Source organism: Microlunatus aurantiacus, from assembly GCF_039536605.1.
Taxonomy (GTDB): domain Bacteria; phylum Actinomycetota; class Actinomycetes; order Propionibacteriales; family Propionibacteriaceae; genus Microlunatus; species Microlunatus aurantiacus.
The window spans coordinates 74576-132246 of record NZ_BAAAYX010000009.1 but is presented as its reverse complement, the minus strand read 5'-3'; the positions used below and the strand labels follow the sequence as shown (position 1 = coordinate 132246).

50 protein-coding genes and 3 tRNA genes (2 of these 53 running past the window's edge) are annotated in these 57671 nt (G+C 70.9%); 23 read left to right on the top strand and 30 right to left on the bottom strand.

From position 1 onward, the window contains the following. Both ABD714_RS12190 and ABD714_RS12185 read left to right on the top strand, forming a co-directional pair. Nucleotides 1-383, top strand: the 3' portion of a protein-coding gene (locus ABD714_RS12190; RefSeq protein WP_344812626.1) for a DUF480 domain-containing protein. It extends 832 nt beyond the left edge of the window; only the last 383 of its 1215 coding nucleotides appear in the window; its start codon lies beyond the left edge, outside the window; its stop codon occupies nt 381-383. A 103-nt stretch (nt 384-486) separates the two neighbouring features. Beyond that, nucleotides 487-858: a nuclear transport factor 2 family protein gene (locus ABD714_RS12185; protein ID WP_344812625.1), complete on the top strand. Its 372-nt coding sequence runs from the start codon at nt 487-489 to the stop codon at nt 856-858. An 18-nt stretch (nt 859-876) separates the two neighbouring features. On the opposite strand, the gene ABD714_RS12180 is transcribed toward ABD714_RS12185, so the two are convergent. From ABD714_RS12180 to ABD714_RS12160, 5 genes are all read right to left on the bottom strand, one after another. Beyond that, the gene (locus tag ABD714_RS12180) at nt 877-1464 is read right to left on the bottom strand and encodes a hypothetical protein (protein WP_344812624.1); all 588 of its coding nucleotides are present in this window, start codon (nt 1462-1464) and stop codon (nt 877-879) included. A 194-nt stretch (nt 1465-1658) separates the two neighbouring features. Then, the gene (locus ABD714_RS12175) at nt 1659-2411 is read right to left on the bottom strand and encodes an ANTAR domain-containing protein (RefSeq protein ID WP_344812623.1); all 753 of its coding nucleotides are present in this window, start codon (nt 2409-2411) and stop codon (nt 1659-1661) included. Between the two features lie 106 nt (nt 2412-2517). Next, nucleotides 2518-3192: a DUF6766 family protein gene (locus ABD714_RS12170; protein ID WP_344812622.1), complete on the bottom strand. Its 675-nt coding sequence runs from the start codon at nt 3190-3192 to the stop codon at nt 2518-2520. Nucleotides 3193-3275: 83 nt separating this feature from the next. Continuing rightward, nucleotides 3276-3668, bottom strand: a complete 393-nt coding sequence (locus ABD714_RS12165) for a hypothetical protein (RefSeq protein ID WP_344812621.1) — start codon at nt 3666-3668, stop codon at nt 3276-3278. A gap of 140 nt (nt 3669-3808) precedes the next feature. Continuing rightward, nucleotides 3809-4510 (bottom strand): TetR/AcrR family transcriptional regulator, encoded by a 702-nt coding sequence (locus ABD714_RS12160; RefSeq protein ID WP_425562390.1) that lies wholly within the window; start codon nt 4508-4510, stop codon nt 3809-3811. 167 nt (nt 4511-4677) lie between these two features. Here ABD714_RS12160 and ABD714_RS12155 point away from each other — a divergent pair, with 167 nt between their 5' ends. Continuing rightward, complete coding sequence (locus ABD714_RS12155; protein ID WP_344812620.1) at nt 4678-5139, top strand: VOC family protein; 462 nt, start codon at nt 4678-4680, stop codon at nt 5137-5139. Nucleotides 5140-5661: 522 nt separating this feature from the next. After that, nucleotides 5662-6237, top strand: a complete 576-nt coding sequence (locus ABD714_RS12150; RefSeq protein ID WP_344812619.1) for a dienelactone hydrolase family protein — start codon at nt 5662-5664, stop codon at nt 6235-6237. A gap of 2 nt (nt 6238-6239) precedes the next feature. Here the strand turns inward: ABD714_RS12150 and ABD714_RS12145 are convergent, their stop codons facing one another. Further along, complete coding sequence (locus tag ABD714_RS12145) at nt 6240-7967, bottom strand: bifunctional phosphatase PAP2/diacylglycerol kinase family protein (protein ID WP_344812618.1); 1728 nt, start codon at nt 7965-7967, stop codon at nt 6240-6242. A 217-nt stretch (nt 7968-8184) separates the two neighbouring features. On the opposite strand from ABD714_RS12145, the gene serS reads away from it, so the two are divergent. After that, complete coding sequence (gene serS, locus ABD714_RS12140) at nt 8185-9456, top strand: serine--tRNA ligase (RefSeq protein WP_344812617.1); 1272 nt, start codon at nt 8185-8187, stop codon at nt 9454-9456. Further along, a complete protein-coding gene (locus ABD714_RS12135) occupies nt 9453-10265 on the top strand; it encodes an HAD family hydrolase (RefSeq protein WP_344812616.1) in 813 nt (270 codons plus the stop codon). Before serS ends, ABD714_RS12135 begins: the two co-directional genes overlap by 4 nt. Here the strand turns inward: ABD714_RS12135 and ABD714_RS12130 are convergent. After that, on the bottom strand, nt 10240-11139 hold the full coding sequence (locus ABD714_RS12130; protein ID WP_344812615.1) for a DMT family transporter: 900 nt from the start codon (nt 11137-11139) through the stop codon (nt 10240-10242). The two genes, ABD714_RS12135 and ABD714_RS12130, sit on opposite strands and share 26 nt — an antisense overlap. A gap of 164 nt (nt 11140-11303) precedes the next feature. Then, entirely contained in the window at nt 11304-11855 is a 552-nt protein-coding gene (locus tag ABD714_RS12125; RefSeq protein ID WP_344812614.1) for a TetR/AcrR family transcriptional regulator, read from the bottom strand. A gap of 91 nt (nt 11856-11946) precedes the next feature. Between ABD714_RS12125 and ABD714_RS12120 the strand changes: the two genes are divergently transcribed. Next, on the top strand, nt 11947-12627 hold the full coding sequence (locus ABD714_RS12120; protein WP_344812613.1) for a molybdopterin-dependent oxidoreductase: 681 nt from the start codon (nt 11947-11949) through the stop codon (nt 12625-12627). Nucleotides 12628-12712: 85 nt separating this feature from the next. Here the strand turns inward: ABD714_RS12120 and ABD714_RS12115 are convergent, their stop codons facing one another. The 3 genes from ABD714_RS12115 to ABD714_RS12105 all read right to left on the bottom strand — a co-directional run bounded on the left by ABD714_RS12115 (nt 12713) and on the right by ABD714_RS12105 (nt 14774). Further along, nucleotides 12713-13063, bottom strand: a complete 351-nt coding sequence (locus ABD714_RS12115) for a hypothetical protein (RefSeq protein WP_344812612.1) — start codon at nt 13061-13063, stop codon at nt 12713-12715. Between the two features lie 212 nt (nt 13064-13275). Next, on the bottom strand, nt 13276-13983 hold the full coding sequence (locus ABD714_RS12110) for a WhiB family transcriptional regulator (protein ID WP_344812611.1): 708 nt from the start codon (nt 13981-13983) through the stop codon (nt 13276-13278). 206 nt (nt 13984-14189) lie between these two features. Beyond that, nucleotides 14190-14774, bottom strand: coding sequence for a bacterial proteasome activator family protein (locus ABD714_RS12105; RefSeq protein ID WP_344812610.1), 585 nt, complete (start codon nt 14772-14774; stop codon nt 14190-14192). A 243-nt stretch (nt 14775-15017) separates the two neighbouring features. On the opposite strand from ABD714_RS12105, the gene ABD714_RS12100 reads away from it, so the two are divergent. The 5 genes from ABD714_RS12100 (at nt 15018) to ABD714_RS12080 (ending at nt 22178) form a co-directional block, all read left to right on the top strand. Then, nucleotides 15018-16337 (top strand): ABC transporter substrate-binding protein, encoded by a 1320-nt coding sequence (locus ABD714_RS12100; RefSeq protein ID WP_344812609.1) that lies wholly within the window; start codon nt 15018-15020, stop codon nt 16335-16337. Between the two features lie 11 nt (nt 16338-16348). Then, complete coding sequence (locus ABD714_RS12095) at nt 16349-17296, top strand: carbohydrate ABC transporter permease (RefSeq protein ID WP_344812608.1); 948 nt, start codon at nt 16349-16351, stop codon at nt 17294-17296. Next, entirely contained in the window at nt 17293-18201 is a 909-nt protein-coding gene (locus ABD714_RS12090; protein ID WP_344812607.1) for a carbohydrate ABC transporter permease, read from the top strand. The genes ABD714_RS12095 and ABD714_RS12090 overlap by 4 nt, the downstream gene beginning before the upstream one ends. A gap of 105 nt (nt 18202-18306) precedes the next feature. Then, the gene (locus ABD714_RS12085) at nt 18307-20253 is read left to right on the top strand and encodes an ABC transporter ATP-binding protein (RefSeq protein WP_344812606.1); all 1947 of its coding nucleotides are present in this window, start codon (nt 18307-18309) and stop codon (nt 20251-20253) included. After that, the gene (locus ABD714_RS12080; RefSeq protein ID WP_344812605.1) at nt 20250-22178 is read left to right on the top strand and encodes an ABC transporter ATP-binding protein; all 1929 of its coding nucleotides are present in this window, start codon (nt 20250-20252) and stop codon (nt 22176-22178) included. Before ABD714_RS12085 ends, ABD714_RS12080 begins: the two co-directional genes overlap by 4 nt. A gap of 28 nt (nt 22179-22206) precedes the next feature. Here the strand turns inward: ABD714_RS12080 and ABD714_RS12075 are convergent, their stop codons facing one another. Further along, nucleotides 22207-23376 carry a Gfo/Idh/MocA family protein gene (locus tag ABD714_RS12075; RefSeq protein WP_344812604.1) on the bottom strand — a complete coding sequence of 390 codons (1170 nt, stop codon included), beginning with the start codon at nt 23374-23376 and terminating at the stop codon, nt 22207-22209. Next, entirely contained in the window at nt 23373-24359 is a 987-nt protein-coding gene (locus tag ABD714_RS12070; RefSeq protein ID WP_344812603.1) for an NAD(P)H-quinone oxidoreductase, read from the bottom strand. Before ABD714_RS12070 ends, ABD714_RS12075 begins: the two co-directional genes overlap by 4 nt. A gap of 180 nt (nt 24360-24539) precedes the next feature. Between ABD714_RS12070 and ABD714_RS12065 the strand changes: the two genes are divergently transcribed. Further along, nucleotides 24540-24629, top strand: a tRNA-Ser gene (locus tag ABD714_RS12065). A gap of 73 nt (nt 24630-24702) precedes the next feature. Further along, complete coding sequence (locus ABD714_RS12060) at nt 24703-25176, top strand: hypothetical protein (protein ID WP_344812602.1); 474 nt, start codon at nt 24703-24705, stop codon at nt 25174-25176. Nucleotides 25177-25190: 14 nt separating this feature from the next. Here ABD714_RS12060 and ABD714_RS12055 read toward each other — a convergent pair whose 3' ends face one another. Beyond that, the gene (locus tag ABD714_RS12055; RefSeq protein WP_344812601.1) at nt 25191-26750 is read right to left on the bottom strand and encodes an LCP family protein; all 1560 of its coding nucleotides are present in this window, start codon (nt 26748-26750) and stop codon (nt 25191-25193) included. A gap of 264 nt (nt 26751-27014) precedes the next feature. Here ABD714_RS12055 and ABD714_RS12050 point away from each other — a divergent pair. Continuing rightward, nucleotides 27015-27108: transfer RNA gene (locus tag ABD714_RS12050), tRNA-Ser, on the top strand. A gap of 163 nt (nt 27109-27271) precedes the next feature. Here the strand turns inward: ABD714_RS12050 and ABD714_RS12045 are convergent. Beyond that, nucleotides 27272-27502: a hypothetical protein gene (locus tag ABD714_RS12045; protein WP_344812600.1), complete on the bottom strand. Its 231-nt coding sequence runs from the start codon at nt 27500-27502 to the stop codon at nt 27272-27274. Further along, a complete protein-coding gene (locus ABD714_RS12040) occupies nt 27502-28707 on the bottom strand; it encodes an inorganic phosphate transporter (RefSeq protein WP_344812599.1) in 1206 nt (401 codons plus the stop codon). The genes ABD714_RS12045 and ABD714_RS12040 overlap by 1 nt, the downstream gene beginning before the upstream one ends. 283 nt (nt 28708-28990) lie before the next feature. On the opposite strand from ABD714_RS12040, the gene ABD714_RS12035 reads away from it, so the two are divergent. After that, nucleotides 28991-29066, top strand: a tRNA-Arg gene (locus tag ABD714_RS12035). A 626-nt stretch (nt 29067-29692) separates the two neighbouring features. Beyond that, nucleotides 29693-30100 carry a pyridoxamine 5'-phosphate oxidase family protein gene (locus ABD714_RS12030; RefSeq protein ID WP_344812598.1) on the top strand — a complete coding sequence of 136 codons (408 nt, stop codon included), beginning with the start codon at nt 29693-29695 and terminating at the stop codon, nt 30098-30100. 468 nt (nt 30101-30568) lie between these two features. Here the strand turns inward: ABD714_RS12030 and ABD714_RS12025 are convergent, their stop codons facing one another. Both ABD714_RS12025 and ABD714_RS12020 read right to left on the bottom strand, forming a co-directional pair. Then, nucleotides 30569-31693, bottom strand: a complete 1125-nt coding sequence (locus ABD714_RS12025) for a Gfo/Idh/MocA family protein (protein ID WP_344812597.1) — start codon at nt 31691-31693, stop codon at nt 30569-30571. A gap of 122 nt (nt 31694-31815) precedes the next feature. After that, a complete protein-coding gene (locus ABD714_RS12020; RefSeq protein ID WP_344812596.1) occupies nt 31816-32439 on the bottom strand; it encodes a TetR/AcrR family transcriptional regulator in 624 nt (207 codons plus the stop codon). 257 nt (nt 32440-32696) lie between these two features. On the opposite strand from ABD714_RS12020, the gene ABD714_RS12015 reads away from it, so the two are divergent. The 3 genes from ABD714_RS12015 to ABD714_RS12005 all read left to right on the top strand — a co-directional run bounded on the left by ABD714_RS12015 (nt 32697) and on the right by ABD714_RS12005 (nt 34993). After that, nucleotides 32697-33719 (top strand): aldo/keto reductase, encoded by a 1023-nt coding sequence (locus tag ABD714_RS12015; RefSeq protein ID WP_344812595.1) that lies wholly within the window; start codon nt 32697-32699, stop codon nt 33717-33719. A 75-nt stretch (nt 33720-33794) separates the two neighbouring features. After that, a complete protein-coding gene (locus ABD714_RS12010; protein WP_344812593.1) occupies nt 33795-34181 on the top strand; it encodes a nuclear transport factor 2 family protein in 387 nt (128 codons plus the stop codon). A gap of 29 nt (nt 34182-34210) precedes the next feature. After that, on the top strand, nt 34211-34993 hold the full coding sequence (locus ABD714_RS12005; RefSeq protein ID WP_344812592.1) for an SDR family NAD(P)-dependent oxidoreductase: 783 nt from the start codon (nt 34211-34213) through the stop codon (nt 34991-34993). Between the two features lie 83 nt (nt 34994-35076). Here ABD714_RS12005 and ABD714_RS12000 read toward each other — a convergent pair whose 3' ends face one another. Beyond that, nucleotides 35077-37329, bottom strand: coding sequence for an esterase-like activity of phytase family protein (locus ABD714_RS12000; protein WP_344812591.1), 2253 nt, complete (start codon nt 37327-37329; stop codon nt 35077-35079). 331 nt (nt 37330-37660) lie between these two features. Here ABD714_RS12000 and ABD714_RS11995 point away from each other — a divergent pair, with 331 nt between their 5' ends. Next, the gene (locus tag ABD714_RS11995; RefSeq protein ID WP_344812590.1) at nt 37661-38353 is read left to right on the top strand and encodes a Crp/Fnr family transcriptional regulator; all 693 of its coding nucleotides are present in this window, start codon (nt 37661-37663) and stop codon (nt 38351-38353) included. Nucleotides 38354-38383: 30 nt separating this feature from the next. On the opposite strand, the gene ABD714_RS11990 is transcribed toward ABD714_RS11995, so the two are convergent. From ABD714_RS11990 to ABD714_RS11940, 11 genes are all read right to left on the bottom strand, one after another. Further along, nucleotides 38384-39397, bottom strand: coding sequence for a polyprenyl synthetase family protein (locus ABD714_RS11990; protein ID WP_344812589.1), 1014 nt, complete (start codon nt 39395-39397; stop codon nt 38384-38386). Next, nucleotides 39394-40026, bottom strand: coding sequence for a hypothetical protein (locus ABD714_RS11985; protein ID WP_344812588.1), 633 nt, complete (start codon nt 40024-40026; stop codon nt 39394-39396). The genes ABD714_RS11990 and ABD714_RS11985 overlap by 4 nt, the downstream gene beginning before the upstream one ends. Beyond that, complete coding sequence (locus ABD714_RS11980; RefSeq protein ID WP_344812587.1) at nt 40023-42119, bottom strand: FAD-dependent oxidoreductase; 2097 nt, start codon at nt 42117-42119, stop codon at nt 40023-40025. The genes ABD714_RS11985 and ABD714_RS11980 overlap by 4 nt, the downstream gene beginning before the upstream one ends. Before the next feature lie 31 nt (nt 42120-42150). After that, nucleotides 42151-45381 carry an ATP-binding protein gene (locus tag ABD714_RS11975; protein WP_344812586.1) on the bottom strand — a complete coding sequence of 1077 codons (3231 nt, stop codon included), beginning with the start codon at nt 45379-45381 and terminating at the stop codon, nt 42151-42153. Nucleotides 45382-45394: 13 nt separating this feature from the next. After that, nucleotides 45395-46060: a hypothetical protein gene (locus tag ABD714_RS11970; protein WP_344812585.1), complete on the bottom strand. Its 666-nt coding sequence runs from the start codon at nt 46058-46060 to the stop codon at nt 45395-45397. After that, nucleotides 46057-47460: a hypothetical protein gene (locus ABD714_RS11965; RefSeq protein ID WP_344812584.1), complete on the bottom strand. Its 1404-nt coding sequence runs from the start codon at nt 47458-47460 to the stop codon at nt 46057-46059. Before ABD714_RS11965 ends, ABD714_RS11970 begins: the two co-directional genes overlap by 4 nt. A gap of 100 nt (nt 47461-47560) precedes the next feature. Then, nucleotides 47561-48193 (bottom strand): RNA polymerase sigma factor, encoded by a 633-nt coding sequence (locus tag ABD714_RS11960; protein ID WP_344812583.1) that lies wholly within the window; start codon nt 48191-48193, stop codon nt 47561-47563. A gap of 489 nt (nt 48194-48682) precedes the next feature. Beyond that, nucleotides 48683-50140, bottom strand: a complete 1458-nt coding sequence (gene cls, locus ABD714_RS11955; RefSeq protein WP_344812582.1) for a cardiolipin synthase — start codon at nt 50138-50140, stop codon at nt 48683-48685. A gap of 47 nt (nt 50141-50187) precedes the next feature. Beyond that, a complete protein-coding gene (locus ABD714_RS11950) occupies nt 50188-51174 on the bottom strand; it encodes an NAD-dependent epimerase/dehydratase family protein (protein WP_344812581.1) in 987 nt (328 codons plus the stop codon). After that, the gene (locus ABD714_RS11945) at nt 51171-54266 is read right to left on the bottom strand and encodes an alpha/beta fold hydrolase (protein WP_344812580.1); all 3096 of its coding nucleotides are present in this window, start codon (nt 54264-54266) and stop codon (nt 51171-51173) included. Before ABD714_RS11945 ends, ABD714_RS11950 begins: the two co-directional genes overlap by 4 nt. Further along, nucleotides 54263-55288 (bottom strand): 3-oxoacyl-ACP synthase III, encoded by a 1026-nt coding sequence (locus tag ABD714_RS11940; protein WP_344812579.1) that lies wholly within the window; start codon nt 55286-55288, stop codon nt 54263-54265. Before ABD714_RS11940 ends, ABD714_RS11945 begins: the two co-directional genes overlap by 4 nt. A 120-nt stretch (nt 55289-55408) precedes the next feature. On the opposite strand from ABD714_RS11940, the gene ABD714_RS11935 reads away from it, so the two are divergent. Further along, nucleotides 55409-57355, top strand: a complete 1947-nt coding sequence (locus tag ABD714_RS11935) for a glycoside hydrolase family 15 protein (RefSeq protein WP_344812578.1) — start codon at nt 55409-55411, stop codon at nt 57353-57355. Between the two features lie 43 nt (nt 57356-57398). Next, nucleotides 57399-57671, top strand: partial view of a Gfo/Idh/MocA family protein gene (locus ABD714_RS11930; protein WP_344812577.1) — the 5' portion only. 978 nt of this gene lie beyond the right edge of the window; only the first 273 of its 1251 coding nucleotides appear in the window; its start codon is at nt 57399-57401; its stop codon lies off the right edge, out of view.

Below are 57671 nucleotides of genomic sequence, written 5' to 3'. Positions count from 1 at the left end.
CCTTCGTCCAGGGCACCTTCGCCGTGCCGCCGATGCCGCGGGGCAGCGACCCGCGCGAGCCCGGCTGGGGTCTCGTCACGGCCTGGTACGCCCTGGTCCACCTCGCCCAGTCCGAGATCGCCCCGGCGGTCGCGGCCCTGGCCAAGGTCCTGTGCCGGGGCGGCCACCTGGCCATCGCCACCCACGTCGGGGACGAGGTGCAGCACCCGGGTGAGCTCTTCGGCGAGCCGACCGAGCTGGACTTCGTGCTGCACGACCCCGAGGTGGTCATCGCCGCCGCCGAGGCCGCCGGACTGGTCGACATCGAGTGGTACGTCCGCAGTCCGCTCCCCGACGAGGCCCCGACCCGGAGGCTCTACCTGCAGGGCCGCAAACCGGGCTGAGGGTGGTGACCACCTGCGGCTCGACGATGTCGACGACACATCGACGTAAGCGGACCGCCCAGAGCGCCTATCGGGGCCACGGGGTGTTCGCAAGACTCATGACATGAGCGCCGAAGACGAGGTCATGGCTGCCGCAACCAGAAGAGCCGAGGCACTCGAGCGCGGTGACCGGGATGCACTGGAATCACTGCTTCACCCGCAGTTCAGGTGGACATCCCACCGGGGCGAAACGTTCGAGCGCGAGAGCTATGTGGACGCGAACACCAGCGGCCGCACCGCGTGGCACAGTCAGCGACTCGGCGATGCCGACATCCAGGTCGTCGGCGATGTCGCCATCTTGTGCTGCACAGTGACCGATGACGTCACCACCGGTGCTGGTCGAGCAACCTTCAGAATGCCCATGACCACCCTGTGGATCCGAGATGCGGGCGGCTGGCGATGTCTTGCTGGCCATGCAGGACCACGACTCAGCTGAGGACCGACAGGTGGTCACTCACGGGATTCGCGTCAGCGCCACGATTCCGGCCAACGTCGCCGCCACGACGCCGTCGACGGCGAGGGGCACCATGCCGATCCAGTACGCGGGGATCGGATTCAGCCGGTAGAAGAGGAGGTAACAGGCCAGCCCGACCAACGTCGCGATCGCTGTGGCGGCGATCCAGGCGGACGCCGCCGGTGCCCTCAGCGCCCCCGCCGTCCACAAGGTGATGCCGGCAGCGAGTTGCATGGTGGACCAGACGATGATCAGCGGGAGTTCGGTGGTCACGGGCCGGTGGGCGATGCTGGAGGTGACGTGAAGCAGCAGGGCACCGACCAGCATTCCGCCGACGATCGTTGCCCCCAGCGCCAGCAATGACGCCTTCGGCAGAAGGGCCGCGATGCCGACCGCCAGCAGAACCAGACCGCCGAGGCCGCCGAGCACCGCCCCCGCCAGGAAGAGTCCACCGCCGGGTGGAGCCCGTACCGACGGTCTGTACGTGATCGTCCACCAGACGAGGTAGCTCAGACTGCAGACGACGAGCAGGACCTCACCGATCACGACCAGCAGCGGGCCACCCTCCAGCGCCTGCCACCTGTCCACCGTTTCACCCTAGTCTCACTCAGCCCACGCAAGCGGTCGGCTTCGGTGAGCGTCCTCGCAGCTCGGTGAACCGCGACAGGAAGCGGGCGGCGCACTCCGTCGCTGTACTTGCCCTGGTGGTCATCGACCAGTCGTACCGCTCTGGCTTCAGCTCCTCATCGATCTCCATCGGCGTGCTGGTTGTCCTCCTGTACTCAAACAGGAGCGGGATCAACCCTTGGGCGTGTCGGCTGGCTGGGCTCATGCTCGTACGGCTGCTGGAGGAGGGCGTCGACTTGGGCCCTGGCTGTTTCGAGGTGGAGCGTGGTCACGTGGCCGACCAGGTGGTCGGCGAGATCGTGAACCTTCGTGTTGGTGTTCTGGCTGTGGCGGCGCAGCAGCTCGAACGCGCAGTCGGCGTCGACTCGGTGGGTCACCATGATAATGCCCTTGGCCTGCTCGATGGCCGCCCGATGCTCCGCGGACTGGTTGACGGCATGGTTTGCCGCTGCCCGGCTTGCGCTCAGTCGAAGGCTGGTGAGATCAAGGACTTGACCGACCAGCCACGGGCCGGTGGTAGCGGCGACATGGTTCTTGCGCAGCAGGGCACACATCGGCTGCCCGTCCGGCTGGTCGTCGCTGACCTCCGCGGTGATCAGCACAGAGCGCACGCCGCCGCCGGCGGCGTGGAGACGACACGACACCATGACCTGGTCGCCGTGTTCGACGGCGGCCTGGAACGCGTCGGCAGCCAACTCGCGATCGTCGTCGGCGACCTGCTGCAGCAAGGATCGCAGCGACACCGAAGGCTTGAGTCCGGGGTGGCCCAGGATCGCATCCAGGTGCTCGTCCCACACCCACTGGTCGGCGTGGGGCCGGCCGACGAACTGGCCGACGCTGTAGTCGAGTCGACCGCTGAACCTGGCTACCAGCTCCTCATCCGCTGGGAGAGCCCCCCCGCTGCCCATGGCCAAATTGTGCCCGAAGGGCTGGCGTAGGCCGCTGGCGGTTGGGCGCCGGCCGCGGTGAAAGGCGCCGCGGCTGTCGCCCGCGGGCCGCCTGGTTGAGGGTTTGTCAGCCTTCCTGACCGGTGCTGGTGTGGGGGCTGCCGACCGGTTTGGACTCCGGCGATCCCCGCTGCCGTAGGTAGACGGCGAAGACCGCCATCGCGGCGACGGCCAAGAACTCCGACTGCCAGTTCTGCAGGGTTCGGCTCCAGAAGTCCGCCGATGTCACGTAGTTGCCCCAGCTGAGCGGATCTTGGTACCGGGTGAGCTGCTGGCCGTTGTAGGCGGCACGGCCCGCGATCGACTGGGCCAGCCACGACACCGCGAAGATCGTGGCCATCACCAGCGTCAACGACCGGGAGTACAGCCCGAGCCGCCAACCGCTGCTCCTGGCCCATCGCGGCGAGTCGGCTTGTGCGTACCGGCCGACCTTCTGGTCCTCATCGGACTGCAGCCCCACCTCCTCCGGCTTCTTCGACTCACTCGACCCCACCTGCACCAGGTAGACGGTGGCCAAGATGTACAAGGTGAACTGCAGGAACTCCGACTGCCAGTTCTCTGCCACATCGACCGCGAAGTCCGAGCTCAGCAGATAGTGCCCGTACGACACCGGCTCCTGGCCTGCGGCGAGCTGCTGGTCGTTGAACTCAGCCATCCCGACCAGCGACTGACCTGCCAGGGCCAGCAGCAGGATGGTCGAAAAGAACACGGTGAGCCCGTTCTCCCGGACGAACCGCCTCATCGTTGCAGCACCCCGATCGTGATCATGTACACCAGCCCGACCACGATGAACACCACGAGGCCCACGAACATGATCCGCACCGCTCAGCCCTTCACGGCACAGGCATACGGCAGCTTCTCGCTGCGGAAGGTGCAGCCGGCAGCGGTCACTTTCCAGCCGCTGCCGAACTCGGCCAGGAACAGCACTCCGGATCCGAGTCGGCCCTGCGCGTTGCCGCCCCACACCGCCACTTCAGCGACGCTGCCGGTGGGCAGCTCCAGCCGAGTCAGCGCCTCGGCGCACCGGGTCACACTGGCCGACTCCAGGTTCTCCCGCGCCGCCTCCGACAACAGCTCACAGGCAGCTGTGGAATCCCCGCGGTCCACCGCACCCTGGAAGGCCGCCGCTGCGGCCCTGGCCTGCGGCTCCGCCGCCGGCGTACACCCAGCGACCCACACCATCGTGGCCACTGCCACACCCACGACGACTCGTTGCATCACCCAGTTGTATCGACGTGACACGGCCCTGCGCCAGGGTTCACCATCGATCCCCAGACCACCGCTGGCCGGGGCCGGGATTCGGTGCCGGGTTGTGGTCACGTCGAGGATCCGGCGCTCAGGAGATCGGGTATCCGGAGTCAGGTGCTCACTCGTTCGGTGGGTGTGGCTGCAGCGAACGCCTGCCGGAGCTGACTGGAGAGCCAGGTGCGGTAGGCCATCTCGTCTTGTTCGAGCTCGACCCGGACGAGGTGCCAGGTTTCGGGGCCGAGCAGCACATACAACGTGGTGGTGGCCCAGCCCACATCCAAACCCGGCGGCAACAGACCCGCTTCGTGAAAACTCTGGGCCATTCGTGTCATGTCGGCCAAGTGCCCCCGCTTCCCGGCGGCCCACAGGCTTGCGACGTCGGGATCGACGGCGGCGGCGCCCCGGGCGACAGCGAAGACGGGACCGCTGCGTCGGTGCAGGTCGCAGGTGAGGACGACCAGCTGGTTGAGCTTCCGGTCGAGGTCGGTTTCGGCGACGGCCGCCAGAAACCATGATCGGGCTGCCGCGGGAACGGTGCTGTCGTCGCCGACGATCGCGGTTTCCACCACTTCCTTCAGCACCGCTGACTTGGTGGCGAACTGCAGGTACACGGTCTTCTCGGCCACCCCTGCAGCCCTGGCTATCGCCCGGATCGAGGTGGCCGCATAACCATCTGCCAAGAACAGCGTCCCGGCTGCCGCGCAGATCCGGGCTCTGGTCTCCCGCGCGGCTGCCAGCCTTCGAGGCGACCGGTACTCACGCTTGGGATCCGGCCCGTCGGTGTCCGGCTCGACGGTCCCGCACTCGTTCACCGCTCGTCCGTTCGATGTGGCCCTGACGTTGCTGTCCCGCCTGCGGTCACTGCTGTCTCGCCTGCGGCGTTCGACACCAACTACCTCCTCGACTCTATTGACGCCAGCATCACTGTAGTGATTTCATATGACTACAGTGATACTGTAGTCGAGTTGAGGAGCGAGTCATGAACGAACTGCCGGAACTGCAGGTCATGTCGGTGAAGATCCCGGTGTCGGATCTGGCGGCGAGCCGACGCTGGTACGCCGAGGTGTTCGGCCTCACCGAGGTGATGGAGTGGCCCGACGCCGACGGTGTGGTCCGTGGCGTCGCGCTGTCCGGCTTGGGGACTGTGCTGCTGGCGTTGCGTGAGCACGGCGTTGCGGCGGCGGCAACCCACGGCTTCGGCTTCCTCAACGTCCGGGTCCCCGCAGAGGAGGACCTCGCCGGCTGCGGGACGCACCTGGATCGGTTGCAGATCCGACACACCGAGGTGATCAGTGGGGCCAGCGGTCGCCTGGTTGGCTTCCACGACCTCGACGGGCACGAGCTTTCGTTCTACGCCCAAACCACCACCGACGGTGTTCGTGACGACGCCGTCCGCCACGTCCAGATGGCCGGGCAGCACCAGAGCACGCCAACGCCATGACCACCAGCGCTCTGCCATGGCTTCACGGCCACCGCCGGCAGCTCGCGCTTGGGCCGAAGGAGGTCCGCGTCGTTCCGCCGGGCCCCCTGCGGCTACGAGTTCGCCTCCCCCACCTCGCGCTGGCTTTCGTCCTCGTTGTCGTTCTCGTCGCTCTGCTCCTGACGGTCGCCATGGTCGCCACGGCATCCCGGGCACCCTCGACCGACGACTCCCACCCGACCGCGTCAGCCCAGGCCGCGCCGAGGCCACCCTCGTTCGACTGAGTCACCCCGACCAGGCTCCGGGCCGTCCCCCTGCTCCGTCCCACCCTCCAGCCGGCGCGGGGCCCGTAACGGGAACGGTGTTTCCGGCGGTCTTCATCAGCAGGTTCCTGCTGCCGGCCAGTGGTCGGCGAACGGGTTCCGCGCTGGTGTCCACCTTGTGGTCCATCGGGTGTGCTCTTCCCGGTCGGGTACAGCGACCGGGTCCCCAGTCAGGCACGTCAGCGCTGCGTTGTCAGTCGGGCGACGTACCGTGCCGGTCATGGCTGAGATCGTCGTCTTCCACCACATCCTCGGACTGACTCCCGGGGTCGAAGCCCTTGCCGACGACCTGCGGGCCGCCGGGCACACGGTGCACACCCCGGACTTGTACGGGGGGCGCCGGTTCGACTCCATCCAGGACGGCGCTGCTTTCTCCAGCGGCCCGGACAAGCCCGATCTGGACGCCCTGGCCGACGCGGCGGTGGCCGAGCTGCCCGCCGGCGTGGTCTACCTGGGCATCTCGTCGGGGGTGATGCAGGCCCAGCGACTGGCTCAGACGCGAGCCGGTGCGGCCGGCGCGATCCTGCTGGAGGCGTGTGTGCCCATCACCGGGGACTGGGCGTTCGGCCCCTGGCCCGAGGGTGTCCCGGTGCAGATCCACGGCAAGGACGCCGACGAGTTCTTCGCGGGCGAGGGTGACGTGGACGCCGCCCGGGGCATCGTCGACGCTGTCCCGGGTGCTGAGCTGTTCCTCTACCCCGGCGACCAGCACCTGTTCGAGGACCGGTCGCTGCCGTCGTACGACGCGGAGGCGACCGCACTCCTGACGTCCCGGGTGCTGGAGTTCCTCGGCTGAGCTCAGCGACCGGCCGGGACCGGCGCGGCGCGGCCACTGACCGCCTCGTCGGCTGATCCCACAGCCTCCGACTCGTACGCGCTCGGGTCGTCCGTCAGATCCGTGGAGTCGGCGGCCGCGGTCAGACTGCGCGGCTGGACCGGGGGCACCCGTACGGTCAGGGCGCCGGGGACGATCTCGGCGACCAGGGTGGCGCACTCACCGGCGGTGTCGCCGTCCAGCTGGTACTGGTCGCGCGGTTCCACGGTGATCTCGACCCGCCGCCCGGTGAGCCGGTCCAGCTGGTCGTCACCGCGCTTCTGCCGGGTGACCACCTGGGTGACCAACCGGACCCAGTCCCGGACCGAACGGGGGGAGGCGACCAGCACGTCGAGCAGACCGTCGTCGGGCTGGGCGTCGGGGATGAGCAGGATGCCGCTCGGCAGCAACCCGACGTTGCCGATCACGATCACCGAGGCCCGCCGTCTCAGGACGGGCCGGTCGTCGACCCGGATGGTGGTGTGCAGGGCCGGGTGGTTGGCGTTCTTGGCCGCGGACACGAAGTAGGCGGCCGAGCCGACCGTCTTCTTCAGGTCCGGGTTGGTGTCCTGCATGATCACCGCGTCGATGCCGACCCCGGCCATCACCGCGAAGTGGTCCTCCGGGCCCCCGTCAGCGGTCACCCGGACCAGGTCGATCGGCTTGTCCACCCCGTCGAAGGCGACCCGGAGAGCGGCCGCCTCGTCCCGGGGGATGCCGAGGTTGCGGGCCAGCAGGTTGGAGGTGCCGGCCGGGACCATGCCGAAGGGGATGCCGGTGCCGGCCAGGCCGGAGCAGATCACCCGGACGGTGCCGTCACCGCCGGCGCCCACCACCAGGTCCACGCCCTCAGCCACTGCCTGGGCCGTCTGTGCTCGGCCCGGGTCGTCGACAGTGGTCTCCAGCCAGAGCGGTCGGGCCCAGCCGCGGGTCCTGAGCTCGTACTCGACGTGTCGACGGAACAGCGCCCAGTCGGTGACCTTGGCCGGGTTGTAGATCACGGCGCAGCGTTTCTGGTCGGTGACCGGGGTGGGGTGGGCCGCCTCGCGGCGCTCACGGACGATCTCGACCACCGCCGTGTGCGGGATGGGCACCGACACCCCGCAGACGACGAGGGCGAAGGTGGCGGAGAACGCCCCGAGCAGCGCCCCGCCGACGATGTCGGCGATGTGGTGGGCGCCCAGGAACCACCTGTCGAAGGCGACGGCGAGGATCAGGGCCGTCGCTCCGATGGTCCAGAGCAGCCGAGCCCGCGGGCTGCTCCGGCTGACCCGGAAGGCGGCCCCGACCACGATGCAGGACGAGACGATGCCGACCATGTGACCGGACGGGTAGGCGTAGCCCCACGCCGTCATCACGTCCAGGTGCTCCGGCGGCCGGGGCCGGGCCACGAACCACTTGATCAGGCTGCCCGCCGCCCACCCGAGCGCGACGGTCAGCAGCAGCGCGTACGTCAGCGCCCGCAGCCGCCGCCGGTACGCCCAGACGGCCAGACCGACCAGGGCGAGGTACTGCAACCCGGGCCAGGCGAGCAGCGCGAACGCGGCCGCGATCTGCGCCTGGTTGGACATCGGGTCCAGTGGGGGAGCGACCAACCGGTAGTCGAGGGCGAGCATGGCCGGCCAGGAGAAGAGCAGCACCGACCAGCCGACGAAGGCCACCAGCAGCGAGGCGGTGATGAGCACGGAGGTGCGGCTGCGACGCGCGCTCACGAGCCGGACCTCGCGGTGCCCGACCGAGCGACCCCGGGCCGTCCGGGTCGCGCAGCGTGGTGGGCGCACAGGGTCATGCAGGTGATCTTCGCACCGGCCGCCCGCAGATCCCGTACGCCGGGATCGCGATGCTCGTCACAACCCTGGGGTGGGGCGGGCACGGGTGCGGGCCGGGCACGCGGACGGGGCGGGGCGCCGACCTCGCTAGGCTGGCGACGTGATCGATGTGAAGGTGCTGCGCACCGACCCGGACCGGGTCAAGGCGTCGCAGCGCGCCCGCGGTGAGTCCGAGACGATCGTCGACGAGGCCCTGGCGGCCGACGCGGCCCGGCGCTCGTCCATCGCCGCGTACGAGGAGCTGCGGGCCGAGCAGAAGGAGCTGGGCAAGCAGGTCCCGAAGGCGTCGCCGGAGGAGCGGGCCGGGCTGCTGGCCCGGACCAAGGACCTGGCCGAGCAGGTGAAGAGGGCCGTGGCCGCCGAGAAGGAGGCGTCCGCCGCGTTCGACGAGCTGCTCAAGGCCGTGCCGAACCTGATCATCGAAGGTGTCCCCGTCGGCGGCGAGGACGACTACGTCGTGCTCGAGGAGCGGGGCACCAAGCGCGACTTCGCGGCCGAGGGCTTCACCCCCCGCGACCACGTCGAGCTCGGCCAGCTGCTGGAGGCGATCGACATCGAGCGCGGGGCCAAGGTGTCCGGCTCGCGGTTCTACTTCCTCACCGGGCAGGGCGCGGAGCTCGAGCTGGCGCTGCTCAACCTGGCGGTGAGCACGGCCACCGCCAAGGGGCTGACCCTGATGATCCCGCCGTCGCTGGTCAAGCCGTCGGCGATGGAGGGCACCGGCTTCCTCGGTCAAGCCGCGCAGGACGTCTACCACCTGGCCGACGACGACCTCTACCTGGTCGGCACCGCCGAGGTGCCGCTCGCGGCCTACCACGGCGACGAGATCCTGGCCCCGGAGTCGCTGCCCCGCCGCTACGTCGGCTACAGCCCGAGCTTCCGGCGGGAGGCGGGGTCGCACGGCAAGGACACCCGCGGCATCTTCCGGGTGCACTGGTTCGACAAGGTCGAGATGTTCGTCTACTGCGCCCCGGAGGACGCCGAGGCCGAGCACCAGCAGCTGCTGGAGTGGGAGAAGGAGTTCATCGACGCCCTCGAGCTGCCCTACCGGGTGATCGACGTGGCGGCCGGCGACCTCGGCCTGAGCGCGGCCCGCAAGTACGACTGCGAGGCCTGGCTGCCGACCCAGGAGCGCTACCGCGAGATCACCTCGACCTCCAACTGCACCGAGTTCCAGGCCCGACGGCTGAACATCCGGGGCCGCTACGCGAGCGGCGTCGGTCCGGTCGCCACGTTGAACGGGACGCTGTGCGCGATGCCGCGGATGATCGTCATGCTGCTGGAGAACCACCAGCAGGCCGACGGGTCGGTCCGGCTGCCCGCCGCTCTGCAGCCGTTCCTCGGCGGACGCACCCAGCTGTCGCCGTTGTGAGCGCCCCCCAGCCCGCCAGTCCCAGCAGCGGGTGGCGGCCCCGGGTCGTCGCCCTCGACGTCGACGGCACCATCCTCGACCATGACGGCTCGCTGCCGGCCGAGGTCCGTGCCGCCGTCCGCGCGGTCGCCGACGCCGACGTGCCGGTCGTGCTGTCCACCGGCCGCTCCTGGCACAGCACCCTGCCCGTGATCGAGCAGCTCGGGCTCACCTCCGGCCCCGCGGTCTGCTCCAACGGCGCGGTCGTGGTCGACTTCCCGCCGGAGCGGATCGTCCGGGCCGTCACCTTCGATCCGCGGACGGTGATCGAGAAGGTCACCGCGTACTCCCCGGAGACGCTGATCGCGGTCGAGGAGATCGGCCGCGGCTACCGGTTGAGCGGCCACTTCCCGGAGGGGGACCTGTCCGGCGCGATGGCGATCGAGGACGTCGAGGAGCTCAGCTCGCGCCCGGTCACCCGGATCATCCTGCGCGACCCGGCCCGCTCCGACCGCGACTTCGTCGCCCTGGCCGAGCAGCTCGGCCTGCACGGCGTGCAGTACTACGTGGGTTACAGCGCCTGGTTGGACATCGCGCCGGAGGGCGTGACCAAGGCGGCCGGCCTCGACGAGGTCGTCCTCGGTCTCGGGGTGACGGCGGGCGACGTGCTGGCCGTCGGCGACGGTCGCAACGACGCCGAGATGCTGGCCTGGGCCGGCCGTGGCGTGGCCATGGGTCAGGCGCCGCCGGAGGTGCAGCAGGTCGCCGACGCGGTGACCGGCTCGTTCGACGACCTGGGTCTGGTCACCGAGCTGCGCCGCTGGTTCTGAGCCCGGACCGGCCGGGGCCGTCTTCCGGTTCGGTGCCGGGGTCGTCCGCGGCCCGGGTGGCCAGCCGGGTGACCCCCAGCACCATCACGGCCAGCCCGGCGACCTCGAAGACCACCGTGGCGGGGGAGGCGAACAGCTGCTCGCTGAAGACGACGAGCCCGAAGCTCAGCGAGACCAGCAGCTGGGCGATGTTGAGCACGGGAGCGGTGACCGACAGCCGCGTCGACTGGTAGGCCCGCTGGTTCAGCAGGATGGCGGCGGCGCCGACACCGATCAGCACCCAGGTCGACCACTCCGCGACCACGGCCCACCCGCCCTGGGACGCCTGGACGGTGGTCACCTTGACCAGGCCGGCCACCAGCCCGAAGCAGGTGCCCGCCGCGGTCGCCAGCAGGACGCCACGGCGCAGCTGGTCGGCACTGCGCCGACCGGCCAGACCCAGGGCCGCCACCACGACGAGCCCGACACCGACCATGATCACGGCCCGATCGTCCTGCGGAGGTTGGGGGTCCAGGGGCCGCAGCATGCCGATGAAGAGCGCGAGCCCGGCCCAGGTGACGCCGGCCCAGCCGATCTCCCCCCGCGACGGCAGCCGGCGGTCGATCGCGGAGCGGGCGAAGACGGCGAAGACGATGCCGCTCAGGATGATCGGCTGCACCACCGTGAGGTCCCCGCGGCTCAACGCGAGGGCGTGCAGGCCGAAGGCGGTGGCACAGAGCAGGGCACCGATCACCCAGCCGGGTCGGCGGAGCAGGGTCGCCACCATCGCGCGCTTGGAGTCCGTCGGCGCCGAGCCGGCCGAGCGGTGTTGTAGCGAGCTGCCCACCGCGAACAGCGCGGCCGACGCCAGGGCGATCAGCACCACCACGTACACCTGTCGGCCTCCGTCCGCCGTGCCACCACGGCCCTGCTGCTTCCCGTTCCGGTCGCGGGAGGGCGCCGGTGGAGTATCTCCTACCCCTCCAAGACGTTGTCGGTCACGCGGATGTCATGTGCGTCCGAGCGCCCGTGCCCGGGGGCCGGCCGCCCGCGCAGCCCTCAGCGCAGGAGATGCCGGACGGCGGCCGCGGCCACCGCCGGTCGGGTACGCCGACCGTGCGTGGCGCTCACCAGTGACTCCCCGACGAACAGCGTGAGCACCAGCAGACAACGGCCCTCCACGTCGGCGGGGTCATCGCAGAACTCGGCGAACAGCGGCCGCAGGTACGCCAGCCGGCGGTCGTCGACCCGGCGGACGCGTGCGGCGACCGCGGCGTTGCGGCGGGCCCAGTCGCGGACGGAGAGCTCGAGGGCCAGCAGGTCCTCGCCGGCGTTGGCCGCGGAGAACAGGCGCCGGAGCCGGGTCCGACCGTCGCCACCACCGCGGTCGGAGGACTCGATGGCGCGGTCGACCAGGGTCTCCTCCCAGGTGTCGAGCATGGCGTCCAGCAGCGTCTGGCGGTCGCGGAAGTGGTGGTAGAAGCCCCCCTTGGTCACCTGCAGGGCCGCGGCGACGGTCTCGACCCGGACGGCGTCCGGACCACCCGCCGCCAGCGCTCGCAGGCCCGCCTCGATCCAGGCGGCCTTGGTGGTGCGGAGATGGGCCGGCACGACCGCTCCTTTGCTGACAGCTCATCCCGTTGACCCGGGCCGATCCGTACTTTACCGTATGCATACGGCAGCGTACGGAAGGAGGCGACCGATGGTGCTCCCACCGGGTCAGCGCGCGGTGCAGGGTCTTCCCCGATTCGGGGTCGAGCTGGAGAGTGCGCCGCCGGTGCCACCCACCGACCTGGAGATCGAGATCAGCGGGCAGCTCGCCCGTCGGGTCTCCCTGCGACCCGACGACCTCGCGACCCTGCCCCGCCGGCGGTCAGAGTCCGCCCTCCACTGCGTGGCGGGGTGGTCCGCCGTGGGACTGGTCTGGGAGGGCGTGCCGTTCGCCGAGGTCTACCGGCTGCTGATCGAACCGGCCCTCGCCGACCGTGCCCGTGTCGGCTACCTCGTCTTCGTCGGTCTGGACGGCTACCGCTCGATCGTCACCGTCGAGGACGCCCTGGCCGATGGTGTGCTGATCGCCGATCGGCTCGACGGCCGGCCGCTGACCGCCGAGCACGGGGCCCCGGCGCGGCTGGTCAGCCCCGACCAGTACGGCTTCGTGAGCACCAAGTACCTGTGCCGCATCGAGCTGCACCCGTCCGAGCCGGTCAACCTGTACCACTCCCGGAAGAGCATCCAGCGCGCCCTGCGCACGGTCCGTCCGCATCGGCGGGCGCGGGTGTGGCGCGAGGAGCGCCACCGCTACGTGCCCTCCTGGCTCATCCGCCGGGTCTATCGCCGGTTGGTTCCGCTGCCCGCGCCGCCGGCGGGGGAGGCTGCATAGTCCGGGCCGTCGGTCGGGGCGACGTAGCCCTCCGGTCGTGCCAGAAGCCCACCGGCCGCCCGGGTCCGCGGAGGCGACCGCCCCGTCAGCCCGAGGTGGCGTCGAGGTGCTGCAGCAGGTCGTGCGCGGCGAGCTCGACGGCCTTGTGCCGCCACTCGGAGGCCCGGTAGACGCAGGCGATCAGGCCGCTGCGGTGCACCCGCCGGAAGTCGCCCACCACGAAGGCGTAGCGGGCCTTGGTCTCCTCGCCGGCGCCCTCGGTGAGTCCGAGGTGCCAGCGTCCGTACGCCGCCCAGTCGTGGCGGTCGAGGTAGGCGTTCTGGGTCTCCGCATCGGGCTGCACCTCGCCCCACTCGCTGCGCAGCACGTACTGGCGCTTGTCGATCAGGGTGCGGACGTACGCCACCGCTTCGTCGTTCACCGCGTACCGGGCCATGGTCCTCAGTGTGGCGCAGGGAGACCGCCACGACTCGCCGGGCGCCGGTCGTGCCGGTCGTGCCGGTCGTGCCGGTCGTGCCGGTCGTGCCGGTCGTGCCGGTCGTGCCGGTCGTGCCGGTCGGCGGAACCAGACTCGGGTGAACGTGAGGGAACGCCCACCCGAGGCCCTGCGGTCTCCCAGGTGAGCGTTCTCTTGAAACGTATCGAAGATCAGGCCGCAGCGCGACGGTTTCCTGAGGTTTCGGCAAGAATTTCGGCCGTCGTACGCCGAACCCGGGTCTCGGTGGGCCGGGACGCGAGTCGGTTCCGCGTGGCAGAGGGCTCGTGCCGCTCCTGTCGCAGGTGCCGCTTCACCGTGGACAGCGAGCACCCGAGCCGGCGGGCGATCCGCTCCAGGCTCTCGTCGGGGTGCGTCCGACGCAGGCGTACGACCTCGTCGTGGTCGACCGTCCGCTGACCCCCCACGACGCCGGCGAGGCTGTCGAAGTCCTCGGGCTCCACCTCGACGCCGAGCCGGTTGCGCACCTCGGCCCGCTGCCGTGCGGTGGTGCCGGCCACGAAACCGGCCACGTCGTAGTCCACGACGGCGCGGTAGAGGCAGGCGCTGATCAGGGGGCAGGAGGCACACACCTCGGTGGCCTCGGCGGCCAGGGTCGCGTACTGCCGGCGGACCCGGGCCGGCGCGCTGGAGGTCGGCTCGGACTCCAGCGCCGGGTCCAGGAACACCTCGGGGACATCGGCGCAGGCCGGGCGGTCACCGTCGGCGCGGCGCGGGCGGGCTCCGTCGGCACCGGCCGGGGAGCAGGCGGCGAGCCGGCTGACGGCGGTCGGTCGGGCGGCGCCGCCTGAACGGGCACTGGTGGCACGGGCGGACGTGTCGATGACGGGGACGGCGGGTCGGTCGACGACGACGGTCATGGCGATCTCCAAGGGTCTTCTCGGCGCTTACGGGGCGCGGATGAGACGTTCCCCCTGGTCGATCGGTTCCCTCCGCGCTACAGAAGTTCCGGGTCGGATCTTCTGCTGCTCCCGAGTCCGTTGACGGCGTGCTGATACATCGTCGGACGATCGAGTCGCTGTGACCTGGGTCTCACGGAGAACTGCCTTCGGGGCGGGTCCCGGACTCAGAGGTACATGCCGTTGGACCCGGTCCCCGGTGGCCCCGCCTGGGGGTCGGCGCCGCTCTGGCCGACGGGCAGCGCGCGTCGCATCTGCTCCAGCTGGGCGCGGGCAGCCATCTGCTGGGCGAACAACGCGGTCTGGATGCCGTGGAACAACCCCTCGAGCCACCCCACCAGCTGTGCCTGGGCGATCCGCAGCTCGGCGTCGGTCGGCGTGACGTCCTCACTGAACGGCAACGTGATCCGCTCCAGCTCCGCCACCAGCTCGGGTGCCAGCCCCTCCTTGAGCTCCTCGATGGAGGCCGCGTGGATGCTGCGCAGCCGCTGCCGGCTCGCGTCGTCCAGCGGCGCTGCCTTCACCTCGTCCAGCAGCTGCCGGATCATGTTCCCGATCCGCATCACCTTGGCCGGCTGCTCGACCATGTCGGTGACCGACTTCGACGCCTCAGCCGGGTCCTCGACGTCCGGGGCGGGCGGACCCTCCACGGCCATCGAGGTGGGAGTGACCACGTACACGCGGCCGTCGTCGGTGGTGCCGGCGATGCCCCGGGCGGCGGGGTCCTCGGCGGGCTGCTGCTGCTCGGTCATGCGGGCGATCCTAGGTCGGCGGAAGGACAGGGCCGGTGGGCACCCGAGCCGCCAGGCCGCAAGACGAGCGTTCACATCTGCTCGCGCGCCGCGCTCGACACGGACCGGCGCCGTACTTACGCTGCGATCAACATGGTTCGAGCCGGTCCACCGACCGGTTCTCAGATGGACGCCGCTGCAGCCGCCCGTCGCGATCCTGCGATGCCTCGGGAGTGGTTCGGCGCGCAACAAAGGAGTTGTGAGATGAGCGCACCCGAACGATTCGCCGAGTTCAACCGACGTCGTTTCCTCCAGGTTCTCGGTCTCGGAGCCGCCGCCGTCGGCAGCGCCCCGCTGCTGTCCGCGTGCAGCGGCGGCAGCTCGGGCCTGTCCGGGGACACCGGCGGCGGCGAGGGCGGCAAGCCGACGATCAACCAGTGGTACCACCAGTACGGCGAGGCCGGCACCCAGCAGGCCGTCGAGAAGTACGCCAAGGACTACCCCGATGCCGCCGTGAAGGTCCAGTGGACGCCGGGCGACTACACCAGCAAGCTGAACAGCGGTCTGCTGTCGACCTCGGGGCCGGACGTGTTCGAGTCCGGGGTCAACATCGACCAGGTCAAGAGCAAGCAGGTCGTCGAGCTGGACGACCTGATCGCCGACGTCCGCGACGACTACTCCGAAGCCGACCTGAAGTCGGCCACGGTCGACGGCAAGGTCTACGCCATCAAGATGGTCGACGACATGGGCGTCCTCTACTACCGCAAGAGCGTGCTGGAGAAGGCCGGGGTGCAGCCGCCGACGACGGTCGACGAGCTGATCGCCGCCTCGAAGGAGCTGAGCACCAAGGACCAGAAGGGTCTGTTCATCGGCAACGACGCCGGCGTCACGCCCTCCTTCGGCGGCGGGTCGCTGCTCGGCCCGATCCTGTGGACGGTCGGCTCGGACTTCCTCACCGACGACAACAAGCCGGGGTTCCTGACCGACGACGTCAAGCAGAGCTTCGCCAAGATGCGGGAGCTGTTCGAGACCAAGTCGATCCTGCTGGGCTCGCCGACCGACTGGTGGGACCCGTCCTCGTTCACCCAGGGTCTGGCCGCGATGCAGTGGTGCGGGCTCTGGGCCATGCCCGGCATCCAGAAGGCCCTGGGCGACGACTTCGGGGTGGTGGCCTGGCCGAAGTTCAGCAGCTCCGTCGGCACCCCGTCGACCTTCGCCGGCGGGTGGGGCGCGATGGTCAGCGCCAAGGCCAAGGACGTCGAGGCGGCCAAGGCGTTCGTCAAGTGGCTGTGGGTGGACAACTCCGAGGCCCAGGAGGACTTCAACCTCTCCTACGGCTTCCACATCCCGCCGCGCAAGTCGCTGGCCGCCAAGGCCGAGAAGCTGCAGTCCGGCCCCGCCGCCGACGCGCTGAAGATCTTCAACGAGTCCGCCGTCGCCGCGAACCCGGCCTGGACGCCGAAGATGAACAACGCGTACGCCGACGCCGCGACCGCCATCGTGCGCAAGGGCGGTGACATCGACAGCAACCTGGCCACCTGCGAGAAGGCGGTCAACGCCGAGCTGTCTCGTCTGTTCGGCTGAGCCGGCCGGCCATGACTGCCACCGCGAGCCCGGCGCGGGCGACCAGCACGACGGTCGCCCCGCGCCGGGGGTCCGGCCGGATCCGTGGCGCCACGGGCGCCTTCTGGGTCTTCGTCGGCCCCTTCCTGATCGGGCTCTTCGTCTTCGTCTACGTGCCGATCATCTGGTCGGTCGTGCTGAGCTTCAACCGGGCTCAGAACACGGTCACCCCGAACGACTTCGTGGGCTTGCAGAACTACATCGACCTGCTCCAGCCGGGCCCGTTCCTGGACAGCCTGATCACGTTCACCGTCTTCGCGGCGCTGATCGTGCCGATCACCTTCGCGCTGTCGCTGGGCCTGGCGCTGCTGCTCAACCAGGTCCGCTTCGCCCGCGCGTTCTTCCGGTCGGTGTTCTTCCTGCCCACCGCCTGCTCGTACGTCGTCGCCTCGCTGGTCTGGAAGCTGTCGATCTTCAACGGCGTCCGGTTCGGTCTGGCCAACACCGTGCTGGGCTGGTTCGGGATCGACAACGTCGCCTGGTTGGCCACCACCGACCCACCCTGGTACTGGCTGGTCATCGTCACCGCCCGGCTCTGGCTGCAGGTCGGGTTCTACATGATCTTGTTCCTGGCCGGTCTGCAGCGGATCAGCCCGGAGCTCTACGAGGCCGCCGAGGTGGACGGCGCCCGCCCGGGCTGGCAGACGTTCCGCTTCATCACGTTCCCGCAGCTGCGGGCCACCTCGGTCGCGGTGCTCCTGCTGCTGCTGATCGCGGCGTACCAGGCCTTCGACGAGTTCTTCAACCTGCTGGGCAACAGCTCCTTCGCCCGGCCGCCGCTGGTCTACCTGTACTACACCGCCCAGGGCAACCAGGACTACGGCCACGGCACGGCCGGGGCGGTCATCCTGGCGCTGCTGATCATGATCGTGACGCTGTTGCAGGGCAAGATCTTCGGCTTCGGGAAGGCCAACGAATGAGCACCGTCACCGACGTCGACGGCCCGGTCGACCTGGACCGCTCGCCCTACCGGTCCCGCCGAGGGCGTCGCCGCACCCCGCTGACGGTCCTCGGGGCGGTGCTGCGCACCCTCGCGCTGCTGATCGCGACGGTGCTGTTCCTCATCCCCTTCTACCTGATCGTCCGCAACGCCCTGTCCAGCGACCTGGACATCACGTCGGCGGACTGGTCGTTCTTCCCGAGCACGATCCAGTGGGGCAACTTCGAGGAGCTCTTCACCGACCCCTCGGTCAACATCCTGCGGAGTCTGGCCAACTCGGCGATCATCGCGGTGCTCCAGACCGCCGGGCAGCTGCTGCTCAGCGCGATGGCGGGCTACGGCCTGGCCCGGATCCCGTACAAGCACGCGACCAAGATCTTCTACGGCATCCTCGTCACCTTGATGATCCCGCCGGCGGTGACCTTCATCCCCAGCTTCATCATCGTCAGCCAGCTGCGGTGGGTCGACACGCTGCAGGGGATCATCGTCCCGGTGCTGTTCTCCGGCTTCACCACGTTCCTGTTCCGGCAGTACTTCCTGAACTTCCCCAAGGAGCTCGAGGAAGCGGCCCGGGTGGACGGTCTGGGCTACTTCGGCGCCTTCTGGCGGGTGGTGGTGCCCAACTCCGGCGCCTTCTTCGCCGCCATCGCGGTGATCACCTTCATCGCCAGCTGGAACGCGTTCCTGTGGCCGCTGGTGATCGGTCAGGACAGCTCGATGTGGACGGTTCAGGTGGCGCTGTCCACCTTCCTGACCGCCCAGACCATCAACCTGCACGAGCTCTTCCTCGCGGCCGCGGTGTCCATCGTGCCGCTGGTGCTGGTCTTCGTGTTCCTGCAGCGCTACCTGGTCCAGGGGGTCGCCGAGACCGGTATCAAGGGCTGAGCCACGGTCCGGGTCGGCACGCGAGGCCTGCTGGCGGGCGCCGCCCCGCCCGGTGGCGAAACTCGGTGGTGAAGTGTCCCCGCCCGCTCCTAGGGTGGTCGGGTCATGCATGATTTCCCGCCGGTCGTCCCGGAGTTCAACGCCACCGCCGCCTCCGACGGCTCGGCTCCCCGGAGCACGGCCGGTCCGCGCTCGGCCACCTTCGCCGACCCCGACACCCGTTCGCCCGCCCGCTACCTGGGGTGGCTGCTGCGGCAGCAGTGGCCGCTGCTCGTGGTGCTCTGCGTGCTGGCCATGCTGCAGTGGCTGCCCGGTGCGGTGGGTCCGTACCTGGTCGGACGGATCATCGACGAGGGCATCCTCGGCGGTGACCGTTCGGCGGTCTGGCGCTACGCCGCGGGCCTGCTCGGTCTGGCCCTGGTGGGGGTCGTGGCCGGCGTCCTCGGTCACACGCTGGTGGTCCGGTCCTGGCTGATCGCCATGTACGGGTCGATGCAGCTGGTCACCCGCAAGACCACCCAGATGGGTCACGTGCTGCCCCAGCGGGTGCCGACCGGCGAGGTGCTCAGCGTGGCCGGCGGCGACTCCGACCAGATGGGTGCCCTGACCGAGGTGCTGACCCGGGCGGTCGGCGCCCTGCTGGCGTACCTGGTGATCGCCGCCATCGTGCTGCGGACGTCGCTGGAGCTCGGTCTGGTCGTGCTCCTGACCGCCCCGCTGCTGGTGATCCTGGCCCTGCCGCTGCTCCGGCCGCTCGAGCGCCGCCAGGAGCGCGAACGCACCCGGCTGTCCGATCTGACCTCGCTGGCGACCGACATCGTCGCCGGGCTGCGGATCCTGCGGGGCATCGGCGGTGAGAGGACATTCGCCGGCAACTACGCGGAGCAGTCCCAGCTCACCCGGGCGGCGGCCGTCTCGGCCGGCCGCTGGCAGGCCGCCGTGGACGCCGCCAGCGTGCTGTTCTCCGGCATGTTCCTGGTCACGTTGACCGTGCTCGGCGCCCAGAAGGTGGCCGGCGGTGAGCTGCAGATCGGCCAGCTCGTGAGCTTCTTCGGGTACGCGGTGTTCATGGTCTGGCCCATCCAGACCTTCTTCGAGCTCGCCCAGAAGTGGGTCCGGGCCATCATCGCGGCCCGCAAGACGGTGGCCGTCATGGAGCAGCAGCCGCCGTGGCGGGAGCCCGCCGAGCGGCTGACCCTGCCGCGCGGCGCGGAGCTGACCGACCACGAGTCCGGCTTCGTGGCCCGGCCGGGTGAGTTCAGCATCGTGGTCTCGGCCACGCCGGAGGACTCGGCCGCCCTGGCGGACCGTCTCGGTCGCTATCTGCCGGCCGACCACGACCCGGTCAGCCTGGACATCGAGGACGGGCTCGGCCGGCGTGCGGCACGCCGGGCCCGGCAGCAGCGGCGGGAGGAGCGGGACCGGCTGAAGGCCCGCGACGCCGAGCTGGCCACCCGCCGGTGGGGCGTCACCCTCGGGTCGGTCGACCTGGCCGACGTGCCGATCGACGACGTCCGGAGCACCGTGCTGGTCAGCCACACGGCGGCCGCGGTGTTCGCCGGCACCCTGCAGGACACGGTCGACCCGGCCGGCCGGCTCAGCCGCGAGGAGGCCGAGCGGGCGCTGCTGACGGCCGCGGCCGAGGACGTGTTCGACCTGATGCCCGGGGGCTGGCAGGGCGTCATCGACGAGCGCGGCCGAGGTCTGTCCGGTGGGCAGCGCCAACGTCTCGTGCTGGCCCGTGCCCTGGCGGCCGACCCGGAGATCCTGGTGCTGGTCGAGCCAACGTCCGCGGTGGACGCGCACACCGAGGCCATGATCGCGGCCCGACTGCCGGAGCACCGGCGCGGCCGGACGACAGTGGCCATGACCGTGTCGCCGCTGATGCTGCACCACGCCGACCGGGTCGCGTTCCTGGAGGGCGGCACCGTCACCGACGTGGGCAGCCACGACGACCTGCTGACCCGCAACGCCGACTACCGACGGGTGGTCGTCCGCGCCTTCGACGACGACGCCGATGCCCCGAGCAACCACGAAGGACTCCTGTCATGACCGAGCTAGCCACCCGGCTCCCCGGGTCGGCCGAGACCTGGCGCGAGACACCTGCCGCTCCGCGGGTGCCGCCGTCGCTGGTGCCGCCGACCGGGGTCTCGGCCGGCGAGCGGCTGCGGGCCTGGCGCGGTCGGCACCTGGAGCGCGAACAGCGGGCGCGGAACACGTACGCGTCCTCCCGCAGTCCCGAGCGGGGGCTGCCGGTGGCGAGCACCCCGGTGGTGGTGGCCTTCCTGAAGGACCTGCTGCGGACCCGTCGTGGTCTGGTCGCGCTGTTGCTCGGGCTGCACGCCCTGGCCGCGGTGGCCGGACTGGTCGTGCCGCGGATCCTGGGCAACCTGGTCGACGAGGCCGCCGCCCCGGGCACCCCGGTGGCCCGGCTGACCTCGCTCGGGCTGGCCGTCGGTGCGGTCGTGGTGATGCAGGCGCTGCTCACCTTCGGCGCCCTGTTCACCTCGACGGTGCTCGGTCAGGACGTCCTGGCCAGTGCCCGTGAGCACATCGTGCGGACGGTGCTGCGACTGCCGCTCGGCCGGGTGGAGAGCGCAAGCTCCGGCGACCTGGTCACCCGGGTCACCCGGGACGTCTCGACGATGAGCGAGAGCGTCCGCTTCGGTCTGCCCGAGGTGGTGATCGCGGCGGTGACCACGGTGCTGACGCTGGTCGCCATGCTGCTCAACTCACCGCTGCTGACCCTGCCGCTGCTCGTGACCGCCCCCTTGCTGGTCGTCTCCGTGAGGCGCTACCTGGTCCGGGCGCCGAAGGGCTACATCACCGAGGGCTCGACGTACTCCACCATCAACACCACCCTGACCGAGACAGTGGAGGGGGCGCGCACGGTCGAGGCGTTCGGCCTGCAGCACACCCGGGTGACCGTCGGCGACGAGGACATCGCGGTCTCGGCGCAGGCCGAGCGCTACACCATGGCCCTGCGCAACATCCTGTTCTCCTTCATCGGCCTGGCCTACGACACCCCGCTGGTGATGGTGATGGTCCTCGGGGCGATCGGGTACGGCAACGGCTGGCTGACGATGGGTCAGATCACGGCGGCCACCTTGTACGTGCAGGCCATGGTCGAGCCGCTCGAGCGGCTGATCCGCAACCTGGACCGGCTGCAGGTCGGCGTCGCCTCGACGACCCGGCTGCTGGGCATCGCCGAAGTGCCGCAGGACCGGGTGGCCGGTGACGAGCGGCCGCACGGGACCCAGCTGGTGGGACGAGACCTGCGGTTCTCCTACCGGGAGGGTCACGAGGTGCTGCACGGGGTGTCGCTGGAGCTGACCCCGGGCGAGCGGCTGGCCATCGTGGGACCGAGCGGCTCGGGCAAGTCGACCCTCGGGCGGCTGCTGTCGGGGATCAACCCCCCGCAGTCGGGGCGGGCGACCGTCGGCGGCGTCGACCTGGTCGCCCTGCCGGTGGACCAGCTGCGGACCGAGGTCGCCCTGGTCACCCAGGAGCACCACGTGTTCTCCGGCACCATCCGGGACAACATCGTGCTGGCCCGGGAGGACTCCAGCGACGAGGCGGTGGCGGCGGCGCTGCGGGCGGTGGACGCGTACGACTGGGTGGACAAGCTGCCGAAGAAGCTGCGCACGGTGATCGGCGCCGGGAACCTCACCCTGACGCCGGCGCAGGCGCAGCAGATCGCGCTGGCCCGGTTGGTGGTGGCCGATCCGCACACCCTGGTGCTGGACGAGGCCACCTCGCTGATCGACCCGCGGACGGCCCGGCACCTGGAGGGGTCGATGGCCTCCCTGCTGGACGGTCGGACGGTGGTCGCCATCGCCCACCGCCTGCACACCGCGCACGACGCCGACCGGATCGCCGTGGTCATCGACGGCGACATCGCCGAGCTCGGCAGTCACGACGAGCTGGTCGCCGCTGACGGGGAGTACGCCGCCCTCTGGCGGGCCTGGACCAGCTGATCGCCGTTCGTGGACCGGCGATCGGTGCTCAGGCCTGGCCGGCGTCGAAGTAGGCGACCAGGTCCGGGTCGAGCTCCGGCACGACCCGAGTCGAGCCGTCACCCCGCAGCGACTCGGTGGCCACCACCCCGGCGGCGACGGCCTCCCGGGCGGCCACCGGAGAGGTCTCGGTGGGCTCGCCGGTGCGGACGAAACGGAGGAACTCCGCGACCATGACCGCATCGGCACCGCCGTGGCCCTCCGGTGTGCCGCCGATCTCGGTCTCGTCGTCCGGCCGGGCCCAGCTCGGGTGCCGGTGGTCCCAGACCGCGATCCGGCCGCCGGGTCCGTCGCCGAGGTTCTCCACCCGGCCGGCGTCGCCGATGACGGTGTAGCTGCGCCAGTAGTCCGGGGTGAAGTGGCACTGCGCGTACGAGGCCAGCACCCCGTTGTCCAGCTCCATCGTCATCAGCGACAGGTCCTCGACGTCGACGGTCGGGTTCAGGCCGGTCAGCGCGGTGGGGGGCCACCCGGTGGGGTCGTGCCAGTCGGTCATCCGGGCCCCGCCGGGCTCCCGGCGCGCGTCGATCTCGCCGTACACGGCCAGTCGTCCCATCGCCGAGGTCCGGCGCGTGTACCCCCCGGACAGCCAGTGGATGACGTCGAGGTCGTGCGCGCCCTTCTGCAGCAGCAGACCGGTCGAGTGCCGCCGGTCCGCGTGCCAGTCCCGGAAGTAGAAGTCGCCGCCGTGGCCGACGAAGTGGCGGCACCACACCGACCGGACCCGGCCGATCCGGCCGCTGGTGATCACGTCGCGGAGCTGGCGGACCACCGGCATGTGCCGCATGTTGTGGCCGACGTAGAGCCGGGTGAGGGTCCGGTGCGCGGTGGCCAGCACGTCGTCGCAGTCGGCGATGCTGGTGGCCAGCGGCTTCTCGCAGAACACCGGCAGCCCGGCTTCCAGGGCCGCGACGGCGACGTCGTGGTGGGTGTCGTCGGGACTGAGCACCATCACCGCCTCGACGCCGGAGGCGAGCAGCTCGTCCAGCGACTCGGCCAGCCGCACCGAACCGCCCAGTGCGCTCCGCGCGTCGTGGCGACCCCGCTCGCTCGGGTCCAGCACAGCGGTCACGTCGCCGAGACCGGAGTCGACCACGGTCCGGGCCAGCGACGCCCGCAGCCCGAAGCCGACGACACCGACGCGTACGGGCGCGGTCACGGCTTGCTGACGGTGAGGACGACCTTGCCGAGGTTGTCGCCCGACTCCAGGTGGGAGTGGGCGGACACGACGTCGGCCAGGGAGAAGCGGGACTGCGGGGCGGGGGCGATCGAGCCGTCGCCGACCAGCGGCCAGACCGCCTCCTCGACCCGGCGGCAGATGGCCGACTTCTCCTGGACCGGCCGGCTCCGCAGGGTGGTCGCGATCACCCGCCCGCGGACGGTCAGCAGCCTGCCCAGGTCGAGGGTGCCCTGCCGGCCACCCTGCAGCCCGATGACGACCAGCCGACCGCCGGTGGCCAGCAACCCGACGTGCTCGCCCAGGTAGGTCGCACCCATCACGTCCAGGATGACGTCGACCCCGCGCCGGTTGGACAGGTCGCGGACCGCGGCGATCCAGTCGTGGCGGTAGGAGATGGCGAGGTCGGCGCCGATCGACCGGCAGTAGGCGAGCTTGTCCGGGCTGCCGGCCGTGGTCGCCACGGTCGCTCCGAGCGCCTTGGCGTACTGCACCGCCATCGAGCCGATGCCACCGGCGCCGCCGTGGATCAGCACCACGTCGCCCTCGCCCACGTCGGCGATGTCGAAGTTGGACACGACCGTCGCGGCGACCTCGACCAGGCCGGCGGCGGTGATGAGGTCAACCCCGTCCGGTACCGAGAGCAGCTGGCCCACCGGCACCACGACGTGCTCGGCGTAACCGCCCGAGGCGAGCAGGGCCAGACACGGGTCCCCCACCGTCCAGCGGCCGTCGGTGGTGTCCGGCCCGAGGGCGCTGATGTACCCGGAGCACTCCATCCCGAGCACGTCGTCGGCGCCGGGGGGCGGGGGATAGTGGCCCTGGCGCTGGAGCAGGTCGGCGCGGTTGATCCCGGCGGCGACCACCCGGACCAGCGCCTCGCCGGCCCCCGGCACGGGCACCGCCCGATCGGTCAGAACGAGCCGGTCGGGCCCGCCGGGCTCGGGGACGGTGACAGCCTGCATGCCCGCCAGCGTGCCACACGGACCCGGTCGACCGGAGACGCCGCGTCCTGCGTGGCGTACGCCTCGACTGGTGCTTCCGGGCCGCTTCCGGGCGTGGTGAAGCCGCCCGAACTCACCTCTCGGCGAGCCGGCTCGGCGGCGTACGACCTCGTGACGACCACTAGGATGACGGCGACCCCGGGCGAGGTCGCATAGTGGACTAGTGCAGCCGCCTTGAAAGCGGCCGAGCGGCTCAACACCGTTCCGTGGGTTCGAATCCCACCCTCGCCGCCCGATCGCAGAGACCGACCTGCCGACCCACCACTCCGACCCACCACCTTCCGACGATGCGAGGACACCCCAGGTGAGCAACCCGGCGCTACGCCCCGAGGACCACCAGCGCTTCGTGCTGCGGTCGACCCCACCGCTGCGGGCCTACCTGCTGGCGGCGATCGGCTCGATGGTCGGGGCGGTGCTGATCGTGGGCTGGCAGTCCGGCTGGCCCCTCGCCCTCGGGGTGGTCGGGATCGTGCTCGCCACCGTGGCGCTGCTGCTGGCGCTGGCCGCCACCGTGCTCACCCGGCGCTTCCAGACCACGCTGCTGGTGGCCCGCGACACCTTGACCCTGGTCTCCGGTCGCCGGCGCACCGTCTTCAGCTGGCGCGACATCGCCGAGATCAACGTCGTCGGGGCGCGTCTGGTGGTCACCCCGATCGACCAGAGCCGGCCCACTGTCGCGTACGTCAACCCGCGCCAGGTCGAGCAACCATCGTTCCGGGCGCTCGCGATGCTGCTGGCCGAGCGGTTGGACGCCAGCCGCGGCTACCGGGTGGACTAGTCCGGGGCCTTGGCTCAGCGCGCCGGCTGGGCCGTGGCCGCGACCGACGGCTGGTAGGCGCACGAGTCGGCGACGTCCTCGCTGGCCTTGCCGTCTCCCGACGAGGCGGGTTTGGTGGACTTCTTCTTGCTCGACGACGGCGACGGCGAGGGGGCCTCGGTCCTGGTCTCCTTGAGCGCCGACTTGACCCGCTTCCGCATCAGGGCGAAGTCGGGGTTCGGGCTGGAGAAGCCGTCGACGCCGTGCTTGAAGACGACGCTGCGGACGTTGCCGTCCTTGACCCGCAGGGACAGGTCGACCATCAGCGGCAGCACCTCCCGCGGCATGTCGGTCTTCACGATGTCCTTGCCGGCCTTGGCGATGTCCTCGTAGCGGGCCAGCATGTTCGCGGGGTTAGCCTGCTTGATCACCGCGTCGATCACGCACCGCTGGCGGTCCATCCGGGCGAAGTCGTCGGAGCCGTAGCGGCCGCGGGCGTACCACAGGGCCTCGCGCCCCTTCAGGTGCTGGTTCGGGCCGGGCTTCAGGTACTCGTCCGGCGGGCGGCCGAGGTCGGTGTTGCCGCCGATCGGGATGTAGGTGTTGATGTTGACCGTGATCCCGCCGAGGGCGTTGACCATCTTCTCGAAGCCCGCGAGGTTGATCTCGACGTAGTAGTCGATGTCCAACCCGGTGGCCGCTCCCACGGACAGCTTCATCACGTCGGCGCCGAGGTTGTCGGTCTCCCCGAGGAGGTCCTCGGGGATCCGCGCGGGGACGTTGTCGTACATCGCGTTGAGGAAGTACTCCGGGTTGTTCCCGTCCCCGTCGGTGAAGCCGTTCGGGTAGTACTTGCGCAGCGGTGAGTCGGAGGGGAACGGCATCCGCCCGGTGTTGCGGGGCAGGCTGACCAGCGTCGTGTTGCCGGTCCTGGTGTCGATGCTGGCCACGATCACGGTGTCGGTGCGGGTCCCGGTCCGGCCCTTGCCGGCGTCGCCGCCGAGCAACAGCAGGTTCAACCGCGGCTTCTTCTCCCACGGGTCCGCCGACGGCTGGGGGTCGCCGGGCTCCGCTTGGGGGTCCCAGCCGTTGGGGCGGGTGGCGGACTTGGTGTCCTTCTCGCTCTTGAACACCGAGCTCACCAGGGCGGCCTGGTCGTAGCTGTAGCGCGCCGCCACCGCCATCGGCGCGGCCACCGCGAAAGCCAGGACGCCGACGAGCGCCCCGCCGATGAGCCGCTGCGGGCGGGTGGGGTTGCCGCGGAGTGCGAGGTGGGTGGCGACCACGACACCGACCCAGGCCACGGCGGTGATCGCGAGAGCCACCGCCAGACCGTTCAGCATGGACGGTTGGACCGCCATGGCGGCCACGGCCTGCGGATCGCTGATGGCCCAGCCCGCCAGGACGATCACGGCCCCGACGAAGACCGCGAGCACGATGCCACCGGCGACGCGGCGCTTGGCGGCGATCAGTCCGAGTCCCGGGATGAGCGTCCCGGCGACGGTGAACGCCACGGTGCGGCGGAAGTGGGGATCGGTGTCGGCCCGACGCGGACCTCGGCCGGTACGCCCCCCGACCGGCTGCTCGTCGGACATCCACCCTCCCCACTCGCTGTGGGCAGGCGCGTGAAGGCCAGCCCTTGGTCTCATTGCGTGTCGCTGCACCGCGGTCTGGGCGGTGTCTGATAACGAGGCGCGGAGCAACTGTACGTGGAACGGGGACACCGGCACCACGTGAAGTGTTCATCGAGGGTTCACGCTTTGCCCCGGTCGACGCGCGCCGGTACTCTTGCCGGGCGGTTCTGCGGGTCGTCCTCGAGGTCAGTCAGCCTTGGTGGACCCACAGGTCGTACGCATTGGGGAGGCGTCGCCTAGTCCGGTCTATGGCGCCCGCCTGCTAAGCGGGTTTGGGTCTTAAAGCCCATCGCGGGTTCAAATCCCGCCGCCTCCGCCATCGTGCAGCACTCGCCCGGGTCGATCACGGCCCGGGCGAGTGTCGTCTCCCGGACGTCCAAGGCAGGGGAACGGCAGCTGCACCGTCTGACCGCAGCTGCACCGGCTGTAGCGGGTGCAGCTGCTTCCGGAGGGTGCGCGTCGGCGGAGGGGGTGCGGCTGCGCTAGTGGAGGGCCGGCACGATCAGGTAGATGCCGAACAGCACCACCAGGCCGGCGAGACCGAGCAGGCCGTAGCCGGTGGTCCGGACCCCGACCGAGCGGTGCGACTGGTTGGCCGCGACGGTGGCCTGCGAGACCAGCCGGATGCCGGCCGACAGCAGCACGGTGAACACCAGGGTGGCCACGACCGCGACGACGGCGACGATGCCGAGGGCGGCCCAGTCGATCTTCATCAGGCGACGCTCTTCTGCTTCTTGCGCTTGTGCTTGGACTTGCTCCCGGACAGCCGGGGGTCGTCGGGGTAGGTCTGCGGGGCCGCGGACGCCAGGACCATCACCTCGGCGCTGTCGGTCACGTTGCGGTGGGTGATCTGGTTCCGGCGCGAGATCAGCCAGATGACGGTGCAGGCCGCGGCCAGCAGGACGAGCAACGCGATCACCCCGGGGACGCCGTGACCGGACAGCAGAGCCGCCAGACCGCCGACCAGGGCGGCGCCGGGCAGGGTCAGCAGCCAGGCCACCCCCATCCGGCGGGCGACGCTCCAGCGGACCTCGGCACCCCGGCGACCCAGCCCCGAGCCGACGATGCTGCCGGTGGCGACGTGGGTGGTGGACAGACCGAAGCCGAGGTGGGCCGACGCGAGGATCGTGGCCGTCGTGGCGGCGCCCGAGGCAGCCCCCTGCGGTGTCTCGATCTCGACGATGCCCTTGCCCATGGTCCGCATGATCCGCCAGCCACCCGAGTAGGTGCCCAGTCCGATGGCCAACCCGGCGGCGAGCACCACCCACCAGTGCGGCCCGGTGCCCGAGGCCTGGAAGCCGGACACGATCAGGACCAGCGTGATGACCCCCATCGTCTTCTGGCCGTCGGAGGTGCCGTGCGCCAGCGCGACGAGGGACGCGGTGAACGCCTGCCCGTACTTGAAGCCGGTCTCGCTGTACTTGCTGGGGGTGCGCCGGGTGATCCGGTACGCCAGCGCGGTGGCCGCGGCGGCGGCCAACCCGGCCACGGTGGGCGCGACGAGGGCCGGCAGCAGGACCTTGGACACGATCACCGAGTAGTTCACGCTGGCCAGCCCGGCGCCGACGATGACGGAGCCGATCAGACCGCCGAACAGGGCGTGGGAGGAGCTGGACGGCAGCCCGAGCAACCAGGTGAGCAGGTTCCAGACGATCGCGCCGACGAGTCCGGCCAGCACGATGGGAGCGGTGACCAGCTTGTCGTCGAAGAACCCGCCGGAGATCGTCTTCGCCACCTCGGTGGACAGGCAGGCGCCGACCACGTTCAGCACGGCCGCGATGATCACTGCCGTCCGCGGCGTGAGCGCACCGGTGGCGATCGGCCCGGCCATCGCGTTGGCGCTGTCGTGGAACCCGTTGGTGAAGTCGAAGATCAACGCGACCACGATGACGGCGATCACCACGAACAGCAGGCTCACGTGTGTCCCATCTCGGAACGGCTGGGGTCCGGTGTCGGTGAACACCGGGCTACGACTCGACGGCTGGGCGTCGAACGTGGTCTGAACAATAGGTCACTCGATCCTCGAGTGCACGCGCCTCGATACCAGTGGGCAAGTGGTGTTGGCAAAGTGAGTTCGGTTACACGGTAAACGCCCGTACGGATCCGGACCGGCCGCCTCCCGGCTGTCCGACTTGGGCATGTTCGCCCCTTGACGCTAGGATTGGCGGTCGTTGCCGCGGCGCTGGTCGTCTCGTCAACGGGCACCCGTAGCTCAACGGATAGAGCATCTGACTACGGATCAGAAGGTTGGGAGTTCGAATCTCTCCGGGTGCGCCATACACCTCATCCAGTCGCCGGCCGTTTCGTCGCTGACCAGGCCGTCAGCAGGCGACTCCGTGCTAACGGCACCCCTGATTCCGGCTCGCTGGACTCGGCGACCGAATCCGACGCCCAGCAGACGAATTATCGCTACCGTGGGAATCAGCGCCGCCGACGCCGACGGGATCAACGTCAGGGACCTCGGAGGCGCCGGCGGCGTCTACAGCGTAAACAGCTTTTGTGTCCTGTGGCAGCCCTCAGCCAGCTGACGGATGCGAAGCAGCCGGGCCGAGGACGTGCGTGTCCTCGAGGCGTCTCGCAGGACGTGTGCCCGCCCGGCCGCGACCCGCGCCGCGATCGACGCCGGGCCTCGCCTCGACGCACAGCACTGGAGAGCTGCGCCGATCGATACACCGATCGGCCGACGCCCACCTGGGCAAGACGGGAGTCCTCTGTCCGCGTGACGCCGTCCTACCGGGGGACTTTCAGCCCTTATGCGGTGCAGCCGCGGCAGCCAGACTGGTGCCGGGCCGTTCGCGTCGCACAGCACCGCGCCAGATCCCACGAGGAGGACCCCTTGGCTCGCCGGACTACGACCAGTGCGGCGGCTCGCGCGCAAGCCGGGCCGCTGATGCGGGATCACCATGACCACTGACCAGCGAGTGCGCACCCTGACGGAGCCCGAGTGCCTCACGAGGCTAGAACGCTCGGTGATCGGACGCGTGGCGTGGAACACCGTCGACGGGCCGCAGATCCTGCCGGTCACGTACCGCGTCCACCACCGGGCGATCGTCTTCCGAACGTCTGCGCACGGGGCGCTGGCGGAGCTGGCTCGCCCGCGCAAGGCGGCCTTCGAGGTGGACGAGTACGACCTCATTGACCGAACAGGGTGGAGTGTGCTCGTGTCCGGGCACTCGGGTTCCGGTACACGGCCCGACGACTTGATCAGGTTGTGGTCTGAAGCCGACCCGGGGCCTTGGGCTGGTGGTACCCGCAATGTCTTCATCACCATCAGAATGGACGTGGTGACCGGGCGACTGGTCGGTCCCTGACCTCCGCGGGTGCGCTGGGCGGGGCAACGAGACGAGCCCTGCATGCTGGGGCAGTCATCTACTCGAGCAGCACTGTGCCGAGCGCTGCTGGACGCCACCGGGTGGTGCGGTCCGACACGAGTTGCTGACCACCACGGGAGTCGCTGAGAGGTCTTGCCGCCGACCTGGACGAACTCAACGACCAGGAGGTTCCGGCGGTCTGAAGGTCGCCCTGACCAGGTCTGGCGTTCCGTTCGGCGGGCAGCTTGGAGTCTCGCCGACCCATCAGGCGCACTTTCCCGGCCGCATCCACAAGGACGACCCCGACTTCGGCCGTTGGGGGCTGATCACCGAAGACACCGGCGCGGCTTGGCAGGCCCTTGGCAATGGCAGGTCCGTGATAGCCGATCGTCGGTGGATGTTGATGGACCGGTTGTCAGCGGTGTATGTCTGGGCAGCATCCACCTGATCCACCTGACAACGCAGCGATCAGTGCACCGTCGCGGAATGTCGTGCGTCAGCGAATGGGGCGCCCGCTGCTCCATCTGCTGCACGGACCTGGTCGATGAGCAAGTTCGCGGCGTATCCGTCTCGGAAGGTCGGATACTCGCTGTCGTCGGTGCCCTGGATGTCTGCGACGAGGTGAGCGACCAACTGATTCCACCCTGACTGGATCGGATCGTCGACAGTGGGGATCGCGACGTCGACCCATCGGTTGTCGTCGGCGATGAAGTGCTGGAGATGATTGAACCAGGGTTGGCCCTCCAGGTGCAGAGTTCCGGTCGAGCCGTAGACCGCCAGGTATCCAGGAGCCCGAGCACCGGTGAAGGCCGAGACTCGGAACAGCGCCGGGACCTCCCGTCCATCGGGCAGCTCCAGCCCCGTGATGACCGTCGCGGACAAGTCGGCGTCGTTCTCTCGCCATTCCCCCGCGGCTGCTTCGGCCGGGTCGATGGGATCCCATTCCCGGAAGTCGTGCACCGGCCGACCTACCGGAACCTCGGCAACCCCACGCTCGGTGCGCCCGGTCGCGGAGCGCGCGACCCCGCCCGTCACATACTGAGACTGCGCCAGAAAGTGCGTATAGGCGTTGAACAGCAACCCACCGCCGAGGTGCAAGCTGTGGATCCAGGAGTACGGATGCAGGGGTGACATCCCGAAGTGATCCACCACCTCGAGCTCCTGAACCTCACCGATACCCCCATCGACAATCAGGGCTCGGGCCTGGGGCAGTCCGGGTGCATACCGCGTCGTCGTCCCGTAGGCGTGCTTCACCCCTGCTCCTTCGACAGCGGTCAGCATGCGACGGCCCTCGTCGGCGTTGCGTCCCAATGGCTTCTCGCAGGCCACATGCGCTCCCCGTTCCGCTGCATACTCGACCATCCCGCAGTGCGGCTCCGCCGGTGTGGCCACGACGACGAGGTCGGGCGTGAGGTCGTCGATCGCGGACCGCCAGTCAGTGCGGACATCGGCGATCCCGAGTCGCACTCCCATCGCGTGGGCTGGTTCCGGGCTTCGTCCACACAGCGCCACCACGTCGACGTCCGCCTGACGGAGCGCGGTCACGTACCCCTCACCCGCCCAGCCGGTCCCGATCACGATCCCACGCAGCATCCTGAGGTCCTGCCTTCCCCGTTCGCGAACGCGTCCGGCGCCGGTTCAGCGCTGTCACCGAGTATGGCCAGGCAGATGACGGCTGTACATCAGCGATGTACAGCACCCGCCGCGTGCCCGGGTCACCGAGGCGAGCGCCATCCGGTGATGGTGCGGTTCACGTAGGTCGCGGTGCTGGTGACGACGTCGGTACTGGGGTCGAGGAGCCACTGCAGTCCGATGCCGTCCAGGATCGCGGTGACCAGCCGGACCTCGATCCCGATCTCGGCCGAGCTGAGGACAGCGACGTCGCCGGCGTCGACAGCGTGCTGGAGATGGCCGGCCAACGTGGCGAGGTTGTCGGTGTAGCGGCGCTGGATGAACGCGTGGGCGGGGTGGGTTGGGCTGGACGCCTCGGCGGCCATGGTGATGAAGAGCTCGAGCAGCCCCCGGTTGCTGACGTTGGCGGCCATCACGTCCGGCAGCCGGCGGAAGTAGTCGAGCCCCGTCACGTCGGTCAGCCGCGTCTCGACGGTGTGTCGGTCCCAGTCCTCCAGGACAGCCATCAGCAGGCCCTCCTTGCTGCCGAAGTGCTGGAGCAGGGAGGCGGGGGAGACGCCGATGCGGTCGGCGATGGTGCGGACGGATCCGCCGGCATAGCCGTACTCGGCGAAGACCGCGGTCGCGGCGCCGATGATCTGCTCGCGCCGCCGCACCCCGGTGCGGTAGGGCCCGCGGCGCTGGGTGTCGGGAGTCTCGCTCGACATCGACTCCTCCGCTCTCTCGGACTGGTTGACGGAATCTTATCAGTCGTTTACATTTGGCTGCAGTGAACGAACGTTCATGGTTCGACACTTCACAGGACGGAGTCGCGGATGGATCCGAGCACGACGTCACCTGGTCAGGTCGCCCTGGCCGGCGGTGGCCGCTTCCCCGCAGGCGTCGCCTCCCGCCGACGGCGGCTGCTTCGGCCGCCGGCCCCGCGCCACCGACTCGTCGTCCCACCCCAGGAAGGAAAACGCTGATGCAGTACGCCGTTCTCGGATCGACCGGGGTGAAGGTGTCCCGGATCTGCCTGGGCACCGCCACCTTCGGGGTCGCCCCGACCGCGCAGGACGCCGACCAGCTGGTCGGCGCCGCGATCGACCTCGGCATCAACTTCGTCGACACCGCCGACGTGTACGGCAACATGCCGGTCTTCGACCGGCCCGGTGCCCCGGCGGCCGCCGACCGTGAGCCGGCCGAGCAGATCCTCGGCCGTGCCCTCCGTGGCCGCCGCGAGGACATGATCGTCGCGACCAAGTCCAACGGCATCGTCGGCCGGGACATCAACGACCGGGGCCTGTCCCGCCGGCACATCATCCGTCAGGTCGAGACGAGCCTGCGTCGCCTGGAGACCGACTACATCGATCTCTACTACGCCCACGATCCCGACCCGGATACGCCGTTGGAGCAGACCCTGGCGGCCTACGACGACCTGATCCGCCAGGGCAAGATCCGTTACGTCGGTCTGTCCAACCACCCTGCCTGGCAGGTCACCCAGGCTCTGTGGATCGCCGACGACCGGCGGCTGCAGCCCCCGGTCGCCAGCCAGGTGAAGTACAACCTGATCGACCGCGCGGCCGAGCGGGAGCTCGGACCGGCCAGCGAGCGGTTCGGGCTGTCGATCATCCCGTACGCACCCCTGCACGGCGGCCTGCTGGCCGACCTCGGTGTGCTCGACCGGGAGGTGTCCGGCGACCAGCGCTTCGGCGCGGCGGGGTTCACCGACACCGAGATCGGCATCGCCCGCGAGGTCGACCGGCTCAGCCGTGACTGGGGGCTGACGGCGTACCAGGTGTCGCTGGCCTGGCTGCTGTCCCGGGCGGCTGTCTCGTCCGTCATCGTCGGCGCCGAGACCGTCGACGAGCTCAGCGCCAACGCCACCGCCGCCGACGTTCAGCTCGATACGGCACAGCTCGACGCGCTCACCGCCCTGGCGGCGGAGCCGGGAGCCTTCCACCACCGTGCCGGCGACGGCCCAGAACCGCCGGCCGCCGCGGGCTGACCCAGCGACGCCGTCCCCCAGAGCCCTGATCCGCCAGCCCTCATCTGCCAGCAGCACCAGCAAAGGAACACCGTCATGCCTCGAGCCGACCAGGCCACCCTCGATCTCCTGACCGACTACTTCCAGGCGATGGAGGTGAAGGACCTCGACCGCCTCGGGGCCTACTACGCCGAGGACATCACCCAGACCTTCGCGAACGCCCCCACCATCACCGGCCGCGCCACCGTGCTCGCCCGCATGGCCGACCTGCTCGGCCAGGTCACCTCGCTGGCGCACCCACTGACCAACGTCTGGCAGGAGGACGGCGGCGTGGTGATCTTCGAGGTCACCAGTGTCTGGCGCTTCCACGACGACACCGAGGTGAGCGTCAACGCCTGCTCGATCTTCACCGTCGCCGACGGGACGTTCACCGACCAACGCATCTACGTCGACAACGCGCCCGTCGACCGCTTCCTCGCCTGACACCACCCCGACACCCAGAAGGCACTGTCATGTCCCGCATCCTCATCACCGGCTCCGCCCAGGGCCTGGGCCACCACGCTGCCACCGCACTGATCGATGACGGCCACCAGGTCGTCGTCCACGCCCGCAGCACCCACCGGGCCGCCGACCTGTCCGACCTCACCGCCCGCGGGGCGGCCGTGGTCGTCGGCGATCTCGCCAGCCTCGAGCAGACCCGGTCCGTGGCCGACCAGGTCGACCGCCTCGGCCGGATGGACGCCGTCATCCACAACGCCGGTGTCTACGGCGACACCGACCGCCATCCGAGCCCGGAAGACCACCCCCGGGTGCTGACGGTCAACACCCTTGCCCCGTACCTGCTGACGGGACTGATTCAGCGACCGGCCCGGCTGATCTACCTGACCAGCGACATGCACGCCAGCGGTGACGACAGCCTCGACGACCTCACCTGGAGCAGCCGACGCTGGAACGGCACCCAGGCCTACTGCGACAGCAAGCTGTTCGTCACCACCCTCGCGCTCGCCGTCGCCCGCCGCTGGCCCGACGTGATCAGCCACGCCGTCGACCCCGGCTGGGTGCCCACGAGGATGGGCGGTCCCGGCGCCAGCGACGACCTGGAGCAGGGCCACCTCACCCAGACCTGGCTCGCCACCACCGACGACCCCGAGGCCCAGCGGTCCGGGCAGGTGTGGAAGCACCGCCGACCGACCGAGGTGGCGGCCGCCGCCCAGGACGTCACCTTCCAGGACCGCCTCCTCGACCAGCTCGCCGACATCACCAGTTGCCGACTGACCGAGGCTCGCAGGTCCTGACCGTCGCGTGCCCGACCCGGCAGCTGCGCCAGCTCGAGGGCCCGGGCCCGCCGTCAGCGGGATCTGGGGGCGCGCGGCAGTGGTCAGGTGATGTCGAGGCTGGACCCCACATCCGGGTGGTCGGTGAAGTACCCGTCCATGCCGGCCGCGAGGAAGGTCCGGATCTCGCCGGCCAGGTCGCCGGGGGCGGTCGGATCAGGTCCGCTGCGGAACTCGGTGGGCAGGAAGGTGTTCTCCCGGCGGAAGGTCCAGCCGACCACGGTCAGCCCGGCGGCGTGTGCGTTGCCGATCACCGGTGTGGGCGAGGTGAGGCGACCCGTCGTATCGCGGGGAATCATGACGTCCTTGCACAGGCCCACCACGTCGGCGTAGGTGGCGATCGTGCGCAGTCCGGCCGCCGAGGCCAGGTCGGCGTAGGTGCGGGGGTCGCCTGCGGAGCGCAGATCGTAAGGGGCTCCAGCGCAGTCGATCAGCTGCGCCAACGGAACCTGCGTGCGACGGTCCAGGCGCTGCAGGTTTCCCGTCTCGAAGCTCTGGATGATCACCGGCGCGTGGCGACGGTTGAGGTTCGCGGCGGTGAGCGCACGGAGCAGCGGCCCTTCGATCGGGTGGTTGATCGAGGCGAAGTAGCTGGGGTGCTTGGTCTCCGGCGCCACCCCGACCGGATGCCCGCTGCAGGTGCGTGAGTGGCGGGCCAGGTCGAGGACCTCGGCCAGGGTCGGGATGACGTACCTGCCGTTGAAGGCGGTGTTGGCCGGGCGCACCTGCGGCAGCCGCTCCTTCGCGCGGAGGGTACGGAGCTCGGCGAGGGTGAAGTCCTCGGTGAACCAGCCGGTGACGGTGGTGCCGTCGATGCTCTTGGTGGATCGCCGGTCTGCGAACTCGGGGTGGGCCGCCACATCGGTGGTGCCGCCGATCTCGTTCTCGTGCCGGGCCACGGGGATGTCGTCCCGGGTCATCACGACGTCGGGCTCGATCGCGTCGGCGCACTGGCGGATCGCCAGGGCGTAGGAGGCGAGGGTGTGCTCGGGGCGGTAGCCGCTGGCGCCCCGGTGGGCGATGACGGTGTGCCCGGACTCGGTGGCGGGGATGGTGGCGTCGGGATCGATGATGATCATCTCGGTGTCATCGGGGGTGCCGGGTCGGCGGGTCGCATTCCCGGGGTAGTTGTTGTCGTTCGCGATCATCAACCGCCCGTCGGCCAACGCCACCAGGGTCTCGACCGACTGGAACCCGAAGCTGAACGGGTCGCCGGTGCCCCAGCCGCCGTCGGCGCCGACGCCACGCGGGTTGTCGAGCTTGAGCAGGTCGACGACGAGGGTCTTGGCCAGCATGGTGGAGCGATCGGTGCGGCCGAGGTTCACCCGGTAGACGCGTTTGGTCACCGCGGCCTCCCCGTCGAAGTCGTCGCGCTCGAGAACCAGCAGCGTGCGGCCGTCGATGACCTGCGCATCGGCGACCAGGTTGGCGTCGGTGTCGACCCGGTAGTCCCAACGGCGGCCGCTGTAGCGCCCCTCCCGGGTGTCGAACTCCGCGATCACCCGGCGACGTGGGTCGCGGTCACCGACCAGCGCCTTCTCCAGGATCGGGTACAGGTAGCGCCCGTTGCGAGACAGGGCGGTCGCCTCGAACCCCCCGCTGGCCTGGGTCCGGGGTGTCGTCCCACCGAGCAGAGGATTCTGTGGGGACTTGCCCAACGGGGACGGGACCGGTCGGGACAGGACCCGCCCCTGCGGGTCGACGTGCAGCAGGAACGGCCCGAACTCCTCACCGATCCAGAAGCTGCCGTCGGAGGCCCGCTGCAGGGACTCGATGTCGAAGTCGCCGCCGGTCAGCAGCCGCTGCCGACCGGCTTCCCGCACGATCGGGAAGGTGATCTCGTGGTTCGGATCGGACAACGTGATGAAGCGGATGACCTGGATGCTGCCGGCACCCGCGCCACGATCCCAGCGGGGACGGACGAGGTAGAGGCGGAGCAGGAAGTCGGTCGAGTTCGCTTTGGTGCCGAACCCGTTGTCGGGCATGGCCCAGAAGGTCCCGTCCGGGTTGGCCACGGCCGCGGAGAAGCCGGGGATGACCTGACCGTTGAAGGGACCGGTACGTCCGTTGGCCGGTGTGGCCTGAGCGCCGGAGCGCGGGCCGGGCGCCAGATGGTCAGCGGAGAGCGTCGCGCGGGCGAGCAGTCGCGGCGCTGTCACTCGGCCGGTCGGCGGCTCGGCGGCTGCCGGGCGGGCCGGCGCGAGGGCCAGGACCAGGGAGATCGCGAGCAGGGCCAGGGACAGCCTCACCACGGCGGATCCGTGGCGGGGTGTCGGGGGAGAGGGAATGGCCGTCATCGATGCTCCTGAGGGTCTGGTCGGCCCTGGAGGCCGCAGCGCGCCTCACAGGCAAGAACGGCTGAGCGACGGGAGGGAGCGATGAACGGAGACACCGGATGAGCGACCGGTGAACTCTTCACCTGGCTGTTCCTGGTCCCACCTCGCACGCGGATCCTCAGGCGGGGTGGACAGGGCGGACTTCTCCGGCACCAGATCGTCTCCACTTCCTGGGGTCGGCTCACCCCGGTGCCGAAGTCACACCACCCATCCCACGGGCGGGATGTCATGATGACGCGGTGTGCGAGGGACGAGCGGAGCAGGCGGCCCACCTTCCCCCCGCGAGCCGGCGATGAACCGCGACGAGGTGCTCGAGGCCCTGAGATCCACCAGGGTCTTCAGGCGCCTGGAGCCCAGCGCCCTCGAGGAGCTGGCCGCCGTGTGCACGGCGCGAAGCTTCCGACGTGATCAGTTCCTCTGGTACCAGGGTGACCCCGGAGACCATCTCGCGGTCGTCGCCGACGGTCTGGTCAAGATCACCGTCGCCTCGGAGCGGGGCGACGAGATGGTGCTGGCCACTCTGGGGGCCGGCGAGGTGCTGGGCGAGCTGTCGGTGATCGACCAGGGTCCCCGGTCGGCGTCGGCGGTCGCGGTGCAGTCCACCACCGCTCTGGTGATCAACCGGGCCGCCCTGCTCAGCGCGATGCAGCGCAGCCCGGCCCTGCTGGATTCTTTGCTGCACACGCTCGGCGCGATGCTGCGCCGGCTCACCGAGCAGACCACCGATCTGGTCTTCCTCGATCTGGGCGGTCGGATCGCCAAGCTGCTGGTCCAGCGGGCCGAGCACCAGTCCGACGACCCGGGGCGGCGGCTCGCGGTCGACCTGCACCTGACCCAGACCGAGCTGGCGCAGATGGTGGGCGCCTCCCGTCCGGCCGTCAACCGGGTGCTGCAGAGCCTGGTCGGTCGCGGTGTGATCCGGGTGGACGGGCGCACCATCGAGATCGTGGACGCTCCGGCGCTGCGTCGGCGCGCGGGGCTGTGACTCCGGAGCAAAGACGAGTCGGGGACCCGCTCAGTCCGTGCGGCTGACCAGGTAGTCGATGAGCTCGCGCAGGAAGTCCAGGGCCGGCGACGGGGGGACGTCCGCGAAGGCGGTCCCGAGCGACTCCTGGGCGGCCGTGGCCAGGACGGCGGCGAAGCGTTCGGCGTACGCGAGGCTGCCGGCCGCGCTCATCAGCGTGAGCAGCTGGTCCTGGTCGGCCGGACTCCGGTCGTCCGGCTCCCGGTTCAGGTAGTCGACCACCCAGGCCCGCTCGGCCGGGTCGGCCACCGACAGCAGGTGGATCAGGACGAGGGTGCGCTTGCCCTCCACCACGTCGCTGCGCGGCGTCTTGCCGGTCTGCCCACCCGGAGCAAGATCGAGCAGGTCGTCGCGGATCTGGAAGGCGCAGCCGGCCAGGAAGCCGAGCCGGTCCAGGGCGGCCGGCTCCGGCCGCCAGCGCCCCAGCTGCGCCCCGATCCGGAGCGGCGCCATCGTGGTGTACCAGCAGGTCTTCCGACCGACCAGCTCCAGGTAGTCCGACGGCGTCAGGTCGACCACCGCGTGTCGTCGCCAGCCGAGCTCGAGCGCCTGCCCCTCGGTGGTCTGCCGGATCGCCAGCCGCAGCTCGGCCAGCACCTCGCGCGACCGGTAGCGCGGGAAGGCGGTCGACGTCAGCGGTCGTACGGCCAGGTTGGCCAACGCGTCGCCGGCGTTGACCGCCAGCGCCACCCCGTGCAGCTCGTGCAGGGTCGGCCGACCGCGGCGCAGCCGGCTGTGGTCCTCGACGTCGTCGTGGATCAAAAAGGCGGTGTGCAGCAGCTCCAGCGCCGCCGCGGCCGGCAGGGCGGTGCGGGTGGCAGCTCCACAGGCGTCGGCGGCGGCCAGCAGCAGACCGGGGCGGAGTCCCTTTCCCTTGCGCGCGGTGTAGTCGCGGACCAGGTCGTAGAGGTAGTCGGCCGGCTCGCCACCGGCGATGGCCTCCGCCATCGCGGTCCGGGTGAGCTCGGCGTACTGGCGCAGCGTCTCGGTCATCGCCGCGCTCACGTGACCACGACCGTGATCGGCAGCACGGCGTCCGCGACCCCGTACGCCAGCACCAGGCCGTCGTAGCGACCGGGGCGGGCCCCGGCCGGCACCGGGAGACGCAGCAGGGTGGACGTGACCGCGCCGGACACGGTGACCTCGGGCGGGGTGAACGCGGCCACGCCACCGGGCAGCGGATCGCCGACACCCCGCTGCAGGTCACCCAGCCGGAAGCGCAGCACGCCGGTGTCGAGCTCACCGAGCGGGTGGATCCAGATCCTCACCTCGCCGAGGGCGCCGGCCCGTACGGTGACGGTCAGCGCCTCACCCGCAGGCGTCGGCGTGCCCGGAGCCGCGTCGTCGACCGACGAGTCCGGCGCGACCGGGCGATCCAGGCCGACCGGGCGATCCAGGCCGACCGGGCGATCCAGGCCGATCAGGCGATCCAGGGGCAGCTCCGCGAACCCGGCGACCAGCTCCGTGACGCGGTCGCCGACCCACCGGACCGCGTCGACCGGTTCCAGCTCCGGCGGCATCTCCTCCAGCTGCGGTGGGACCCCGGTCATCACCCTGTCGAAGGCCAGCGCCGCGATCCGCCGAGCCTCGGCGGCGAAGGCGGCGTCGGTCGCGGCAGGATGGTCCGGACTCACCCGCCGACCCCGTACCAGCTCCCGCTGATCCCGGCCATCAGCTGGTCGCCGAGGATCGTGTTGGCCGCTTCCAGACCACTCATGGTGGCCGCCTCGATGCAGCCGGCGTTGAGTCCGCAGTTGGTCCAGTCGCCCGCGAGCACCAGGTGGTCGTAACCGGACTCGTCCACCCGCAGACGGTGTCGCTGGCTGCCCGGCAGCGACTGGACGTAGCGCTGCGAGCCCGCCGCGTTGGCCCGGACGTACTGACCGGCCAACCGGTCCGGACCGGTGCCGAGGGAGCCGTCTCCGTCCACCAGCTGCTCCCAGGCGAACCCGTCCGGCCCGGCGGCGCGTGGCCAGAAGTGAGCGGCGTGATCATCGAGGAACCGGGTGGCGTTCGCCGTCACCACCGCCTGCGGGTCGGCGTCAGGGTCCTCCAGCCGCAGCGACCCGCAGAAGTAGCCCAGGGTGGCGGGACGGTCCTCGGAGGGCCACCGCTCCTGGGGCAGCAGGTGGGTCATCGAGGCGTACGTGTCGAACGGTGGCGCGTAGCCGCTGACCGTCGACGCCGGGAAGTCCCAGCCCAGCTGGGCTTCCGTGGACCGCAGCCACAGCTGCAGGGACTGGGTGGCGACCGTGGCCACGTTGTCGATCATGGACCGCCACCGGGGGGAGTCCGCGACCAGCTCGGCACACGGCTCGGCCAGGGAACCGATCGACGCGGCCAGGACGATGGTGTCCACGTCGGTGCCGACCTCCAGCTCCAGCACCTCCGAGCCCGGCTGCAGCTGGGTGAGATCGGGTTCGGAGCGGAAGCACGGCAGGTCGTCGACCATGATCAACGGGTCGTAGTCGGCCTCGTCCGCAGCGGTCGCGGTCCGGGTGAGGGTCATGGACGCGACCCCCCGGTGATCATCATCGAGCCTGAGCCGATCGAGCCGGTGGAAGAACGCGAACCGTACGCCACGACCGCGGAGTGCCTGGTAGAGCGGGGCGAACACCACGTCGCCCATCCCGGCCCGCATGTGCCAGAACAGCGAGCCGCGGTAGTCGAAGAAGAACTTGCCGGCCAGGAACAGACCCAGCCCGGCGCAGAACCGCGGCCGGTCGCGGTCGCCCTCGGCGTAGGCGAAGACCAGGTCGTACATCCCGCGGACGAGAGCGGACTCCAACGTCCCGGGCCGGGCACCGTGGCGGCGCAGCCAGCCGCGGAAGTCCTCGTCGTCGATCGCGCCGAAGCCGCGCGGATCCAGCAGCAGCCGGTCGCGGACGATCCCCAGGCAGCAGGTGACCACGAGATCGACCAGATCGCCGAGCCGGCGCAGACTCGGGTCCCCCCGCCCGATCACCACCTCCAGGTCGACCCGCATCCGGTCCAGCTGCTCGGCGACGACGTCCAGGCTGCCGGCCGGCACCGCGGACCCGAGCAGCCGGATCCCCTCCACCGCCGCGATCACCACCGCGAACTGCGCCTGCTGCAGCAGGCCGCCCAGGTCGCCCGGTCGTCGTCGGGCCGCGCCGGGGGGCGAGGGCGGGCGGGGCGAGCCACTCAGTACGAGCGCCGGTGCCGCAGCGGCCTGCGCGGACCGGTCGTAGGCGCGCATCTCCAGCAGGGAGGCGGAGAAGTCGGCCAGCAGCCGCACGCCGCGTCGCAGGAACTCCCCGACCGATGCGGTGCCGCCGGGGATCCCGTCGTCGCCCGGCTCGCCGCTGGTGGTGCTGAAGGTCGCGACCCAGTGCTGCCAGCCGCGGCCCGTACGCTCCTCGACCCCCACCCGCCCGGCGGGGGAGAAGGCGTCCCGCCAGCCGCGGATCGGGCAGTCCGGGGCGGTCCGGTCCCGGTCCAGGTCCTGGTAGACCTCGCGCATCAGCCGGAAGGCGTTGTCGTAGTAGCCGAGCCAGACGTGCAGACCGTGCTCCTCGATCCGTCCGTGCGCCCCGCGTCCGCTGGCCCCCTTGCCGCCGAGCTGCCACCCCTGTTCGTAGACGGTGATCTCGGCCCCCGGACCCAGGGTCTCGGTCAGGCGCCAGGCCGCGGCCAGACCGGCCATGCCGCCACCGACGATCGCGATCCTGCGCGCGGCGGGGTCGGCGGTGGGCCCCCCGGTCATGCCGGCTGATCCCGTTGCGCCGGCCGGTCTCTCATGCGCGCTTGTCCGTCGCCTGCGCGTCTGGCGCCTGCGCGTCCGGCGCGAGCGCGTCCAGGGCGGCGCGGGCCCGGTCGGCGAACAGCGTCGCACCCTGCCGCTCCGCGACGGCCAGGGCCTCGCTCAGGTCGGCCCGGGCGGCAGCCTCGTCCCCCAGCATCCGACGGGCCTCCCCGCGACCGCGCAGGGTCTCGGCGATGTAGAAGCCGGCGCCGGTGGTCGAGGCGACGCCGAGGGACCGGTCGAAGTAGCCGACCGCGGTCGTGGCGTCGCCGGTGAGCAGGTGCGCGAAGCCGACCCCGGTGAACCAGTAGGGGGTCCACGAGTCGATGGCCACCACCTGGTGCCAGATCTCGACGGCCTGGACCAGCCCGGGGAGGCAGCTGACGTCGCCGAGCTGGACGGCGCTGAGCAGACACTGCATCTGCCCACTCAGGCTCCAGATCGCGAAGCCGTGCCGCTCGGCCACGGCGACCATCCGCTGGCCGACCTCGAGCGCCCCGGTCACGTCGCCGTCCATCCCGCGCGCCACCAGCAGCAGGCACTCGACGTAGCCGGCGCTGAACGGACCGATCGGGTACGGCAGCGACGCCGCCCGGGCCAGACCGGCCGCCGCGGTCCGCTCGGCAGCCGCCCGGTCGCCGAGTACCACCTGGGCTGGTGCGAGGTGGGCGAAGCCCGCGGACCGCGGGTCGTTGGGCAGCATCCACTCCGCCGGGACGTGCAGGTCGGCCGTCCAGCCGTTGTCCAGGGAGTCCTGGAGCGAGGCGGAGGCGGACCGGAAGTCGCCGCGGAAGAAGTCGACCACGCCCCGTCCCAGCGAGACCGTCGGGAACGGGGTGCCGCTCGACCGTCGGACGATGTCGCCGTTGATGGCCTCGGCCTGGGCGAAGTCGCCGCGGGCCACGTAGAAGGTCCAGAGGCGGACGAGCGAGGGCAGCACCTCGATGTCGCGCACCGACTCCTCGATCAGCTGCCGGCAGCGGGGGTAGTCCTCCGCCGTCTCGACCGCCGCGTAGCCGCGAGCGGTCACCGCGCTCAGGCTGCGCAGCTCCCGCACGGCCAGCTCGGTGCGGTCGCGGTCGAGTCCGGCGGGCAGGTGGTCGAGCAGGTCCAGCACGCTGGTGAGCCGTTCGACCGCTTCCTCGTGCGCACCCAGGGCCTGGTCGGCCTGCGCGATCCGGAGGTGCGCGCCGAGCGCGTCGACCACCCGTCCGGCCTGTTCGAGGTGGAAGGCGGCGGCCACGGTGGTGGCCCGCTGTCCGGCGTCCTCCCCGGAGGCCAGCAGATCGGCCACCACGCCGTGACGCTCCTTGAGCACGGTCCGACGCTGGGTCTCGTACGCGACCTCGCGGATCAGCTCGTGGCGGAACCGGAGCTGGGCGCCGGCCAGCTCCATCAGCCCCGCGTCCAGCAGCGTACGGAGCCGACGCTCGAACTCCGCCCCGTCGACCCCGACCGCCCGGTGCAGCAGGTCACGGTCGACCTCGCGTCCGATCACCGCGGCCAGCTGGGCCAGCTCCAGGTCCACCTCCGGCCGGGACAGCCGGGCGAGCAGCGGATCGCGCAGGGCGGGCGGGATCTGGTAGGCGCTGAACTGCAGCGACCGGTGCGGGATCCGTCCGGTGTCGGTCTCCTGAGCGGTCAGCAGCAGCTCCTCCAGGAAGAGCGGCACCCCGTCGCTGCGCTCCATCAGCTCACGACTGCGCTCCGGGCTGAGCTGGGCGGCACTGGGCGTCTGCCGGACCAGCTCCGCGGTCGCGGTCTCGTCGAGGGGGTCGAGCACGATCCGGCGGACCACGGTCTCGGCCCACGGTGGAACGAACCCGTCCCGGGCGGCGATGGTGATCCGCAGCCCGGGGAACGTCAGCAACACGGCGAGCAGGTCGAGGCTGGACTGGTCGGCCCACTGCACGTCGTCGACGAAGATCAACGTCGGCTCGGCGGCCGCGTGCCGGTGGACGAGCTGCGCCGCAGCCATCAGCGCCTGCCGACGGAGCCGGTCGGGTTGGACCTCGCTCGGCACCGACAGCCGGTCCAGGGGGATGTCGAAGACCGCGGCGAGGAAGGGCAGGTCGGCCGGATCGCCGGTCTCCGGTCCGCCGGGCAGCGAACCGACGGCGGTCCGGAGCTTGTCCAACCGCACCTCCGCCGGGTCGTCGGGCTCCATCCCGCACGCGCGCTCGAGCAGGCTCCGGAACGGGTGCAGACTGACGTTGCGCTGCATCCGCGAGCAGCTGCAGGGCAGCGGCACCAGTCCGAGGCGGCGCGCGGCCTCGAGGGTCAACCGGGTCTTGCCCATGCCGCCGGGTCCGATGACGCACACCGCCCGCGCCCCCACCGACTCGGCCGCGACCGGGCCCGCCGCAGGCGCCGCCGCCTCCTCCGGGGCCGACCCGGTGGGCGTCGGCGCCGTCGGTGGAGCCTCCCTCGCGCTGTCGACGACCGTGGGGGCGAGCCACTCCATGGCCGAGAACTCCGCCGTACGGTTGACGAACGGGCTGGTCCGGTCCTTCCAGGTCCGGCCCCGGGGAGCCGGCAGCACGGCCCGGACGGCGAACACCTCCACCGGTCGCGACACACCACGCAGGGGCTGCAGACCCAGGGACTCGGTCTCGAACCAGGGCCACACCAGGTCCTGGGTGGTGTCGCTGATCACCACGGTGTCGGGCTCGGCGAGCTGTTGGATCCGGGCGGCCTCGTTGGCGGTCGAGCCGGTGACGCCGTCAGCGACCACCACCAGGTCGGTGTGGACCGACACCCGCACCTGCAGCCGTGCGCCGTCCGGCCCGGGACCGCGGAGCTGCTGCACCCGCTCGACCATCCGCAGACCGCACAGCACGCCGCGGCGGGCGTCGTCCTCGTCCACCTGGGGATAGCCGAACAGCACGAGCATGCCGTCGCCGCGATGGTCGTCGATGTAGCCGTCCAGCTCGTCGACCACCTCCGCGCACGCGGCCCGGTAACGCTCGATGACGGCGGTGACCTCTTCGGGATCCTGTTGGTCGGCCAGCTCGGTGGACCCCACGAGATCGCAGAACAGCAGGGTCATCTGGCGACGCGTGGCGGCGCCGGCCAGCATGGCGGCCGCCTCGGCGTTGCCGGGGTCGAGGGCGGTGACGGCGCCCAGCAGCGACCGGGCCGTCTTCCAGTCGCCGGCGTCGCGCGCTTCGCGGGCGTCCGCCAGCAGATCGCCGAGTCGGCTCTCGATCCGCGAGCTAGGCATGGGAGACGGGCACTCAGACCTCGGGCGGCGGACCGTCGACGATGACCCGCAGGTTGGCCAGGGGCAGCGAGGGCTTGATCAGGTAGACCAGCCCGTCGTACGTGCCGGGCACCAGCGGCGACACCTCACCCTGCTCGATCGTCTCCAGCAGGTAGGAACGCGTCCCCGGCACCAGGGAGGTGCGCAGCCGCTTCGTGAGAACCGCGACGGCGTCCGCGGCGTCGACGGAGCCGTCGCTGGGGCTGCCGTTGAGCGCGATCTCCGCCGTCGCCGGGAGATCACCCTTGCGCTGCGGGATGACCGGGATGTGCACCGGGTCCTGCAGGGTGTGGCGGTCGGAGCCGGCGATGTGGTCGAAGAACAGGAACGCGGTCGGCAGGACCTGGACGTAGACCTCGCTCTGCGGCGGCTCGACCAGGGACAGCCAGACGTCCTCGGCGGTCTCCTGGGCCGCCACCATGGCCCGACCGGCGGCCGACGCGAGCTTGTCGGCGTCCATCGGGCCGGTCTGCAGACTGGCGGCGACGTCCTTCCAGAAGGTGAAGTTGCGTTGCACCACGCGTTCGCCGACGGCACCGAGACCTTCCATGTATCGGCCGACCCGGTCCCAGGCGGCCTGGGCCGCCTGCTGGTCGGCGCTCGCGCCGGTCTGGTCGCCCGCTCCTGGGTCGCTCGTCACTCGGGTCCGTCCTCACTGGTCGACGCCGCGGGTGGCGCCGACGGCGCCAGATCCAGATCGTGCTCGGTCCGCTGCCCGAGGCTGTAGGTCTCAGTCTCCACCCACCAGCTCAACGCGGTGGGGGCGAGGTAGTTGAGCATCTCCCCGAAGTCGGCCAGGCCACTGGCCCCGGTGTAGGGAGTGCGGTCGCTGAAGCGCAGCAGCTTGCGAGAGGTGATCCGCCACCGACCGCCGCCGAGCGGTCGGACCCGCATGTAGCCCTCGTTCAGCATCAGGCCGCCGCGGCGCCGGTCCCACAGCACGTCGCTGGAGATGCTGCGACACAACGAGAACCCGAGGTCGATGAACGCGTCCTCGTGGCGCCCTCCCCGCTCGGCCCGCCGGCTGACGTTGAGCACGTTGGTGAAGCTGCCCTGCTGCGCGCTGCCCCGCCCCCAGGTGATCGCCGCCTCCTCGTAGAGCAGACCGTGCACGGTGCCGCTGTTGCCGAGGTCGGTCTGCGTCGGGGCCAGGGTGAGCGGGTCGCTCACGTAGTGCGACTCCTTGATCACGTCGTTGTCGATGTGCCAGTTGGCCGGCTCCGTGGCGGCGTACAGGGTGTCGAAGTCCCCCCGGGCCAGGGTGGTGACGGTGGCGCTGGTCCAGAGCTCGTCGGTGTTCTGGGTGATCACCGACGCGACCGGGTAGACCGTCATGGTCGGTGGGCGGCGACCCTCGCGGTGCTGGAGGAGCTCGATGAAGGACTCGTACGCGGCGGTGGCCGCCAGCTTCTCCAGGTAGGGACCGATCTCGATGCCGACCTCGTCCTCGATCCGGCCGATCCGCTGCCGGGCCGCCTGCCAGCGGCGGGACTCCCGGCTCGTCCGCTCCATCTCCTCGAGGTACTCGTCAGGGGTCTGGTCGAAGACCAGCCTGGCCAGCTTGACGAAGCCGCTGTTGGTCCGGATCGCCGGGGCGGACATCGCCGCCCCGAGCGCGTCGAACTGGTCCCGGTCGGCGTTGCGGCAGGCGGTCAGGCAGGCGGCGAAGAGCGCGGCCCCGCGCCGGTAGGTGCGGCGACGCTCGTCCAGCTCGTCCTGGGCGGAGCGGTCCACGTAGCGGTCGATCTCGGCCGGGTAGCAGCGTTCGGTCGACCACGACCGACGGATGCCGGTGCTGCGGATGATCAACCACAGGGCCTGCTCGAGTCGCTGCTCGTCGTCGCTCAGCAGCTCCAGGGCCGCACCCAGGGGGAGCGGTGCGATCTCGGGCGGGACGACCACCGAGGGTGCCCCGGAGATGGCGAACTGGCGTCCCGCGGCGGCGTAGTAGACGCTCAGCATGGCGTACTTCAACCCGGCCTCGTCGAGCCGGGTCGTCACCGGTCTCTCCGCGGCGGCTGCCTGGGTGAGCGTTGCCACGGGCCAACGATAAATGACGTGCACACGACGACGACCGGCACCATCGTCGCCCCCGGTGGACGATGGTGCCGGTCGTGGTTCCTGGCGGTGCTGCGGCGCATCAGGCGGCCAGCGAGACCTCGGCACCGGAGTCGAGCAGCGACTGCACGGCCGGGGTGGCCTCCAGCTTGCGCAGGCACCGGGCGCGGGTCGGACCGATGCTGCCGATGGGCAGCCCGAGCTCGGCGCTGATCTGCGCGTACGGCACCGCCGGCTCCGCGGCCAGCATCAGCAGGAGGTCGCGCTGGTTGGGCTTCAGGGCGGCCAGACCCTCGCGGACCGCGACCTGCTCCTCGGTGCGCAGGAGGTCGGCGTCGACCTCCTCGACGGTGGTGGAGAAGCGCAGCTCCGACGGGTTGGCCTGACCCTCGTAGAAGCAGGCGATCGGCTCCAGCGAGGTGGTCCGTCGGCCGATCTTGATCATCCGGAACGCCTCCCGCTCGGCGGTGACCTTGATCCACCCCGGCATGGCCCGCGGCTCGCGGATCGAGTCGAGGTGGCAGGTCAGCTGCAGCCAGACGGTCTGGCTGACGTCGGCGGCGTCCTCACGGCTCAGCCGGTAGCGGCGGCAGGTGGCGTCGATGATGGGCTGGTGGCGGGCGACGAGCTCGGACCAGCAGCCCTGGTCGCCCTCGCGGGCGCCGGTGACCAGATCCTCGATGTCGGTGGTGACGGAGGTGAGGGTGACGTTCACGATCGTGGTCCTGTCTCGAGCCGTGGATGCGATGGGTCAACCCTCGTGTTTTCTCAGGCTCGAGGCTGTGCTCTGGGTGACACCTCCGGTGTTCACTGCGGTACAGGGGGGCGGCGGAGTCGACGGTCGCGCCCGCAGGGGCCGCCGTCGGAGCCGGAACTTTCCGTCAGTCGACGGCTTCTTCGGCGTGATGGGGGGCCGTGGCGGAACTTTCCGTCAGGCGACGGCATTTCGGCGTGGCGGTGCGTCCCTGCTGGAACTTTCCGTCAGTCGACGGCTTCTTCGGCGTGACGGGGGTTCCGTGCCGGAACATTCCGTCATTCGGCGGCTTTTTCGGCGTGGCGGTGCGTCCGTGCCGGAACTTTCCGTCAGTCGACGGCTTTTTCGAGGACCGCTGGCCGCTAGCCCTGGGCAACCGATGCCCGGTCGGGTCCGTACGGGTTCGGTCAGGCGGGCGCGGTCAGTGCCGGAGCGCCGCGGGAGCGGGCGTCACTGCAGAGAGGAGGTGAGCCGCATCAGGTTGTCGAACACCTTCTCGCGGGTGGGCCGTTGCAGCCACTCGGCCAGGTGGATCTGGCTGCTGGCCTCGCGGTAGGCGTCCTCGACCAGACGCATCCGGTCGCAGAACCCGCGGTCGTGGACCATCATCATCATCTCCATGTGGAGCGTGAGCGAGCGGATGTCCATGTTGGACGAGCCGATCACCGACACGTCGTCGTCGATGGTCAGGTGCTTGGAGTGCAGGATGGTCGGCGCCGGGTAGGCGTAGATCTTGACTCCGGCCCGCAGCAGCTCCTCGTAGTAGGAGCGCTGGGCGTGGTAGACCATGAACTGGTCGCTGACGGCGGAGACGAACAGCTCCACGTCCAGGCCGCGCGAGCCGGCCGTGACCAGGGCCATCTGGATGGTCTCGTCGGGGACGTAGTACGGGCTGGTGATGCTGATCCTGGTCCGGGCGTTCTGGATCAGGGCGGCGAACAGCTTGAGGTTGTTGTCGTTGTCGAAGCTCGGCCCGCTGGGGACCATCTGGGCGTCCATCTTCGTCGGGTCGAGCGCGCCCACGTGCACGCTGCCGGCCTCGGGCAGCAGCAGCTCGTCGGACTCGCTGTACCAGTCGGTGACGAAGATCGCCTCGATCTCGCGGACCACCGGGCCTTCCACCCGGCACATCAGCTCCTTCCAGTGCAGGCCGCGCTGGATGTTCTTCTTGCCGTGGTAGTGATCGACGATCAGGTTCTGGGAGCCGATGAAGCCGATCGTGCCGTCGACCACCACCAGCTTGCGGTGGTTGCGCAGGTCCGGTCGCCGCCAGTGCTTCTGGAACGGCTTCAGCGGCAGCATCGGCAGGTACTCCGCGCCGAGCTCGCGAAGTTGCTGGGTCGTGCCCTTGCGGTTCGGGTAGGAGAACTGGGCGATGTGGTCCGACAGGACCTTGACCTTCACGCCGCGCTGGCAGGCACGCCCGACCGCGTCGATGATCGGCCTGGTGGTCTCGTCGTCGACCAGGATGAAGAACTCGATGTAGACGTAGTGCTCGGCGACGTCGATGGCGTCGGCCATCGCCTGGATGGAGCCGCGGTAGTCCGGCAGCAGCTCGGCGGTGTTGTTGCCGACCATCGGCAGTGCACCCAGGTTGCGGTTGAGCGCCACCATCGTCGGCAGCCAGTCCGGCCACTTGTCGGGGTGGCTGGCCAGGTGCAGTCCCTGGGTGCGCTCCAGGAAGATCGAGGACACGTGCGCCTGCTTGTCCCGGCGGTGCTGCGGCAGCCGCCAGTTGCCGATCAACAGGAAGAACAGGATGCCGATGTACGGGATGAAGACGATGGCCATGATCCAGGCGATCGCCGAGGACGGCTTGCGGTTCCCGGCGATGTAGACGGCGGCCACGAGGGCGATGGCCGCGTGCAGCACGCTGATGGCGATCGCGATCCAGTCTCCGGTGCTCATGTTGTCCTCTCGACCGGCCGGCCCGCCGCCGCCCGAGGGGCATTCTGTCAGGTGACCGACGCCGCCAGTCGGGCGAAGCCGGTGGCCAGGTCGACGGTCGGCCGCCAGCCGAGCAGACGCTGCGTCTCCCGCTGGTCGAACCAGTGCGCCGTGCTCAGCTGCTCGGCCAGGAAGCGCGTCATGGGTGGGTCGGTCTCGGCGGCCTGCCCGATCGCCAGGCGGACCGACCAGACCGCCTCGACCGCCGCCCCGGCCGCGGAGGCGACGACGGCGGGGACGTGCCGGGTCGGCGGCGGTGCGCCTCCCGCAGCGGCGATGGCGGAGATCAGCTCGCCGATCGGGCGGGGTTCGGCGTTGCTGACCACCAATGCGCGGCCGTGCACCTCGTCGACCCGGTCGACGGCGGCCACCAGGGCCTCCGCGGCGTTGTCCACGTACGTGGTGTCGACCAGGGCCGCCCCCGAGCCCAGGATCGGCAGGGTGCCCCGCCGGGCCCGGTCGACGATCCGGGCGACCAGCTGGGTGTCCCCGGGACCCCAGACCAGGTGCGGGCGGATGGCCAGCACCCGCAGCTCCGGGCTGTCGGCGGACAGGGCCAGGAGCTCGGCCATCGCCTTGCTGCGGGCGTAGTGACCCCGGGCCCGCTGCGGGTCGGCCGGCTCCGCGGCGGCGCCGACCAGGGACGATCCGGCGTGCGCCACCGACGGCGATGAGACGTGGACCAGGCGGGGCACGCCCAGATCACGGCAGGCCTGGACCAGGTGGTCGGTGCCGGTGACGTTGGTCTGCGAGAACTCCGACCAGCGGCCGCTGACGCCGACCTTGGCGGCGAGGTGGACGACGGCGTCGCAGCCGGCGACCGCCCGACGGACCACCGCGCGATCGGCCACGTCGCCCAGGGTCTCGGGCAGTCCCAGACCGGCGGGCCGCCGTTGCAGGAGCGCTACCTGGTCGCCGTGCTCGGCGAGCAAACGGGCGACGGCGCCACCGAGCAGGCTGCGGCCGCCGGTGACCAGGACCCGCCGACTGCTCACGGTCGTCGGTACCGTCCGCGCGACGCGCCGCCGGCCAGGACGTGCTCGGCCCAGCGGGCCACCCGGGCGCGGTCGATCTTGGAGGCGTGCCGGATGTCGACCGGCAACCGGTCGGTGACCAGGACCGCGGCCAGCGGCCGACCGCTCGCGGCGCGGACCTCGGCGGCCAACGAGGCCGACGCCAACGGGCCCGGGTGGTGGTCGTCGGCGACCAGCACCACCACTGTCTGCTGGGTGCCGGCCGGCCCGACCCCGACGGCCGACGCCAGGACCACGGCGGGGACCGACTCGACGCGCTGCTCGATCCCGACCGGGGTGACTGGACCGTCGGGACCGGTGATCACGTGCACCAGCCGACCCTCCACCCAGAGTCGGCCCTGCGCGTCCAGGTGGCCGACGTCGCCGGTCCGGTGCCAGCCAGCGGGGCTGGCACTCCGCCGCTGGGTGCTCCACAGACGGTCGTAGTGGTCCTTGACGTGGTCTCCGGCGACGCAGATCTCGCCGGTGACGCCGGCCTCGGACCGCAGCGAGCCGACCGGCGTGCCGGTGACGTCGAGCGGATCGACCGCGAGTCGTACGCCGGGCAGCGGTCGCCCGACGCAGACGCCCTCGGCCGCCGGGCCGGCGTCGGCCAGCGCCTGCTCGATCTCGGCCAGGGTGACGTCGGTCGTGGGCAGGGCCTCGGTCATGCCGTACGGGGTGTGCAGGACAGCACCGGGCAGCAGGGTCTGGATCTCCCGCAGCAGCGGCACCGGCACCGGGGCGCCCGCCGACAGCAGCGTCTGGACGCGACCGAGGTGGTCACGCTGTCCCGGGGTCAGGGCGTCGGCCGTGGCGGCGACGTTGCGCAGGGCCGCCGGGGAGGCGAACACGACGGTGGCCCGGACGGCGGCCACCGCCTCGGCCAGCGCGGTGGCCGTGAGGGTGGCCGGTTTGGTCGGGTCCATGTCCGGCACCGCCGCCGCCGCGCCGAGGGCGGGACCGTAGAGCGCGAACGGGGGGAAGGCGGCCACCAGCCGGGCGCCCGGCGCCAGGTCGGCTGCCGTGCGGACCAGATCGAGCTGGGCTCGGAGCTGGTGGTGGCGGTAGACGACCCCCTTGGCCGGTCCGGTGGCTCCGGAGGTGAAGAGGACGGCGGCCTCGGCGTCCGGCGATGGCGCCCGGTCCGGGAGACGGCTCGACTCCGGGGGGGCCGGCGGGGCCTGCGACTCCGGCGACTCCGCCGGTGAGGCCGGTGAGGTCGGTGAGGCCGGCGGGGTCAGTGAGCCGGCACCGTGAGTCGTGGTCGCGCCCTGCGCCTCCAGCTCGGCCAGCGAGTGGGACACACGCAGCCGGCGGCGCAGCACCGTCGGCAGCTCCCCGGCGACGACCCGAGCTCCCGGCACCCGGAGGGCGGCGGCCGCGAGCAGACCGGCCGGGATGGCGATGAGGTGGTCGGGATCGGCGCTGCGCAGGGCGCGGCCGAGGTTGCGCAACCCGAGGCCGGCGTCGGCGACCACGATGGCGGCCCCGACCCGCCAGCAGGCGTACACGGCCACGGTGAGCTCGATGCCAGGCCGCACCAGCAGGGCCACCCGCTGACCCGGTTGCACCCCGGCTCGGTCCAGCCCGGAGGCCAGGTGGGCGATCCGCCGCTCGAGGTCGGCGAAGCTGATCGGCGCTGCGGCGCCCGCACCCAGCTCGGCGATCGCGATCTCGTCGTCGGTGGACCGGGCGAGCAGACCCTCCCAGAGCGGGCGGTCCGTCGGCTTGCTCGGGTTGCTCGGGTCGGTCGGGTTGCTCGGGTCGGTCGGGTCGCTCGGGTCGGTCGGGTTGCTCGGGTCGGTCGGGTTGCTCGGGTCGGTCGGGCCTGTCGTGCGAGCGAGGGGCGCTCCGTCTCCGGCCGGACTCCAACCGTCGATGGACCCCAGCCAGGGGGCCACGGAGACGCCGATCCAGTCCCAGACGTCGGTCGCGGCCTGCGGAGCGTCCTCCGCCACCAGGTGCGAGGCGTGCGGGTAGAGCTGCACATCGGCCCGCGGGAGCCGCCGGCGGAGATCGTGCAGGTAGCGGATCGAGAACACCGGGTCCCGGGCCCCCCACACCAACAGGGCCGGCAGGTCCGCCAGCTCGGCGAGGCCGTCGACCACGCCGTCGAGGGCGGCTCGGCTCGGGTGATCCGACTCGAGCGGGATGTCGGCCACGAAGTCCCGGACGGCGGCGCGGCGTCCCGGCAGCGCGTACGGGCTGGCGAAGGCGTCGCGGACGGCTCGGGGCAGCGCCGGTCGGGAGAGGGCTGTGGTGGCCCGGACGAACGCCGGGGTCCGCGCGCAGACGGTCGCCAGCAACGGCCCGGACCGGGCGAGGGTGATCAGGCCGGGGGGTGCCGTGTCGGCGGGCAGGGTCACGCCGGTGTTGGTCAGGACCACGCCGGCGAGCAGCTCGCGGTGACGCTCGGCCCAACCCAACAGCACCGGTCCGCCCCAGTCGTGGGCCACGGCGACGACCGGGTCGGTGACACCCAGCGCCTCGGTCAGCCGGCCGAGGTCGTCGATCCGCTCGGCCAGGGTGCGCGGTCGGTCCAGCCGCTCCGACCAGCCCATCCCGAGCTGGTCGGGCGCGATCACCCGCCAGCCCGCTGGGGCGGCGGCGAGGAACCGGCGCCACAGGTACGACCAGGTCGGGTTGCCGTGCAGGCACAGCATGGTGCCGACCGGGGCAGGCCCGGGGCGGCGAGTTCCCCGTCCGTGGTGGGAAAATCCGGCTTCCTCGGCCGCGGGGCTGCGGCTTTCTCGTCCGTGGTCGGAAAATCCGGCTTCCTCGGCTGCGGGGCTGCGGCTTTCTCGTCCGTGGTCGGAAAACCCGGCTTCCTCGGCCGCGGGGCTGCTGCCCTCACGTCCGTGGTCGGAAAACCCGGCTTCCCCGGCTGCCCCGCCTTCCCCGGCTTCCCCAGCTGCCGACTCGGCGCCCGACCAGGCCGGGCGCTCCAGGTAGTGCCAGGTCCGCGGGATGCCGTCGGCGTCGGGCACGTCCAGGCGCCGCGACCAGGTCGGGTCGAGGCCGGGCAGGTCGCCCGCGGTCAGTGAAGCCAGGTCGAGGGGGTGCGACCTCACCAGACGATCTCGGCGAACGAGGTGTTCAACCCCGACCCGATGCCCAGCAGCAGGATCCGCTCGCCGGCCCGCATCCGATCAGTGTTCTTGGCCAGGGTGAACGGCACAGCTGCCGGTCCCATGTTGCCGTACGTCTCCACGGTGACCGGGAAGCGCTCGGGGTCGACGCCGAGGGCGCCCGCCATCGCGCGGAGGTGCACCGTCGAGGTCTGGTGGGCGACGAACCAGTCGATCTCGCCGTTCCAGTCGAACTCGTCCTGGGCGTCGGTCCAGGTGGCCATGGCCAGGGCGATCCCGTGCTCGAACAGCTTCTTGCTGTCGGTCCGCATCCGCTCCAGGTCCCCGACGCAGAGGTCGTGGTGCTCCGTGCCGGCCCGGCTCACCCCGCCCACCACGCGGTGGCCCTCGGGGTGGGCGTCGGCACGACCGAGCACCATGGCGGCCGAGCCGGACCCGAGGGTCAGGGTGGCGAACTGCGACTTGATGTCCTCGGCGGTGGCGCCGGGCTCGTTCAGCCGATCCAGGGTCACCTCCTGGGTGTGCCGGCACCCCTCCGCGTTCACGATCAGCGCGTAGTCGGCCTGCCCGGTGTCGATCATCATCCCGGCGAGCTGGATGCCGTTGACGAACCCGAGGCAGGCGTTCGCCAGGTCGAAGTTCAGGCAGCTGGTGGGCAGCCCCAGCTGGTGGTGCACGGCCACCGCCGTCGACGGCTCCAGGTGCTCCCGGGAGACCGAGGTGTTGATCATCACGCCGACCTGCTCGGGCTGGATGCCGGCCTCGGCCAGGGCCTTGGCGCCGGCCATCGCCGCGCCGTCGGCGAAGCTCACGTCCTCCGGCCACCATCGCCGCTCGCGGACCCCGGCGAGCTTGACCAGCATGCCGGGCAGCAGCCCGACCCGGTCGTACGCCGCGGCCAGCCGGTCGTCGAAGGCGCTCGACGGCACGACGATCGGCGCCTCGACCGCGCAGACCGACAGAACCGAGGTGTTGCTCAGTCGAAAGCTTGCGTTCCCGCTCATCTCGTCCTCCCCCGGTGCTACACCCCGGGTTTCTCGTGCGAATCGTGCAGCGCCTATCGTGACACGACCGTTCCAGTACCCCTCTTGCGTCCGGATTCACGCGGCGACGATGCTTCCCTCATGGCGAGCAGCAAGGCGATCGACCACCAGCACGCGAGTCCGTCCCGCCGTGCCCGGTCCGTCCCCATCGGAGACTACGGCTTCCTGAGCGACGGCGAGGTGTGCGCGCTGCTCGCACCGGGTGGCTCGATCGACTGGATGTGCGTCCCGCGGTTCGACTCCGGGAGCGTCTTCGGCCGGATGCTCGGCCCGCACGCGGGCTCGTTCCGGATCTCCCCGGTGGACGTGGAGGTGCCCGCCGACGTCCGCTACCTGCCCGGGACGATGATCATCGAGACCAGCTGGGGCACCGGCACCGGCTGGATCGTGGTCCGGGACACCCTGTTGATGGGTCCCTGGCGGCACGAGGAGACGCGTTCGAAGACGCACCGGCGGACCCCGAACGACTACGACGCCGAGCACATCCTGTTGCGCACCATCCGCTGCGTCTCCGGCGAGGTGCAGCTGGTGATGGACTGCGAGCCGGTCTTCGACTACGGCCGCCGCACGGCGGCCTGGACCTACACCGAGCACGGCTACCACCAGGGTCGGGCCACCGCCGAGGGGGTGGATCTGCCGATGACCCTGACCTCGGACCTGCGGTTGGGCTTCGAGGGCGGACAGGCCAGCGCGCGGACGCTGCTCAAGGAGGGCGACACCCGGTTCGTGGCGCTGTCCTGGGGCAGCAAGGAGCCGCCGCTGACCTACGCCGACGCGTACGCCCGGCAGGTCTGGACCGCCCACCACTGGCAGCACTGGCTGGCCCGCGGGACTTTCCCGGACCACCCGTGGCGCACGTACCTGCAGCGCAGCGCGCTCACGCTCAAGGGGCTGACGTACGCCCCGACCGGGGCGATCGCCGCGGCCGGGACGACCTCGCTGCCCGAGACGCCGGGCGGTGGGCGCAACTACGACTACCGCTACACCTGGATCCGCGATGCCACCTTCGCGCTGTGGGGGCTCTACTCGATCGGCTTCGACTGGGAGGCGCTGGACTTCTTCTCCTTCATCGCCGACGTCGCCGAGCGCGACGACCAGCTGCAGATCATGTACGGCATCGCCGGTGAGCGGGAGCTGACCGAGTACGAGCTCGACCACCTGGCCGGGTACGCGAACTCCCGTCCGGTCCGCGTCGGCAACGCGGCGTACGCGCAGCAGCAGCACGACGTCTGGGGCGCCCTGCTCGACTCGGTCTACCTGCACGCCAAGGCCGCCGACCACCTGGACGGCCGGATCTGGCCCATCCTGGACAAGCAGGTGAGTGAGGCGCTGAAGCACTGGCGCGAGCCCGACGCGGGCATCTGGGAGGTCCGCGGCGAGCTGAAGCACTTCACCTCGTCCAAGATCATGTGCTGGGTGGCGGCCGACCGGGGCGCCAAGCTGGCCCGGCTGAGCGGCGAGAACGCCAAGGCCGACGAGTGGGAGCTGGCGGCGGCGGAGATCAAGGAGGACATCCTCGCCCACGGGGTCGACGCCCGCGGCGTCTTCACCCAGTACTACGGCACCGACGCCCTGGACGCCTCCCTACTGCTGGCCCCGCTGCTGCGGTTCCTGCCGCCCGACGACCCACGGATCCGCGCCACCGTGCTGGCCATCGCCGACGAGCTCACCGTGCACGGTCTGGTGCTGCGCTACAAGGTGGAGGAGACCGACGACGGGTTCTCCGGCGAGGAGGGGTCGTTCACCATCTGCTCGTTCTGGCTGGTGTCGGCCCTGTGCGAGATCGGGGAGTACCACCGGGCCCGCAAGCTGTGCGCGAAGCTGCTCTCCTTCGCCGGGCCGCTCAACCTGTACGGCGAGGAGATCGACGTCCACACCGGGCAGCACCTGGGCAACTTCCCGCAGGCCTTCACCCACCTCGCGCTCATCAACGCCGTGCTGCACGTGATCCGCCTGGAGGCCAAGCACCGGACGAACGGGCACGTCAACGCCGAGGACCTGGGCGGTGAACCCGAGCCGGACGCGTGAGGGCTGCTGACAAGGACCTTACTTTGTCATAACATCACGACCTATGACGGAGTCGTTGGGTGTCGCTCACCCGGGTGTGGGTCTCATCAGCGTGGGGTGGATGGGCAAGCTCCACACCAGGGCCTACCAGGCGGTGCCGCTGACCTACCCCGAGCTGGGCATCGCCCCGCGGCTGGTCGCCGCGGCCGACACCGAACCGAGCCGAGCGCAGTACGCCGTCGACGTGCTGGGCTACGCGACCGGCACCACCGACTACCGGGAGGTGCTCGCGAACCCCGAGGTCGATGTGGTCTCGATCTGCGCCCCCAACTTCCTG

Coding starts and splice junctions, on each gene's coding strand:
- ABD714_RS12185 (WP_344812625.1), top strand. CDS start 487: ATGAGCGCCGAAGACGAGGTCATGGCTGCCGCAACCAGAAGAGCCGAG.
- ABD714_RS12175 (WP_344812623.1), bottom strand. CDS start 2,411: ATGGGCAGCGGGGGGGCTCTCCCAGCGGATGAGGAGCTGGTAGCCAGG.
- ABD714_RS12170 (WP_344812622.1), bottom strand. CDS start 3,192: ATGAGGCGGTTCGTCCGGGAGAACGGGCTCACCGTGTTCTTTTCGACC.
- ABD714_RS12165 (WP_344812621.1), bottom strand. CDS start 3,668: ATGCAACGAGTCGTCGTGGGTGTGGCAGTGGCCACGATGGTGTGGGTC.
- ABD714_RS12155 (WP_344812620.1), top strand. CDS start 4,678: ATGAACGAACTGCCGGAACTGCAGGTCATGTCGGTGAAGATCCCGGTG.
- ABD714_RS12150 (WP_344812619.1), top strand. CDS start 5,662: ATGGCTGAGATCGTCGTCTTCCACCACATCCTCGGACTGACTCCCGGG.
- ABD714_RS12120 (WP_344812613.1), top strand. CDS start 11,947: ATGGTGCTCCCACCGGGTCAGCGCGCGGTGCAGGGTCTTCCCCGATTC.
- ABD714_RS12115 (WP_344812612.1), bottom strand. CDS start 13,063: ATGGCCCGGTACGCGGTGAACGACGAAGCGGTGGCGTACGTCCGCACC.
- ABD714_RS12110 (WP_344812611.1), bottom strand. CDS start 13,983: ATGACCGTCGTCGTCGACCGACCCGCCGTCCCCGTCATCGACACGTCC.
- ABD714_RS12105 (WP_344812610.1), bottom strand. CDS start 14,774: ATGACCGAGCAGCAGCAGCCCGCCGAGGACCCCGCCGCCCGGGGCATC.
- ABD714_RS12100 (WP_344812609.1), top strand. CDS start 15,018: ATGAGCGCACCCGAACGATTCGCCGAGTTCAACCGACGTCGTTTCCTC.
- ABD714_RS12095 (WP_344812608.1), top strand. CDS start 16,349: ATGACTGCCACCGCGAGCCCGGCGCGGGCGACCAGCACGACGGTCGCC.
- ABD714_RS12090 (WP_344812607.1), top strand. CDS start 17,293: ATGAGCACCGTCACCGACGTCGACGGCCCGGTCGACCTGGACCGCTCG.
- ABD714_RS12085 (WP_344812606.1), top strand. CDS start 18,307: ATGCATGATTTCCCGCCGGTCGTCCCGGAGTTCAACGCCACCGCCGCC.
- ABD714_RS12080 (WP_344812605.1), top strand. CDS start 20,250: ATGACCGAGCTAGCCACCCGGCTCCCCGGGTCGGCCGAGACCTGGCGC.
- ABD714_RS12070 (WP_344812603.1), bottom strand. CDS start 24,359: ATGCAGGCTGTCACCGTCCCCGAGCCCGGCGGGCCCGACCGGCTCGTT.
- ABD714_RS12055 (WP_344812601.1), bottom strand. CDS start 26,750: ATGTCCGACGAGCAGCCGGTCGGGGGGCGTACCGGCCGAGGTCCGCGT.
- ABD714_RS12045 (WP_344812600.1), bottom strand. CDS start 27,502: ATGAAGATCGACTGGGCCGCCCTCGGCATCGTCGCCGTCGTCGCGGTC.
- ABD714_RS12030 (WP_344812598.1), top strand. CDS start 29,693: ATGACCACTGACCAGCGAGTGCGCACCCTGACGGAGCCCGAGTGCCTC.
- ABD714_RS12025 (WP_344812597.1), bottom strand. CDS start 31,693: ATGCTGCGTGGGATCGTGATCGGGACCGGCTGGGCGGGTGAGGGGTAC.
- ABD714_RS12020 (WP_344812596.1), bottom strand. CDS start 32,439: ATGTCGAGCGAGACTCCCGACACCCAGCGCCGCGGGCCCTACCGCACC.
- ABD714_RS12015 (WP_344812595.1), top strand. CDS start 32,697: ATGCAGTACGCCGTTCTCGGATCGACCGGGGTGAAGGTGTCCCGGATC.
- ABD714_RS12010 (WP_344812593.1), top strand. CDS start 33,795: ATGCCTCGAGCCGACCAGGCCACCCTCGATCTCCTGACCGACTACTTC.
- ABD714_RS12005 (WP_344812592.1), top strand. CDS start 34,211: ATGTCCCGCATCCTCATCACCGGCTCCGCCCAGGGCCTGGGCCACCAC.
- ABD714_RS12000 (WP_344812591.1), bottom strand. CDS start 37,329: ATGACGGCCATTCCCTCTCCCCCGACACCCCGCCACGGATCCGCCGTG.
- ABD714_RS11995 (WP_344812590.1), top strand. CDS start 37,661: ATGAACCGCGACGAGGTGCTCGAGGCCCTGAGATCCACCAGGGTCTTC.
- ABD714_RS11980 (WP_344812587.1), bottom strand. CDS start 42,119: ATGACCGGGGGGCCCACCGCCGACCCCGCCGCGCGCAGGATCGCGATC.
- ABD714_RS11975 (WP_344812586.1), bottom strand. CDS start 45,381: ATGCCTAGCTCGCGGATCGAGAGCCGACTCGGCGATCTGCTGGCGGAC.
- cls (WP_344812582.1), bottom strand. CDS start 50,140: ATGAGCACCGGAGACTGGATCGCGATCGCCATCAGCGTGCTGCACGCG.
- ABD714_RS11940 (WP_344812579.1), bottom strand. CDS start 55,288: ATGAGCGGGAACGCAAGCTTTCGACTGAGCAACACCTCGGTTCTGTCG.
- ABD714_RS11935 (WP_344812578.1), top strand. CDS start 55,409: ATGGCGAGCAGCAAGGCGATCGACCACCAGCACGCGAGTCCGTCCCGC.